The 46,016-nt window shown below is 37.5% G+C and carries 45 protein-coding genes, 2 tRNA genes and 3 pseudogenes (1 of these 50 only partly in view); 6 read left to right on the top strand and 44 right to left on the bottom strand.

Annotated features, from left to right (window positions below; all coding sequences use genetic code 11):
- From NSS70_RS20180 to NSS70_RS20190, 3 genes and pseudogenes are all read right to left on the bottom strand, one after another.
- Positions 1–252 carry the start of a LysR family transcriptional regulator gene (locus NSS70_RS20180; RefSeq protein WP_066251505.1) on the bottom strand. Its footprint begins 660 nt before the window's first position, so only the first 252 of its 912 coding nucleotides appear in the window; it begins with the start codon at positions 250–252; its stop codon lies beyond the left edge, outside the window.
- Between the two features lie 847 nt (positions 253–1,099).
- Positions 1,100–3,979 carry an AAA domain-containing protein gene (locus NSS70_RS20185; protein WP_340882431.1) on the bottom strand — a complete coding sequence of 960 codons (2,880 nt, stop codon included), beginning with the start codon at positions 3,977–3,979 and terminating at the stop codon, positions 1,100–1,102.
- A gap of 810 nt (positions 3,980–4,789) precedes the next feature.
- Positions 4,790–5,344: pseudogene (locus NSS70_RS20190) on the bottom strand (IS110 family transposase); the annotation flags it as partial.
- Between the two features lie 142 nt (positions 5,345–5,486).
- On the opposite strand from NSS70_RS20190, the gene helD reads away from it, so the two are divergent.
- Entirely contained in the window at positions 5,487–7,829 is a 2,343-nt protein-coding gene (gene helD / locus NSS70_RS20195) for an RNA polymerase recycling motor HelD (RefSeq protein WP_339210692.1), read from the top strand.
- 283 nt (positions 7,830–8,112) lie between these two features.
- Here helD and NSS70_RS20200 read toward each other — a convergent pair.
- The 9 genes and pseudogenes from NSS70_RS20200 to NSS70_RS20240 form a co-directional block, all read right to left on the bottom strand.
- A pseudogene (locus tag NSS70_RS20200) lies at positions 8,113–8,334 on the bottom strand (ABC transporter permease); the annotation flags it as partial.
- Positions 8,335–8,461: 127 nt separating this feature from the next.
- Positions 8,462–9,409, bottom strand: a complete 948-nt coding sequence (locus NSS70_RS20205; protein WP_339198129.1) for an L-lactate dehydrogenase — start codon at positions 9,407–9,409, stop codon at positions 8,462–8,464.
- Positions 9,410–9,440: 31 nt separating this feature from the next.
- Positions 9,441–9,641 carry an L-lactate permease gene (locus tag NSS70_RS20210; RefSeq protein ID WP_235600454.1) on the bottom strand — a complete coding sequence of 67 codons (201 nt, stop codon included), beginning with the start codon at positions 9,639–9,641 and terminating at the stop codon, positions 9,441–9,443.
- A 59-nt stretch (positions 9,642–9,700) separates the two neighbouring features.
- Positions 9,701–10,151 (bottom strand): annotated as a pseudogene (locus NSS70_RS20215) (L-lactate permease); the annotation flags it as partial.
- A gap of 509 nt (positions 10,152–10,660) precedes the next feature.
- A complete protein-coding gene (locus NSS70_RS20220) occupies positions 10,661–11,089 on the bottom strand; it encodes a hypothetical protein (protein ID WP_339193689.1) in 429 nt (142 codons plus the stop codon).
- A 49-nt stretch (positions 11,090–11,138) separates the two neighbouring features.
- Complete coding sequence (locus NSS70_RS20225; protein WP_144598567.1) at positions 11,139–11,321, bottom strand: hypothetical protein; 183 nt, start codon at positions 11,319–11,321, stop codon at positions 11,139–11,141.
- Positions 11,322–11,334: 13 nt separating this feature from the next.
- Positions 11,335–11,457 carry a BREX protein BrxB domain-containing protein gene (locus NSS70_RS20230; protein ID WP_242009369.1) on the bottom strand — a complete coding sequence of 41 codons (123 nt, stop codon included), beginning with the start codon at positions 11,455–11,457 and terminating at the stop codon, positions 11,335–11,337.
- 323 nt (positions 11,458–11,780) lie between these two features.
- Positions 11,781–11,933: a hypothetical protein gene (locus tag NSS70_RS20235; protein WP_340734381.1), complete on the bottom strand. Its 153-nt coding sequence runs from the start codon at positions 11,931–11,933 to the stop codon at positions 11,781–11,783.
- Entirely contained in the window at positions 11,905–12,189 is a 285-nt protein-coding gene (locus NSS70_RS20240) for a S8 family serine peptidase (RefSeq protein WP_339200062.1), read from the bottom strand. Before NSS70_RS20240 ends, NSS70_RS20235 begins: the two co-directional genes overlap by 29 nt.
- A 334-nt stretch (positions 12,190–12,523) precedes the next feature.
- Between NSS70_RS20240 and NSS70_RS20245 the strand changes: the two genes are divergently transcribed.
- Positions 12,524–13,429: a DNA adenine methylase gene (locus NSS70_RS20245; RefSeq protein WP_339198141.1), complete on the top strand. Its 906-nt coding sequence runs from the start codon at positions 12,524–12,526 to the stop codon at positions 13,427–13,429.
- 39 nt (positions 13,430–13,468) lie between these two features.
- On the opposite strand, the gene NSS70_RS20250 is transcribed toward NSS70_RS20245, so the two are convergent.
- Positions 13,469–14,029: an AlwI family type II restriction endonuclease gene (locus NSS70_RS20250; protein WP_144598408.1), complete on the bottom strand. Its 561-nt coding sequence runs from the start codon at positions 14,027–14,029 to the stop codon at positions 13,469–13,471.
- Position 14,030: 1 nt separating this feature from the next.
- Positions 14,031–15,845, bottom strand: coding sequence for an AlwI family type II restriction endonuclease (locus tag NSS70_RS20255; protein WP_339198145.1), 1,815 nt, complete (start codon positions 15,843–15,845; stop codon positions 14,031–14,033).
- Positions 15,846–16,059: 214 nt separating this feature from the next.
- On the opposite strand from NSS70_RS20255, the gene rocF reads away from it, so the two are divergent.
- Together rocF and NSS70_RS20265 are read left to right on the top strand one after the other, a co-directional pair.
- A complete protein-coding gene (gene rocF, locus NSS70_RS20260; protein ID WP_340882593.1) occupies positions 16,060–16,968 on the top strand; it encodes an arginase in 909 nt (302 codons plus the stop codon).
- A gap of 142 nt (positions 16,969–17,110) precedes the next feature.
- Positions 17,111–17,365, top strand: a complete 255-nt coding sequence (locus NSS70_RS20265) for a DUF2759 family protein (protein ID WP_340882434.1) — start codon at positions 17,111–17,113, stop codon at positions 17,363–17,365.
- Here the strand turns inward: NSS70_RS20265 and rlmH are convergent.
- From rlmH to NSS70_RS20365, 20 genes are all read right to left on the bottom strand, one after another.
- Positions 17,300–17,779: a 23S rRNA (pseudouridine(1915)-N(3))-methyltransferase RlmH gene (rlmH, locus tag NSS70_RS20270; protein ID WP_130158231.1), complete on the bottom strand. Its 480-nt coding sequence runs from the start codon at positions 17,777–17,779 to the stop codon at positions 17,300–17,302. The two genes, NSS70_RS20265 and rlmH, sit on opposite strands and share 66 nt — an antisense overlap.
- Before the next feature lie 125 nt (positions 17,780–17,904).
- The gene (locus NSS70_RS20275) at positions 17,905–18,060 is read right to left on the bottom strand and encodes a CxxH/CxxC protein (RefSeq protein ID WP_339198152.1); all 156 of its coding nucleotides are present in this window, start codon (positions 18,058–18,060) and stop codon (positions 17,905–17,907) included.
- 57 nt (positions 18,061–18,117) lie between these two features.
- The gene (locus NSS70_RS20280; RefSeq protein WP_339198154.1) at positions 18,118–19,341 is read right to left on the bottom strand and encodes a S1C family serine protease; all 1,224 of its coding nucleotides are present in this window, start codon (positions 19,339–19,341) and stop codon (positions 18,118–18,120) included.
- A gap of 120 nt (positions 19,342–19,461) precedes the next feature.
- Positions 19,462–20,256: an MBL fold metallo-hydrolase gene (locus tag NSS70_RS20285; protein ID WP_130158225.1), complete on the bottom strand. Its 795-nt coding sequence runs from the start codon at positions 20,254–20,256 to the stop codon at positions 19,462–19,464.
- Positions 20,257–20,265: 9 nt separating this feature from the next.
- Complete coding sequence (locus NSS70_RS20290; protein WP_094244808.1) at positions 20,266–21,081, bottom strand: two-component system regulatory protein YycI; 816 nt, start codon at positions 21,079–21,081, stop codon at positions 20,266–20,268.
- Positions 21,068–22,411, bottom strand: a complete 1,344-nt coding sequence (locus NSS70_RS20295) for a YycH family regulatory protein (RefSeq protein WP_339198157.1) — start codon at positions 22,409–22,411, stop codon at positions 21,068–21,070. Before NSS70_RS20295 ends, NSS70_RS20290 begins: the two co-directional genes overlap by 14 nt.
- Entirely contained in the window at positions 22,408–24,240 is a 1,833-nt protein-coding gene (gene walK, locus NSS70_RS20300; RefSeq protein ID WP_340882437.1) for a cell wall metabolism sensor histidine kinase WalK, read from the bottom strand. The genes NSS70_RS20295 and walK overlap by 4 nt, the downstream gene beginning before the upstream one ends.
- 2 nt (positions 24,241–24,242) lie before the next feature.
- Entirely contained in the window at positions 24,243–24,956 is a 714-nt protein-coding gene (yycF, locus tag NSS70_RS20305) for a response regulator YycF (RefSeq protein ID WP_063387767.1), read from the bottom strand.
- A 309-nt stretch (positions 24,957–25,265) separates the two neighbouring features.
- Positions 25,266–25,338 (bottom strand) — tRNA-Phe (locus NSS70_RS20310).
- A gap of 104 nt (positions 25,339–25,442) precedes the next feature.
- A tRNA-Lys gene (locus NSS70_RS20315) sits at positions 25,443–25,518 on the bottom strand.
- A 219-nt stretch (positions 25,519–25,737) separates the two neighbouring features.
- Positions 25,738–27,030: an adenylosuccinate synthase gene (locus NSS70_RS20320; protein WP_063387766.1), complete on the bottom strand. Its 1,293-nt coding sequence runs from the start codon at positions 27,028–27,030 to the stop codon at positions 25,738–25,740.
- A 154-nt stretch (positions 27,031–27,184) separates the two neighbouring features.
- A complete protein-coding gene (gene dnaB / locus NSS70_RS20325) occupies positions 27,185–28,555 on the bottom strand; it encodes a replicative DNA helicase (RefSeq protein WP_063387765.1) in 1,371 nt (456 codons plus the stop codon).
- A 114-nt stretch (positions 28,556–28,669) separates the two neighbouring features.
- Positions 28,670–29,116, bottom strand: coding sequence for a 50S ribosomal protein L9 (gene rplI, locus NSS70_RS20330; protein ID WP_063387764.1), 447 nt, complete (start codon positions 29,114–29,116; stop codon positions 28,670–28,672).
- Complete coding sequence (locus tag NSS70_RS20335) at positions 29,113–31,089, bottom strand: DHH family phosphoesterase (protein WP_339210731.1); 1,977 nt, start codon at positions 31,087–31,089, stop codon at positions 29,113–29,115. The genes rplI and NSS70_RS20335 overlap by 4 nt, the downstream gene beginning before the upstream one ends.
- A gap of 36 nt (positions 31,090–31,125) precedes the next feature.
- The gene (locus NSS70_RS20340) at positions 31,126–32,052 is read right to left on the bottom strand and encodes a YybS family protein (RefSeq protein ID WP_339210733.1); all 927 of its coding nucleotides are present in this window, start codon (positions 32,050–32,052) and stop codon (positions 31,126–31,128) included.
- A 126-nt stretch (positions 32,053–32,178) separates the two neighbouring features.
- On the bottom strand, positions 32,179–32,415 hold the full coding sequence (gene rpsR, locus NSS70_RS20345; protein WP_044748995.1) for a 30S ribosomal protein S18: 237 nt from the start codon (positions 32,413–32,415) through the stop codon (positions 32,179–32,181).
- Positions 32,416–32,458: 43 nt separating this feature from the next.
- Positions 32,459–32,956, bottom strand: a complete 498-nt coding sequence (gene ssb / locus NSS70_RS20350) for a single-stranded DNA-binding protein (RefSeq protein ID WP_063387761.1) — start codon at positions 32,954–32,956, stop codon at positions 32,459–32,461.
- Positions 32,957–33,022: 66 nt separating this feature from the next.
- Positions 33,023–33,310, bottom strand: a complete 288-nt coding sequence (gene rpsF, locus NSS70_RS20355) for a 30S ribosomal protein S6 (RefSeq protein ID WP_063387760.1) — start codon at positions 33,308–33,310, stop codon at positions 33,023–33,025.
- A 103-nt stretch (positions 33,311–33,413) separates the two neighbouring features.
- A complete protein-coding gene (ychF, locus tag NSS70_RS20360) occupies positions 33,414–34,511 on the bottom strand; it encodes a redox-regulated ATPase YchF (RefSeq protein WP_063387759.1) in 1,098 nt (365 codons plus the stop codon).
- A 148-nt stretch (positions 34,512–34,659) separates the two neighbouring features.
- Complete coding sequence (locus NSS70_RS20365; RefSeq protein ID WP_063387758.1) at positions 34,660–34,866, bottom strand: DUF951 domain-containing protein; 207 nt, start codon at positions 34,864–34,866, stop codon at positions 34,660–34,662.
- A gap of 250 nt (positions 34,867–35,116) precedes the next feature.
- Here NSS70_RS20365 and yyaC point away from each other — a divergent pair, with 250 nt between their 5' ends.
- Positions 35,117–35,734 (top strand): spore protease YyaC, encoded by a 618-nt coding sequence (yyaC, locus tag NSS70_RS20370; RefSeq protein WP_063387757.1) that lies wholly within the window; start codon positions 35,117–35,119, stop codon positions 35,732–35,734.
- 13 nt (positions 35,735–35,747) lie between these two features.
- Here yyaC and NSS70_RS20375 read toward each other — a convergent pair whose 3' ends face one another.
- The 10 genes from NSS70_RS20375 to rpmH all read right to left on the bottom strand — a co-directional run bounded on the left by NSS70_RS20375 (position 35,748) and on the right by rpmH (position 45,184).
- Positions 35,748–36,602, bottom strand: a complete 855-nt coding sequence (locus NSS70_RS20375) for a ParB/RepB/Spo0J family partition protein (protein ID WP_063387756.1) — start codon at positions 36,600–36,602, stop codon at positions 35,748–35,750.
- Entirely contained in the window at positions 36,595–37,356 is a 762-nt protein-coding gene (locus tag NSS70_RS20380; RefSeq protein WP_063387755.1) for a ParA family protein, read from the bottom strand. Before NSS70_RS20380 ends, NSS70_RS20375 begins: the two co-directional genes overlap by 8 nt.
- A 265-nt stretch (positions 37,357–37,621) precedes the next feature.
- The gene (noc, locus tag NSS70_RS20385) at positions 37,622–38,464 is read right to left on the bottom strand and encodes a nucleoid occlusion protein (protein ID WP_063387754.1); all 843 of its coding nucleotides are present in this window, start codon (positions 38,462–38,464) and stop codon (positions 37,622–37,624) included.
- Positions 38,465–38,569: 105 nt separating this feature from the next.
- On the bottom strand, positions 38,570–39,286 hold the full coding sequence (gene rsmG, locus NSS70_RS20390; RefSeq protein ID WP_063387753.1) for a 16S rRNA (guanine(527)-N(7))-methyltransferase RsmG: 717 nt from the start codon (positions 39,284–39,286) through the stop codon (positions 38,570–38,572).
- Between the two features lie 36 nt (positions 39,287–39,322).
- Positions 39,323–41,209 (bottom strand): tRNA uridine-5-carboxymethylaminomethyl(34) synthesis enzyme MnmG, encoded by a 1,887-nt coding sequence (gene mnmG, locus NSS70_RS20395; protein ID WP_063387752.1) that lies wholly within the window; start codon positions 41,207–41,209, stop codon positions 39,323–39,325.
- Between the two features lie 17 nt (positions 41,210–41,226).
- Entirely contained in the window at positions 41,227–42,612 is a 1,386-nt protein-coding gene (gene mnmE, locus NSS70_RS20400; protein ID WP_339198172.1) for a tRNA uridine-5-carboxymethylaminomethyl(34) synthesis GTPase MnmE, read from the bottom strand.
- A 459-nt stretch (positions 42,613–43,071) separates the two neighbouring features.
- Positions 43,072–43,740: an RNA-binding cell elongation regulator Jag/EloR gene (gene jag, locus NSS70_RS20405; protein WP_094244817.1), complete on the bottom strand. Its 669-nt coding sequence runs from the start codon at positions 43,738–43,740 to the stop codon at positions 43,072–43,074.
- A complete protein-coding gene (gene spoIIIJ / locus NSS70_RS20410) occupies positions 43,737–44,510 on the bottom strand; it encodes a YidC family membrane integrase SpoIIIJ (protein WP_063387749.1) in 774 nt (257 codons plus the stop codon). Before spoIIIJ ends, jag begins: the two co-directional genes overlap by 4 nt.
- A gap of 102 nt (positions 44,511–44,612) precedes the next feature.
- Positions 44,613–44,963: a ribonuclease P protein component gene (rnpA, locus tag NSS70_RS20415; protein WP_063387748.1), complete on the bottom strand. Its 351-nt coding sequence runs from the start codon at positions 44,961–44,963 to the stop codon at positions 44,613–44,615.
- An 86-nt stretch (positions 44,964–45,049) separates the two neighbouring features.
- On the bottom strand, positions 45,050–45,184 hold the full coding sequence (gene rpmH, locus NSS70_RS20420) for a 50S ribosomal protein L34 (protein ID WP_063387747.1): 135 nt from the start codon (positions 45,182–45,184) through the stop codon (positions 45,050–45,052).
- A 499-nt stretch (positions 45,185–45,683) separates the two neighbouring features.
- Here rpmH and NSS70_RS20425 point away from each other — a divergent pair.
- A partial coding sequence (locus tag NSS70_RS20425; RefSeq protein ID WP_340734385.1) for a DnaA N-terminal domain-containing protein occupies positions 45,684–46,016 on the top strand: 333 nt, incomplete at its 3' end.

Raw genomic sequence — 46,016 nt, forward strand, 5'->3', positions numbered from 1 at the left:
TTTATCAAGTTCTGCATCCAATTGCTGCAGCTGATTTTCAATTTTTAAAGCATGTTTTTTTAAAATACGGCCTGCATCCGTCAATATCAGCTTTTTTCTAGTACGTATGAAAAGCGGTGCTCCAATTTCATCCTCCAATGATTTGATAATTCTGCTGAGAGCAGGCTGCGTAATGAACAGATTCTCAGATGCAGTGGTAAAATTGCCGGTACGTGTAACCTCAAGAAAACACTTCAATTGTTTAATTTCCAATTGAATCAAACACCCTATTACATTTTAATGATAATAAAGTTTACCACACTTTTCACTTTAGCGCTTTAAATTTGTTTCATCAAATAGGCGAAGCATAAAGCCTTGATGTTAGACTAAAAAAATGGATACGGAGAACAGAGAGAAATAAACATAATTGGTTAATCGCATTTAAGAAACAAGAGTTTGTATATTTTATTGCAAATTCACTATTACATGGAGAGGCTTGTTCGTCTTGCAAATTCTTATCACTTGCTTTCGCAAAAACTCATACCGTTAGAGGCTCACAGTCAAGCATATAGAAATGAAAAAAAGTGAATGTTCTGATTTGCCACTAGCTGTTCTAGGAGGCGCCATCTTTTCTCCTTAAGCCGAGATATTTTTAAAATCGATTTTCATTTCGTATTTGGACTTTTTTGGCAGGTAATGGTCATTTCTATTATTGCCACATTACTTTGATTTTATTTACTAAAGAAATCCCTCCGTTAAAGCAAAAAAATTTTTTTTCTAACACTCATTTTCGGATATGCATGCAACATTTCTCAATGAAACAATAACCATTTTAACATGTTATAGGTACTCCAATTTGTTACGATTCAAAACAACATCATTACTTTCTCGTATTGCTGTTTTCTAAAGTGCTTTTTTAGGTTTGTTTTGAAATATGCAACTTAAAAGCCCTCTCTTACCTGCATTCTAAAAATAAAACGGTAAATATAAAAAAATCTTGTTTACCAGTTCCATAATAGCAATAACAGGTAGCGGCAAAATGGAAAGAACATAAAACCTAAATTATTAAAGCATTTATCCACTATTAATACTACGGCTATCTTTACTAGAAAAACATTCTTCATTTAAAACTTGTCAACATTTTTTTCAGCAATCCGCTTGGAGTTGCTTCACTATTTGAAAGACAGCCTATCTCACCAAAAACTAGAAAACTATCTTTTGCTCTTGAAACCGCCACATTCAACAAACTTTTTTTTGCATCAATAAAATAACATCCATCATCCTTACCATATACAGTGGACATAATAATCACATTTCGTTCTGCGCCTTGGAATGTATGCACAGTTCCAACATCAACCACTTTTTTAAGCTCTTCTGGCAAAATTTTCTTAATCTCTGCAACCTGCATTTTAAAAGGGGTTATAATACCTAGAATATTTTTGGGGTTTAACGTTGGGAACTCAGCTTTGTATGCAGCTTTTATTTGTTCAAAATTCTTCATTATCCAATTTACAATTTCTCTGGCTTCCTTTTCATTATATCTACTACCCGCTCGTTTACTAGATTTCTGACTATCTACTTGATAATGCCCAAAATGAGGAATTGACAGTTTCCTTAATGGACATTTTTCATCATTTCTACCATAGCCCCTTTTTGGTTCTAAATTCCCTTTATAGACTAGATAATTACAGTATTCAATAATATCATTATAGCAACGACGATGCTCGCTTAAAAACAACCCTCTTTCACCAAACTTTTCGTATTGACAGCTTTTGCAAGCAACTTTCATCACACTAGACTCTGAAGTGTTTAAGCCTAAAGTTCTTAATTTTTCAAACTCGTCTTTATTTTGGATCACTTTGGCTGCTATAGCTAATGAAATATCTAATGATTTATTAATATTCCAAACAGGTTCAATTTGATATATATCTCCTACTACAACTGCCCGTTTAGCTAATGAAAACGAACATGCAGCAATTTCAGGAGTCACTTGTCCTGCCTCATCGACTATTAATAAATCAATTTTATTATATAAGTACTGTTCTACTCCATCATACGCAAGAAAAAGCTTTGGTAATTGGTAAAATGTCATCACATAGCAGGGTGTAAGCATACTTAAGTTTTCATAAAACAGCTCTAAAACATTTTTGAAATTTTTTCCCCTTTGTTCAGCACTTAATTTCTTTGCTTTTAACCATTTACATTCATAATAATGGACCGATAGCCAAAAGGAAGTATACCTTAAGCAGGTGTCTAATAATTTATTCAAATCATCTATTTTTGATTTACTTGAGATCTTAAAGTCTTCTCTGTTTATCAATTTTAGGTTTATTAAATTATCAATAACGGACTGTATAGATGATTTTAATGCTTTTACTTTTTTTGAAACTTCTTCCTTCTCCCTGAGATTTGTTCTGACTTCTTTAGCTATCGAACTGTATTTATCAAAAATTTCATCTATGTCCATCGATTCTTTTAAAAAATCTTCCTCTGGACTAATAAAGATACTTAATCTGTTCAAAATTTTCTGTTTGAAAGTTGGTATAAATTTTAGCCATCGATAATAAAATGGAATTCTTCTATATTCATTTTGCCATTCATTTTTCCGATGGTTTATATAATCTAATTTTTCTCTATCAGCTGCTATTTCTTTTTCAATCGCTTGAATAAAAGCATTTATACTTTTCTCACCATTACAAATTTCAAAAAATTCATGGAATAACTGTAAAATATCATCAGTATATTTTTTTATTTCCTTTAACCGTTGCCAAATTATATCTTCACATTCGTTTAAAGTGTTTATTTTTGTATTAAAATAATGAGAGCATTCCCGTAAAAATTTTTCTTTGGAAGCTTGAATGTTTTCGTCGCTTTCCACTCTCTCAAAGAAGTTTTCACCTTTTTGATTCGTATGTTGAAAACCTTTTTTTTCCGCTTCATTCACTTTTCTTGTGGATGGAAAATAGACCGCAAAACTATTAACACCTTCTATCCATCTATTTTCTAAATTACTATGCTTCCACTTTTTTGTAATTTTCCCGAATGATTCTATAATATTTGTAACGGCTTGATTATTTGTAGATGAAGCTACAATTAAAGGAGGTTTTTCTTTTTTTAAAGCTCTCTCGACATATAAATTGGCAACCAAAGATTGCAATAACGTCGTTTTTCCCGTACCAGGAGGTCCATTTACGGCCAAAATATCACCATCCTCCATATTATTGAAATGTATCAAACACTCCCTCTGAGAAGGAGACAGCTTATGAATCCCATTCATTTGACCGATGTGCTTTTTTGACTCCTCTATTGAATTTTTTATTAGCGGCTTTATAGGACTAAATTCTTGTTTTATAAAGTTTAAATATAATTTGGATTTTAAATAATCTCCTTCTTGTAAAAAATCATATAGCTTTAAAATACTTCTTGTCGAAACAATAGAATTATCTTTCAGCAAATAGATTTTATCTTCAAGCTCTATCCCATTCACTGATTGATCTGTTATCTTACTTCCTGTGACGGCTTCATACATTTCTTTGCATAAATTAAAATAAGTTTTCCAATCCGTGCTATTTTTTAGTTCGTTGTGATGGTTAGTCATAAAATCATCAAAAGCTTCTAAATGGCCTACTGCTAATGTAGTATCGACTATAGGATATAGATATTCTCTTGGTATCCACGGAGATTTATTTTCTGAAGGATAAAGTTCCCCATTTTCATCTAATAATGCGGGAATAAAAAATATGCCAGATAACGTATCATTATTGTTATTAACCCCTTCTTGCACTGTAAAAATCCTTTTAATCGTTTTCGCTACAATTATTACTTCAAGTTTATTTCCACTTTTTTCTTTAAATATTTTTTGTAAGTTGTTTTCTGATATCTTACCTAGTTCAACTTCTTCCAAAGATACAATTTCATATTCACTGTTTTTAAAATCAATCGGGAGTTTTGCGGCAATACTATCTCTGAAATACTTCGTCATTCGTAAATTGCTGTCCATAAACTCACTCCATTGAAGTTGTTTATTATATTATAATATATTTCGAAAGATAGTTATTTTCTAAAATTTTTGACCAAATTAAAAAGACATTGATCATTCAATCAGTTCTTTATGTGTCCCTTGTTCTATAATTCCTTCTTTCGTGATAACTAGAATTCGATCGGCATTTTTAATTGTAGCTAAACGATGAGTTCCTTTTATCATAGCTATTTTAAGAACTTTTATAAAACAAAAAACAGCCTAACTAATTTAGTTAGACTGTTTATATGACAAGATCCAAAAACTCATTCACTTATGGTACGTTTTTGCAAACTTTATGAGATGGTAAAACTTTATCTGAGGAAACCAAAACGTTATCTCCTTTATATCTATATCCTTCCGGTTCTCTTACATTCGAATTTTTTTAATTAATGGCCTTACAGTAACTTTTTTCATCATCGCTTACGATTTTAAAAAATCTATTAAATTCTTAAGAGTATTAATTAATGTATCCTTGTTTATAATATCAGCGGTAGTGGTTAATACATTGAAAAAATTGAGAAATTATGATAAATTAGATTAGAAACACATTTTTGTTTAAATTAAAAAATATTTACCCTATTATAATTTTACAACATAAAGTTCCTTCAGTCAACCCCTATTTCTCATTATTTTTAAAGTCCTGCGGTAATATGTCAAGGTGAAAAATCATAGAAATTGGAAATTCCCTTGTCCGATGATCCGAAAAAAGGCAATACTGAAGAAACCCAGTATTGGTACATGTAATAAACTGGGTCTAAAGGTTGATATTGGTATACCAGATCGATCCTCTTATCGATCTTCCCCCTTTCTTGGCGTGTAGATTTGACCGTTGCGTAGCAGCGCATCGATCACACGCACGAGTTTTCTAGCGGTGAGGACGAGGGCTCGTTTATGTTGGTGTTTGGGCACTTCCTCATACTTCTTCCGGTAGTACGCACGAAACGTCGCATCATGCCGTTGTACCGAGTTGGCAGCCTCCACTAGGTAGTAACGGAGATAGCGATTGCCGGAACGAATGAGGGAGGTGTCCTCGGCTTGAAAACGGCCCGATTGGTGCTTGGACCATGTCAAGCCGGCATATTTTGCCAAGGCGGCCTGATTGTGAAACCGCTCGATTTGCCCGATTTCGGCCAGGATGCCTGCGGTATAAACCGGTCCGATGCCTGGGATGGTTTGCAGTGTGTTCGGAATGCCTTCAAGATGGCGGGTAATGGCTTTATCGAGCTCTTTGAGCTACGATTGCAGGCTGCGGATTGATTGAATCGACAGCCCTAACAGCAAGTCGATGGAATCCTCGACACACTTGGACAACCGATACGACGAACGGGCCGCCTTTTGAATCGACTAAAATGAAATTTTTTCAGATTGTGGTGGGCTGGCCCACCACGATCTGAACTAGCTCCCATGAAGTTATCAAAGAACAAAAATCTAACTGGAAAATACCTCAAAAGAGGATTCTAAAAATACTATACGAGGAGTGCTTAATATGAATACAGAACTTCGGCAGGAGCAAGAACGATTAGACAGCATAATGGCGATCATTGTGGAGCAAATCGGCATGCTGGAAAACGAAACCTCCCAGCGTCGAAAAGAAGTGATTGATTTCCGCAAACATTTTTGGGATGACGTCAAGGTGAATACTGATACGTTCGACGATTATCTTGAGACGATCATCGCCTTGAGACAACAGGCGCAGAACCTGTCCGTGAGCCAAAGCACCCACAGACAAGCCTTCAAGAGGTTGTCCGCGCTGCGCCGCATGCAGGAGGTGCCTTATTTCGGTCGAATCGATTTCATTGAGGAAGGGTCTTCAACTGCTGAACGAATCTATATCGGTATCTCCACGCTCACGGATACAAGCGGAGAGAACATCCTGATCTACGACTGGAGGGCGCCGGTCTCGAGTGTCTACTACGATTACGCGCCCGGCCCGGCCGAATATACTACTCCCGGAGGCACAGTCCGCGGCATGCTGGAGAAAAAGTGGCAATATATCATCCGCGGCGGCGTTATCAAGTCGATGTTCGATACGAGTCTCACCATTGGAGACGACATTTTACAGCAGGTGCTTGGCAGAGTGACAGACAAACATATGCACAACATCGTGGCCACCATTCAACGGGAACAAAACCAGATCATCCGTCATGATCGCGGGCGGCTGCTCATCGTGCAAGGACCCGCCGGCAGCGGCAAGACATCGGCCGCCCTGCAGCGGATCGCTTACTTGCTCTACAAGTATCGGGATAAGCTGAGAGCCGATCAAATCATTTTATTTTCACCTAATTCGATGTTTAACAGCTACGTATCCAATGTGCTGCCCGAACTAGGCGAAGAGAATATGCAGCAGGCCACCTTCCAGGAATATTTGGAATATCGGCTGAGCAAAGAATTTCAAATCGAGGGTCCATACGAGCAATTGGAATATGTGTTGACTGAAGCGGATGACTCTTTATACCGGACTAGAACTGCGAGCATCCGATTCAAGGCATCAACCCGTTTCTTCGAGACGATTAAAACATACTGTAAGTCGCTGGAATTATCCGGCATGCTATTCAAAGATATTCTATTTAGAGGAAAACCGATCATCACCGCCAAACAAATCACAGAAAGGTTTTATAGCAGCGACACCTCGCTCCGTTTTCACAGCAGACTTGAAAAGCTGGCAGATTGGCTAAACAAGCAAATCGATGAAGCGGAGAAGCTTGAACGGACTAAGCCATGGGTGCAGGAAGAAATCGAGCTGCTTAGCAACGAGGATTATCATAAAGCTCATACTCTCTTACGGAAAAAACGCGGCTTTAAAGCAGAAACGTTGAACAACTATGAGAACGAGATCGAAGCGCTGGGCCAATTGATCGTTCGCAAGAAGCTGAAACCGTTGCGCAAACGGATCCGAACGCTTCGTTTCATCGACATGAAGGGAGTATACAAGCAGCTTTTCGCCGATCCAACGCGGGTCAAACAGTGGATGGAAGTGGAAACACCCGAGGAGTGGGAGGATATTTGCCGATTGACTGTAAAAACGCTAGACGAAGGCAAACTGTTTTACGAAGATGCAACTCCGTATTTATTTTTGAAAGAGCTGATTCAAGGCTTTCAGACGAACGTCTCGATCAAACACGTGCTTGTAGACGAAGCGCAAGATTATTCTCCGTTTCAATTCGAATTTTTGAAGCGTTTGTTTCCTTCGGCGAGGATGACTGTGCTCGGCGACTTTAACCAAGCGATATTCGCTCATGCCAGTGAAACGGTCGATTTCCACACGCTTACCAGCCTATACGGACCGGATAAAACGGATTCGATCACCTTGACCCGCAGTTACAGATCCACAAGACAGATCATTGAATTTACGCGCGGACTCGTACCCGATGGCGAACGGATCACTGCTTTTGAACGCGACGGCGATAAGCCTGTGTTGACGAGAGTGTCCGATCAAGCTGAACTGCACCGCTGCATTGCTTCCAAAGTCGTGGACTTGCGGAAACGGGGATATAATACGATCGCGATTATATGTAAATCTGCTGCGGAAAGCACCGCCGCATACGAAGCACTGAAAAGCGTTGAAGATATAAAACTTGTGAAGAGCGGCTCTACCGAATATGAACAAGGTGTTGTCGTTATACCGGCGTATTTGGCGAAGGGCATCGAATTCGACGCCGTCATCATTTATAACGCTTCATCGCACGTATACGGCGTTGAGAGCCTGCGCAGATTGTTCTACACCGCCTGCACCCGGGCTATGCATTACTTGCAGCTTTACAGTGTAGGCGAACCTAGCCCCTTTTTACAGAACGTTGCGCCGGGTAGTTTCCTTCAGATCCCGGGTTAACACGGGACTGGTCTGGTATCTGAAATGTATCACTGTCATTAAACGGCCATATATGATATAAAAAACCACTTGCCAGCATCCCTTCAATACCATACCCCGAGTTGGGCAACTTGTTTAATGGAAGGTAATGAAGGGATGTCAGCAGTGGCTGAAATAAATTATATCAGACATGTGAAATTCTATATGATGTGTTAAAAGTTCTGTAAGCAGCAAGGTTCCGTAATTTTTCGGTAAAAGCTTTTTTACTAGGATATCGCGAACAGATCAATACACAATATCCAATTTATGCCCGGCGCATATATACACGGACGGTGATGGGCGCAAAGATTGCTACGATGGATGCAGCCCCGATGAGAGAGACGGCGAAATCTGAGCCAATAGTTCCATCATTGATCAGATCACGGACGGCAGTAATAATATGCGAGATCGGATTGATCTTCGCAAACCATTGGAGCCAATCGGGCATCGTCTTGACTGGCACAAAAGCATTGGAAAGAAACGTAAGTTGAGCTTTTCATCCTAACAAGCCTCGCAGCAGTTTGTAATCGGGAATTGGTTTTCCCAATCCTTGTTTCCTAAACGTTCCCGGTACAATGGTCACTATAGAGCATGTCGCTTTGCCATCAAGTGGATTAAATGACAGATTTCATCGTATCTTTTAGCACTGAAACGGAATAATTAAATTGTTCTTGTTCCTTTTCGTTCAGTTCAATTTCGATTATTTCGTGCACGCCGTTACGATTAAGCTTGGCTGGTACTCCAATATATACATCATTTTGTCCATATTCACCTTCTAGATAGGAAGATACTGTCAGGATACTATTTTCATTTTTAAGAATTGCTTTTGTAATTCGGACAAGGGACATTCCTATTCCATAGTATGTCGCCCCTTTTCGCTCAATGATATGATAAGCAGCGTCACGGACGTTTACGAAGATCTCCTCTAAACATTCTTTCTTTAAATCTTTCTTTCGCTCTAAAACATCATCAAGATTCTCTATTCCGATCTTGGCATGGCTCCAAACCGGAAGCTCGGTATCTCCATGTTCCCCTATGATAATTGCATGAATATTTCTTGTATCCACATTGAAATACTTCCCTAATTCAAATCTTAGACGTGCAGAATCTAAGACTGTTCCTGAGCCAATGACGCGTTCCTTTGGCAGTCCTGACTCCTTCCAAGTGACATAAGTTAAGATATCTACTGGATTTGTTGCCACTAAAAATATGCCATTAAATCCACTTTTCATAATCTCTTTTATAATTTGTTTAAATATTCGCGTATTTTTCTCAACTAACTGCAATCGGGTTTCACCTGGTTTTTGTGCCAATCCCGCAGTGATAACAACTAAGTCCGCATTGGCGCAATCTTGATAAGAACCGCTCCATACCTTTATTGGCGAAGGTGCAAACGGCACTCCATGATTAAGATCCATCACCTCGCCTTCAGCTTTTGCTTCATTTATATCAATTAAAACTAATTCCTCAACGACCCCCTGATTAATTAGTGAATAGGCATAACTGCAGCCTACAGCACCTGTTCCAACGATTACAACACGATTTACTTTTTCTTTATTCATGGTTATACATCCCCCTTAAAATGTTATATGATTAAAATAGGAACCAGCTAACTAATCCAATTACAGCAAGCAAACATAAGCTATATTTAATTGTCACTTTAAATAAATCACTTTCTTTTCCTGCAAATCCAACTGCCGCAGCTGCAACTGCAATTGATTGAGGTGAAATCATTTTAGCCATTGTACCACCCATTACATTGACAGCAACCATCGTTTCGGGTGCTATTCCAATTTGTGAAGCAGTGACAGCTTGAAGTGGAGCAAATAAGGAACCGCTGTTTACAACAGAGCTGGACTAAATCCAAGCCCCACTAAAATGGCTGCTGTTATGGCAACGGGTGCTCCAAATCCTGCAGCTCCTTCTAAAAATGCCCCAAATGAGAATGCCCCAATAAGAACTTGCAATTCTTTGATCCTCTGTAATAAAAGAAATACTAATGGCAAATTTTCCGGTTTTTACTGATATTTTATAAAGGAAAATAGCAGCAAATACGATTGATGCTACTGGCCATAAACCGACTAAAATTCCATATATCGCAGACATCAAAACTAAGATTGCAGGCATTTTATAAATAAAGACGGCAAAAATGCCTGCAGCAATTATGCTGAAAAGCCCTGCTATATATCCTTTTAATTTAAATACTGTCAGCAGAACAATAAAAACGATGATAGGAACGGCAGCTATAATAGCTGAAAGCCATATATTTTCCAATGGATTATAAACTTGCTCCCATACATGCATCTTGTTCAGCCCCTATACTTTAAAATCGACGAAATGATTTTGTGATATATTTCACAATATGTATTACATCCTCCCCCTAAATTATTTATTTTGCTTACAAAGTTAGTATAACATCTGTTTGTGAAATTTTTCACAATATATATGAAAAAAATATGAACTTTTGAGACATGTCGAGTAAAGTAATGATAAAAAGGAGAAAATCATTTATGAAGGAATAAGAGGGTTAGATAATCTTTAAAATTTAATATAAAAATATAATAATTAACTAGATGAAAAGTGATGAGGACGACTAAACTTACTATTTTATAAAAAAAAATTTTACGTAAATTTTTTTACATGTCTATTTTCTTGACATAATACCAAGACGAATATAGTAAAAAAGGGCTGTTCAGAATGAGGCATCCAAGTTTTTTGATGGAAGATCTACACACTAGGAATAAGTAAACTAAAATTCATTTTACCCATAATAACAAAATGCAACTGTTCGTAAATTCACCGGTCTAATCAACTTAGAACTCCGGAATCTTCTTGATCGTCAGCAATTCACCATGATGTAGAGCGAGTTGTTTAGGATTCGATAATTGATTCAATAAGAGTTTTCTCCGTTCTACAATTTTTAAAGGGTGTCGGTGTGTATTTAAAATGTGAGCAATTTGAATGGTACATGTCTTATAGTAACTGCATACGTCGAGAATATATTTATGAAGCAATGGCAATCCAAAATCATCATATGCTTCTAAAGTTTCAGGATCACACAAACCATAAACGATTTCAATTTGCACGGGATAATCGAATCCATCTACTTTTTCATCACTTTCTGTTAAGTCAAGAGTTTGATCAAGAGCTATTTTACTCCCATTTAAATTAATAAAACCACTTTTAGAGTATATACCTGATGGTAGTTTAATATCTGAGGCAAGGTAATAATAATATGTCATAGAAAACCCCTCTCATTTAATGACTTCATCTGTATTTGCGCTAGATAAATTAATTCGGGTCGCAAAACGTCCTTGGATTTTGGAAAAATCTTTTTTCGCTATGGACATTAAGTGACGCTTTTATTTTTTCTTGAGATGTGACAATGACCCATGCTTGGCCCATTGTTGCACTTCGTACACCCTCATTAATCGGACGAAAAATTTCTTTTTTAAATATTTCTTTAACTAACACATAATCTTCTCCTCTATGATATTCTCGTTAATTGATACTGATCTTCATTATGTAAAATCCCAAATAGTCGTAGGTCTAATCCGGTAAAATGACCGGGGTAAAAAAGTATAATTGGTTTACGTTTTTTTGCAAGCAAAAAGTGCAGAGAATTGCAAAATCCTTATGCAGTGATATGCAATGGGGATTTACATGGAGGAGGAGCCATGATAACCTTTTTTGGTTTTGCCAAAACTGTTGGCTAAAGAATCATGGCTACAGAGGATCCATGTCAAGCCCTTGATGGATAGATCACATATATGTATATTTATTCAAAATTTTGATAAAGCACTGTATTTTTTTCTTGTAGAAAACATACTACCATCTCAAAGGTGTCATTGTTAATTTCTAATTCTTCTGCGGATACTTTATATACTGTTGTATCATCATCACTTGAAACTACTTCAACTGTTTCATCAATACTTACATCAATTTGTTCTGTACTTTCAAAAATTTCTTCTGTATTTGGAAATTGGTTATTTCTTCCGCAAATGCAACCGGAGCAACTCCAGCAATATTAATAAACAAAAATGTAGCAACTAATAATTTAATTAATTTCTTTTTCATCTTTTTCATTTAGAATTTCCTCTACCCTTTCTTTTTGTAATGTTAGAAAACCTTCTCCAAATTGTACTTTGTCACCTAACTTCACAACATAATTGGAGAGTTCTTCTTTGATGGTGCTGGCATTATATTTTGAGTCGCTTCTATTCAGGATTGCTGCAATAACACTAGTGGCATATGCAGTAGCGAAAGACGTTCCTGAAAATGTTGAGTAGGATCCTTTGTTATCTGTAGAGATAACTTCTACACCTAGAGCTGAATAATCTATTTTCCCGACTCCCGAATAAGGATCAAGTTTGAATTTTTTATCAAACGAGGAATCAAGTAATCGCTGAACATCCGAGTTCTTATGAACGAAATCAAATGATTACGAATTTAGACCATTACCTAGAGGCGTTATTAGGTAAAACCTCGGGCTATTCGGGATGCAGGTCAACAAATCATCTTTAATCACGGTTGAGACTTTATTTGACGCTTACTTTTAATTTATTTCAAATAATTCCCTTTATACAACAGAACATTTGTTCCTTTCCTGTGGATCATAGTTATGTTAAATTAGTATAATGTAGTAGACAAGCTACTATTAAATTGGAGGTTATTAGATGAAACCTATTTTAAAATATCGTGGTGGAAAAAAAGCAGAAATTCCTTTCTTTATTGACCATATACCCAATGATATCGAAACCTACTTTGAACCCTTTGTCGGGGGTGGTGCTGTATTCTTCCATTTAGAACATGAAAAATCAGTTATCAATGATATTAATTCTAAGCTTTATAAGTTCTATCTTCAATTAAAGCACAATTTTGATGAGGTAACTAAACAATTAAACGAACTACAGGAAATATATGAAAAAAACCAAAAGGAATATGAGGAAAAAAAAGCTCTTGCTCCTGCTGGTGTCAGAGTGGAAAATAAAAATGAAGAACTATATTATGAGCTAAGGAACGAATTTAACTATCCATCAGGAAAATGGCTAGACGCAGTAATTTATTATTTTATAAATAAAACTGCTTATAGTGGGATGATAAGGTATAACAGTAAAGGAGAATATAACGTTCCTTTTGGAAGATACAAAAACTTTAATACAAAAATCATTACTAAACAACACCATAACCTGCTTCAAAAAACAGAAATATATAATAAAGATTTTTCTGAAATTTTTAAGATGGCAAAACCAAATGACTTCATGTTTCTTGATCCTCCATATGATTGTATTTTTAGTGATTATGGAAATATGGAGTTTACAGGTGATTTCGACGAGAGGGAACATCGTAGGCTTGCTGAAGAGTTTAAAAACTTAAAGTGCCGTGCACTAATGATCATTAGTAAAACGGAATTAACTACCGAACTATATAAAGATTATATCGTTGATGAATATCATAAAAGCTATTCTGTAAACATTAGAAATAGATTTAAGAATGAAGCAAAGCATTATATAATCAAGAACTATGATTATGTACGAAAAAATAAAGAAGAAAAATATGAGCAACTTGAACTTATTCATTAGTTAAAGGAACAATGAACTGGCATTGTTCCTTTTTCAATTTCATTTTAAATTGTACTCAATGAAAGTTAGCCATTCTTCAGCTTGATCATATCCTAAGTCACTTCGTAATAATTTTATCAGTATTTCTTTTAGTTTATTAGGATTAAAGTGTTCTCCATCACCTTTCAGCTGTGTAACTAGCTTTTTAAACTGGTCTACTGTTAATGGAATTACAGGTTCTGATTCCTTGTTAAAACCTATATGTCTTGCAAAAGAAAGATCAATACTTTTTCCTAAGAAAAGAGTATATGCTTCTATTCCTTTTTTTTTATATTCTTGTAGGTGCCTGACGACTGAATCCCCTTCATAATCTAGTTGCTTTTCCCCTATCGTGAGGGAACATTCAATTAAAATTGAAAAATGCTCATATTCAACTAATATATCTTCAACACCTGGTATGGCATTACCAATTGGATGACCTGAATCATCAAGCTTAAAGTTTGGGACTAGATTCTTATAGGAACCTAGTTTTTTAAAAACTCTATATGTGTTCCACTCGAAGTAATTTGGAGGATTTATCGTTTTTTCAACTTCTTCATAAAAGTCCAGAATATCTTGCATTTTAAAACCTTACCTCCTTGTCAACAACCCAATTATTTAAAGTTTCTTCTAAACCAGCTTTAATTTGAGTATATTTTCTTTCACACTCTATAGTTGTTCGATATAATGAGACCATCAGATTCTTAATATCATAAGAAGATAACCTTCTTCCTTTTTCAATTAATTTCTTCTGTACCATTAGGAGCATGTTAAACTGTTTTAATGAGAGAGGGATAATTCTTGTGTTTTGAACAATATTGTATTTCATAAACTCCTCAAAAGTATTCTTATTGATTTCTGGCGCAATGAATAAACAATATAGTTCTTTCTCTACTCCTTGCTTTTCTAATTCTTTTTTCTTGTTTAAATAATGCCTTGTTACTGGTTCTGATTCCATCTTAAACTGGGTTGCTCCCTTAGAAGTTGTTACTTCACCAAGAACAATAAAGTCTTCATATATAATTTCCATATCAGGCTGGTTACCTGCGGCATGAGTAACTGGTTGTAACTCTTCATCAATAACGAAGTTGTTTTTATATTCTAAAGCATTTCCAAGAATAATGAAGCCATTCCACGTAAGCCATTCAAATACAGTATTTTTATTTGCAATGAAGCGAGCTTTAATTTTCTCTTCAATCACATTCTTTTTCTCATGATATACCTCAAGAAGGTCAATGACTTCTTCAAGTTGACGTGGGTCATTAAAATCTGCTTGTAACTTTTTCTTTTTGAGTTCTAGCTGTAATTCCTTAGCATGGTAAATAACATCTTTTAATGTTTCTACATCAACTTTTTTATTAAGAGAATTATAAATGTCTTCAAGGACTTGTATTTCAACTTTAACATTTGGAAAATGTTCTACTAATTGCTCAGCTAGTCTGGTATTTTCATCTCGTATTCTATGGGCTAGATCTAAAAGTTGTTCTTTTGTCTCAAATGAAAACTGTGGTAAACTCGGATTTCCATAATATTCATGAAATTCCTCTACTCTCGTATAGTTCTTTACAACTTTTGATGAACTGATAATTTCATCAATTAAATCAGATTTTTCTGGATTTAAGACGAGTTGATTCCCTCTTGCAACAAATAGACCTGTATATCGAAAATATCTTGTGGTTGCATCTGCCACATCTCGTGCATTTCTCATTTTAGTTTCAATTTTTGACTTATGTGAAGAGTCAGATTTCCCTTCACGAATTTTACCTACATTTCCATAAATCTTTTCGAATCTTTTAAAAAAGTAATTCTCAGTAAACTCAAGTTTCTTATTTTGTCCTTTTATTTTTTCACGTTCATTACGGAACTGCATTATTTCCTCTGCAATTTCATCCACCTGATTATTATTTGTTGCTGTTAAACAGAACATAGCAATATCTAATTTACTGAGGCCGCCTACCTTTTTTAGTAAGCTAAGAACAAATACAAGAGGATTTATACTCCATTCCTCCTCGGGATATTCCTTACCTTTGTGTTGAAACGATGGATATTGCCACTTTACTAACTGTTTTAAGAAAACATCTTTGGGTCTTCGGTTATTTGCAAGCATTTTCCCTGCTTCAGTTATACGAAGATAACCTTCTTCATCTACAAATACGAAACCATAAGTTTTCATTGGTGCCACTCTGTCTCGAGTAGAAAATGCAGCTTCTTTTTTATAAGTAGTACCTAAGAATTGTGGTAAAGCAGCAAGTTCTTTAGCAAATGCCTCTTGTGCTTTATACCCTTTTACCCCTTTCCAATAACTTCCCTCAAAATTTGCTAGTACTTTTAACTCAGGCTGAATTTTTTCTGGACTTCTAGGTGAACAAGAAACATACCAATTAACTTTTTTAGCCATCTAATCCCTCCTGTAAGACCCATAAATGTGATGTATACCTAGATTATACTGATTAACCAAAAAAAGTAAATGTCCTTTACTCAAAAACTTAAATATTTTTCGTTTTTGAGTAAAAGACATAATAAATATTTATACACTTTATTGTTAAGTTGAACCATTTAGAAATAACTTTTATGCTTATAGTTAGAGTAGAATTTAAAAGGGGAATTTAAAAATTGAAGAAAAAAATATATCAATAATAGGGGTTCCAATGGATTTAGGTCAAATGCGCAGAGGTGTTGATATGGGGCCAAGCGCAATTCGATATGCTGGTATAGTTGAGCGATTAGAGCGATTAAACTATTCAATAGAAGATTTAGGAGATATCGATATTGGAAGAGCAGAGCGTAGTAATATTAGAAATGTCGAAAATTTAAGAAATTTGAAAACGGTATCAGAGGCGAATGAAAAGCTTGCCGCTAAAGTAAATGAAGTAATCCAATCAGATTCTTTTCCATTAGTGTTAGGAGGAGATCATAGTATTGCTATTGGAACATTAGCAGGCGTAGCCAAGCATTATGAAAACCTGGGAGTTATTTGGTATGATGCACATGGGGATTTAAATACAGCCGAAACATCGCCCTCAGGAAATATACATGGTATGCCATTAGCAGTAAGTTTAGGAATAGGACACCCAAGTTTAACAAACATAATGGGCTACACTCCCAAAATTAAACCAGAGAATGTCATGATTATCGGTGCACGCTCATTAGATGAAGGAGAGCGTAAATTAATTAAAGAAAAAGGTATAAAAGTATATACAATGCATGAAATTGATCGGCTGGGCATGACAAAGGTTATGGAAGAAGCAATAACATACTTACAAAACCAAAGGACAGATGGAGTGCATTTATCATTAGATTTAGATGGCTTAGATCCACACGATGCTCCTAGAGTTGGTACACCTGTTATTGGTGGTATCAGTCATAGAGAGAGCCATTTAGCAATGGAAATGTTGGCTGAATCCGGAATTATTACATCAGCAGAGTTTGTTGAAGTAAATCCAATTTTAGATGAAAAAAATAAAACAGCAACTGTAGTTGTAGCCTTAATGGGGTCATTATTTGGTGAGAAATTAAAATAAAGATGAATTATACAATGAACTCAAAAATTTTAATTCCTTTAATTTATCCTAGTAAGGGGCTTATTAATGGATTGGTTATTATTTTCACTTTAGTGACTTTACTTGGTATTCTTCAGTTTTTCAGACTATTAAGGGAAAGAACATGCTAGGCATTTTATTTGCTTTTAGCACTGTAGCTGTTTTCGGTTGGTTTACAGTAATGAAAATTTATCCATCATGGATAACCAACAGCTCACTAATTAGAAGGGTTGTCCGAAAATGCTTCGGACAACCCTTTTCTATACATTTACGATTCAAGCCACAAATCTATATTTTTTTCAAAAAACCTCATTTACTTATGGTACGGTTCACCCCTATTTATGCGAAAAGCACGGTAGATTTGTTCGAGCAAAATTAGACGCATGAGCTGGTGGGGGAAGGTCATTTTGGAAAAGGAGAGGGCTTCGTCCGCCCGTTTCATTACCTCTTTGCTTAAGCCGAGAGAGCCTCCGATTAGAAAGGCGATTTTGCTTTTTCCGTATGTGGCCAGTTTATCTATACTATGTGCGAACTCTTCCGAGGATTTCATCTTGCCTTCAATGGCAAGGGCGATGACGTATGCATCGGACGGGATTTTGGCTAAAATTCGTTCGCCTTCTTTGTTTTTGATTAGTTCCATTTCCTGCGGGCTTATTTGTTCAGGAGCCTTTTCATCAGGAAGTTCAATGATGTCAACTTTTGCGTACGATGAAAGACGCTTTAAATATTCGTCGATTCCCTGCTTTAAATATTTTTCCTTCAGCTTCCCAATCGCTATAATTTGAATGTTCAACTTTCATATTTCCCCTTTTTTATTTTATCAACATGTTGATAACTATTTCCCACATAAAATAACAAATATTCCACAGATTTTATCCACAATTGTGGATGAATACCTCTATATTTCGTGTCCGAAAATCAGTTCCCAACTATATATACTGCGGTTTTTTTGCACAATTCACAGGTTGTGGATAAGCTGTGATTAAATTCAATTTTTTGAATATTTGGTGCTATTTCATACTGGTCTACATACATGTCGATTGCTAAATCAATATGATCCTCGCAGCAATACATTTATAATCCTCCTACCCCATAATGAAAACAGGAAAGCTGATTCCGCCTTCCTGTTCTTTAAAAAGATTTTTGTTCAACGAGCTTCAGCTTCACTGTTTTCAACTCGCCATTTCGATAGAATTTTACTTCCACTGTGCTTCCAACCTTTTGGCTGTATAGCTGCTTTCGAAGCTGGAGAACATTTTCAACCTTTTTCCCAGCAAGCTCTATAATTACGTCCTTCTCTCTCAAACCTGCGCGTTGAGCTGGCGACATCGGCTCAACACTCATCACAATCACGCCGTTTTTAACGCCCTTTGGCAAATTTAATGCCTCTTCCCAATAATAGCTTGGGATGTCTTCAAGAGACTGAAGACCGATTCCCATATATGGACGCTTCACTTCGCCGAATTTTTCAAGATCATTAATAATCGGAATTGCAATGTTAATTGGGATAGACAGTCCGATTCCTTCCACCGCGGATTCAGCAATTTTCATGGAATTAATTCCAATTACTTTCCCGTCTAAATTCACAAGTGCTCCGCCGCTGTTTCCTGGATTAATCGCGGCATCCGTCTGCAGCACTTCCGCCTGCCAATCCACTGTTCCGTTTTCATCAATATCAACAGGAATGGTCCGTTCTGTTCCAGAAATAATCCCTTGTGTAACAGACCCAGCAAATTGCAAGCCGAGCGGGTTTCCGATTGCCAACACCGGCTCACCCGGTTTGACTGTGTCCGAATTGCCGAATTCAGCAACCTTCTTAACATGCTTTGCATCCACAACCAATACTGCTAAATCCATCAGCTGATCACTGCCGACAAGTTCAGCGGGAATGCGTGTTTCGTCGTTTAATACAACTTCCAATTGATGCGCTCCGGCTACAACATGATGATTTGTTACAATATAGGCTTTATCGCCTTCCTTTTTGTAGATGACCCCTGATCCTGTTCCTGCTTCTCCCTCTTGTGTTTGATCCCAGAAGCTTACTTGCTGAATATTGACGACTCCGACAACCGCATCACTCACTTTATTAACTGCTTCTGTAACTGCTGAATTCACATTTACATTTACTGTTTTGACTGGCCCTTGGACATTTCCTGTTTCCCCTTCCTCAGTTTGCTCTGGACTGATGTTCAGATTATATGGAAGAATATTGAATTGTGCTAATGCTGGAAGGGAGAAAATAACTAATAACGCGCCTAACACGGCTCCGATTAACCCAGCCAATAATGATCCGCCCCAGTTTCCCCTTTGTTTTCTGTTATTATACCGTTCAAAATCATCATCATAATATCCCATCGCCTCATCATTCCTTTCCGATGACGAATGATTTTATCTACATTATTATAGTATAACGCGAGCTGGCAGGAAAAATATATGACAACATTAACATACCCAACGATGGGGAAATTCAAACATTTAAACAGCTACGAGAGGCGTCGGTTTCTTTGGATCTGTATCATATAATTCAAATTGTTCTCCGACAACGAATCCTTTTTTCTCTAATACTTGCTGGACAGACATTCGTGCGAGCTCTTTCATATTATTTTCTTTACTTAAATGCGCCAAATAAATTCGTTTCGTCTTGTCGCCAATGACATCAGCCATAGCAAGTGCAGCATCTTCATTTGAAACATGTCCAACATCAGATAAAATTCTTCGTTTTACATTCCAAGGATACCGGCACATTCGCAGCATTTCTACGTCATGGTTGCTTTCAAAAATAAAAACATCTGCACCGCGTATGATCCCTTTCATTCTGTCGCTTACATATCCAGTATCAGTAATTAACGCTAGTTTTTTTCCACGGTGGTGAAACACAAAAAACATTGGTTCTGCTGCATCATGGGAAACGCCAAATGATTCAACCTCTAAACTTCCAAACGATTTCGTTTCGCCGATTTCAAAAGTAAACTTTTGTTCTAAATGAATTTCGCCGATTTCTCTCTCCATTGCTTTCCACGTTTTTTCATTCGCGAAAATCGGAATTTCGTATTTTCTCGCTAAAATTCCAAGTCCCTTGATGTGATCGCTATGCTCATGGGTGACTAATATACCGCTTAAATTTTTTATGTCCCGTTGAATTTCTTGAAACAAATTTTCCATTTGTTTACCACTTAATCCTGCATCGATTAACAGGGAATGTTCATCTGTTTCTACATAAATGGCATTCCCTGTGCTGCCGCTCGCAAGAACACTGAAATTAAGGCTCATTTCCTTCACTCACTCCAAATTATTATTCTCTTTCTCCGGTTTAATGACCTGACCTTCCAATGCATTCACATAATAATCTTCTGTTTTATTGACAACTACATGCCATGTCGGAGCCAAAATTTGCTGTTCCGACAGCGGGTATTGTGTGTAATATCCGTATTCTACATCGGTTACTTTACTGTTAGATTTCAAATCATTTTTTTCATAAAGAGCTTCCAATGCTTTAATCGCAGGCAATATTTCCTGCTTCTCCAATTCTTTTATATCTTCTAGCAATGTTTGCTGATAAGACACAATTTCATTTTTATCATTTAAATAAAAGACAATCATACCGATTCCATCACTTACATCTTGAAAAATAATTTTTCCTTTGTATTCCTGCAGACAAATAATTTCCCTTGTTTCTTTGCTGTAGCGCCAAAACTTGTATTGACTGCCCGCAATGATTTGTGTTGTTAAAATTTGCTTGATCTTATTTTCGATACTTTCTCCTACAATTGGAATCGGTTTGTCAAAACTCATCCGAAGCTTTGTTACCGAACGAGTCAACTCCTCATCAGGCAGCATCGGCTTTTGATTTTTCAGTTGTTCGATTTCTTCTTCCTTAAATATTTTGCTTTCTGCCGTTATATAAGAACCTTCTATTACTTCTTTTGGAAGCTTCCCAAATTGTATATTTTCCGCTGCAAACTGCTCTTCAATCGTCGTTTTCGTGATCATATCATATTTGGAGCTTTTGATTTTTTCAACATACTGAAAAGCTAAATAAATATCAAGGATCAGGAAGGCAATAATAAACACCGTTTTCGTTTTACTCCAATCCAATACCTTCCCCTCCTTTACCCGCTTTTTTCACATTCAGCCTTTGATATTTATCGTTTTCGAGTTCAATGCACCATATCGGCTCCAAATTTACGATATTTTGCCGTGACGACTGTTGTATGTCATAAGCGGGAAAAATACGTTTTATTTTGTCGGCTTCAATGCTTGGATTATCCTTAATAGCTTCAATTATATCTGCTGCTTTAGGTAAAGTCGTTTTATCTTCCCGGATAAAACCATCCAAATAAAATAACGGACGCTGATATAAGGCAATATCATTCTTTCCCCAGCTTTGCATAATCGTCGTGATCGAATAATGCGAATCGCTGAACGAAAATACTGGCAAATTTCGAACCGTTAGACGAAAATAAATTTTCTGTTCTTGATCCGTTTTTTCGAAGCGATAATCATTTAATCCTGACAGCCAACCGCCATGTTTGTTCAAAAAATCAATGCTCTGCAAGATCAATTTTCCTTTTTCCGTCGTTAAAGACTGGTCAATTGTCGGATTAACGTAAACAACCCTTTCTTTATCTTCGTTGATGACAAGCTGACGGGAGCTGTCTGTATACACAAATTCGGAAGCATTGACATCCCGTTTTACATAACTTGGATCACTAAACAATGCATTTTTAAACTGCTCACCGCTCATTGATTTTGTAAAATATTGAAGGCGATGAATCGGAAACGGCTTTTCAGGCAAAAATAATCCGTTCCAAAACACGTAGCTTTCAAAGCTTTCTTTTTCTTTATACACTTCCGTCCACAAATTGCTTAAAGCGGTTTTCACCTGTGCTTCTACAACATATTTATGCTCGTAGTCGACTAAATAAAGCTTTCGGTTCGCTTTCTCGTTTGTCAGAGGAATGTAAATCCGATCAAATTCTATATTGAAATCTTCTTCATCCGTCCAGTCGGTTATTGATAAGAGGGCTGACATCGGAATCGAGTCGTTAAAAATAACTTCAAAGTTAGGGGTTGAATTATGTATTTCCCTGTTTATCCATTGATTAAAACCATATTGCTTTTCAATCTCTCCAGAAATATTTTTGAATTCTTCTAGCTCCCACTGACGGATATCCTTCCAAATTCTTTCGATGACGATTTCGTCATAAGTTGCGTAATGTTTTATTTTTTCATGAATCATAATATGATCCGGCTGCACGACTTCATAAGGCTTTTTTGTTACATTGCTTAACGGGTTGTTTTCAATATAGTTGGAGTTCGAAATTTCCCCGTAGTTTGGCTGATATGTCCAAATATTCCAGGTGAAGAATAAACTTGTCAGCACTAAAAATGTTAAAATAATGGATTTTATCGTTTCCCGGTTCATAGCCAATCATCCTCTTGGTTCTGTTCATATGGCAATGTGAAAAATACAGTCGTGCCTTTTCCTTCTTCACTTTCCACCCAAATTTCTCCTCCGTGTGCTTCCACCATCTCTTTTGCAATTGCAAGACCTAGACCGGTTCCGCCCATTTTGCGTGATCTAGCCTTATCAACACGATAAAAACGTTCAAAAATTTTTTTCACACTTTCTTTCGGAATTCCAATGCCTTCATCTTTTACACTGACTTCAATATGGTCAACTTGTTCTTTTACTTGAAAAGAGATTTTTCCGCCTTCAGGAGAATATTTCAATGCATTGGAAATAATATTATCGAGCACTTGCGTAATTTTATCGGGTTCAATTTCTACATAAAGGCTTTTTTTCGGAATGTTTCGTACAAATGTGACATGCTGCTGCTTAGACATTTCAAAACGGTCAATAATTCTGTGGAAAAAGTCTGTGAAATTCACCATGTCTTTATTTAATTGATAATCTTTACTATCTAGTTTTGATAGCTGGAGCAAGTCATTAACCAGCCTAATCATCCGCTCCGTTTCGTTTTGCGTCACTTGTAAAAATTTTGGCGCGATCGTTTCGTCTTTCCAAGCCCCTTCCGCCAATGCTTCCAAATAACTGCGCATTGTAGTAAGCGGCGTCCGCAGCTCATGAGAAACGTTTGCGACAAATTCACGCCGCTCTTGGTTGATTCGTTCCTGCTCTGTTACATCGTAAACTACTGCAATCAATCCGTTAATATGATCTTCATCAATTTGTATCGTAGAAAAGCTGATTCGTAATATATACGGTTTTTCCTCTGTGCTGAAATCTAACAGCATCGGTTCTTGCTGGTTCACTAAATCTTCAAAAGTACATTCATCCGTTAAATCTAAAAGCTCCACAATTGATTTTCCTAAGGCTGTTTCACGTGAAACATTCAACATTTCATGGGCCGGATTGTTCATGACAATTACTTTTCCATGCCGATCTGTGGCTATGACACCTTCTGTCATATGAGTAATAATAGACGCCAGCTTTCTGCGCTCTTCTTCAGTTGTTTCCTGTGCTTCCTCCAATTTTTCCGTGAGATGATTGAATGTTAATGCAAGCTGTCCAATTTCATCTTCTCCATACACTTTTACTTTTCTGGAAAAATTCCCTTTTGCCAGCTCCAACGCTTGCCTTCTCATATCTGACAACGGACGGGTTATAGTGCGGGCAAGAAAAATTCCTAGCGCCGCGGTAATAAGAAGGGACATCCCTGTGCCTGTTGCAAAAATTTTGTTAATCGTCCGCAATTGTGAAAAAACTTCCTCCATTGAGGCAACGACATAAACAACGCCAATTGTTTCTCGTTTATAATCTGTGACGATCGGAGTCGCTGATACGTACATTCGATGCTTCGTTTGCGGATCAAGCAAAATATTGCTTTCAGGCGAACCGACGATTAAAGTCCGTTTAATCATATTTTCAGTTGTTCTTTTCCCGATCACATCTTTGTTGTAATCAGATGTCCCGATGACACGCGCATCTTGGTCCACTACGCGAACTTCATGAATTTCCTCCCGTTTAAAATCTTGCAAAATAGCAGATATCTCATCTTCCATATTCAATGATTCGTCCACTTCTTCATTCGTCATCGCTTGCTCAATCTGGTAAGCCAGCAAATCAATCCGCTGCGAAAGGGAAGATTTAAAATTTTCTATAAGAGAAGATTCCAATTCCTTAACGAAGTAAATACCGATGATTTGCATAGCCAAAATAATCAGAAGCACATAGATCAGCACAATTTTAAAATGTATCGAACGGAAAAAACTCACTCGACTGCTATACATGTTCACTGCTCCTGTTCAGGATTGCGTAAATAATAACCTACCCCTCTTCTTGTCACAATCCATATTGGATGACTTGGGTTGTCTTCAATTTTTTCCCTAAGTCTTCTAACCGTGACATCTACAGTTCTGACGTCTCCGAAATAGTCATATCCCCAAACGGTTTGCAGCAAATGCTCTCGGGTCATGACCTGTCCAATGTGCTTCGCTAAATAGTGAAGCAATTCAAACTCACGATGAGTAAGCTCGATCGTTTCTCCCCGTTTTGAAACGACATATGCATCAGGATGAATAACGAGAGAGCCGATTTGAATTTCCGACTGTTCAGAAGCCGCTTCCCTTGCAGCATTTGTTTGCTGTCTTCGTAAATTTGCCTTTACCCTTGCCAAGAGCTCTCTTGTGCTGAATGGTTTTGTCACATAATCATCAGCACCAAGCTCCAGACCAAGTACTTTATCGATTTCTGAATCTTTCGCAGTCAGCATAATAATCGGCATTTCATATTTTTTTCGAACTTCCCGGCACACTTCCATTCCATCCTTGCTGGGAAGCATAATATCTAACAATATCAAGTCAGGTTTAATTTCTTCCACCATTTCAATCGCGCTTGTTCCGTCATAAGCACAGTATACATCAAAACCTTCTTTTTTAAGATTAAACTCTAATATATCTGCAATTGGTTTTTCGTCATCAACAACTAATATTTTTTTATTTTCCATCATTTTCTCCCCTTTTGATCTATTAACTTTACTTTACCACGATTACATTCATCTCATCATCAACTTTCAATACAAATGGAAAAAACAAGCAGAAAACCCCTAGCTATTGCTAGAGGTCTTAAATTCAATAGGTTTTGGAACTTAGAGTAAACCCCTGTAAATTCCTATCAAACCTATTATATCAATTTTTATCTTATTGTAACAGCTTGAGATGAGAAATCAAATTTCTATTTACAACCACAAATGTTACCAATTTTGGTTTAACATACTTATAGCCAAAAATAGCACGGATAAACCGTGCGTATGAAGTGGCTCGGGACGGAATCGAACCGCCGACACAAGGATTTTCAGTCCTTTGCTCTACCGACTGAGCTACCGAGCCGTATAAAGTTTTCAAGAATGCGAACTCTTTTTCCCTCTCTCAACCCTTTCATATATGTGGATTCTCGAATGTGAGGCAGCTTGTATAATATTTCTCGATTGTAATGGTGAGCCATGGAGGATTCGAACCTCCGACCCTCTGATTAAAAGTCAGATGCTCTACCTACTGAGCTAATGGCTCATAAAAAATTTTTTCCTTCTAATCCATTTTAAAATTTGTCAGATGTCCCTTCCTCTTCTAGCTTTTTCGAGGATGATGGATGCATTGTGCGAACAGTTCGGAGCCAATACGCTCATTTTTCTCAAGACGTGTATAATAATATCATTTCTAGAGGGACAAAACAACGATTTTTTTTAATTTCACAAAAAAAAGAGGGAACAGCCGATCCCTCCAAGTTTATTATATTGGACTGTATACACTGCGGACAACATTTGTTTGTGAACGATCTGGACCAACTGAAAAGATGGAAAGTGGGATACCTGTTAACTGGGAAATCCGTTCAACATAATGACGTGCATTGTCAGGAAGATCGTCCAAGCTTTTTGCCCCCGTAATGTCTTCCTTCCAACCCGGCAATTCCTCATAGACAGGTTCGCACTGTGCAAGTACTTTTAAACTTGCTGGAAATTCTTCTAAAATTTCACCTTTGTATTTGTAGGCGATGCATATTTTTAATGTTTCGATTCCTGTCAATACATCGATGGAATTTAAAGATAAATCAGTTATTCCGCTTACCCGGCGCGCATGGCGAACAACAACGCTGTCAAACCAACCCACTCGACGCGGACGTCCTGTTGTTGTACCATATTCCCGTCCAACTTCACGAATTTGATCGCCAATTTCATCGTGGAGCTCTGTCGGAAACGGACCGTCTCCTACACGAGTTGTATAAGCTTTTGATACGCCGACAACATGTTTAATTTTCGTAGGACCTACACCTGCTCCAATTGTCACACCGCCTGCTACTGGATTGGAAGATGTAACAAAAGGATATGTACCTTGATCGATATCAAGCATAACACCTTGAGCGCCTTCAAATAAAACACGGCGTCCTTCATCAAGCGCGTCGTTCAGCACAACAGATGTGTCGCATACATATTGTTTGATTTGTTGGCCGTACTCGTAGTATTCATTTAAAATCTCTTCCAGTTTAAACCCTTCAACTTCGTATACTTTTTCAAACAGGCGATTTTTTTCTTCTAAATTTCTTCTCAATTTTTCTTCAAAGACTTCACGATCCAATAAATCAGCGATGCGGATGCCAATACGGGCTGCTTTATCCATATAGGCTGGACCTATTCCTTTTTTCGTCGTCCCGATCTTGTTGGCTCCTTTTCGTTCTTCTTCCACTTCATCCAATTTTAAATGATAAGGCAAAATGACGTGAGCGCGGTTGGAAATTCGCAGATTATTTGTTTGAATTCCCCGTTTATGCAAACCGTTCAACTCTTCTACCAGCGCTTTAGGATCGACAACCATTCCGTTTCCGATGACACAAATTTTATCTTGATAAAAAATACCGGATGGGATTAAATGCAGTTTATATGTTTCACCGTTAAATTTGATTGTATGGCCAGCATTGTTTCCACCTTGGTAACGGGCGATCACTTCCGCATTTTGAGAAAGGAAATCGGTTATTTTCCCTTTTCCTTCATCCCCCCATTGTGTACCAACAACAACAACTGATGACATGTGTGCACCTCCGTGTTCACCAAAAATCCAATACAAAGAAACAAGTTTATTCTACCAATTGTAGCAAGTAGAGTCAATAAAATCCGAACGTTCACTTTATTATTAAATATTTTGTTCGTGTTATATAAGATGCTTACAAAAAACAACTGCCTCATCAAGAGACAGCAGGAGGAATATGATCGTCTTCATATCTCCTTTCAAGATTTACAAATTTATTATATTCTTTTACAAATGCAAGCTGGACAGTTCCTACAGGGCCGTTCCGCTGCTTGGCTATAATGATTTCAATAATATTTTTGTTTTCTGATTCCGTATTGTAGTAATCATCTCTGTATAAAAAGGCGACGATATCTGCATCCTGCTCAATACTACCGGACTCCCGAATATCTGACATCATCGGGCGTTTATCTTGACGCTGCTCGACGCTTCGTGAAAGCTGGGATAATGCGATGACCGGCACTTCCAATTCACGTGCCAAAGCCTTAAGAGATCTTGATATTTCCGAAACTTCCTGCTGGCGGTTTTCCCGATTCCGCCCGCTTCCTTGAATTAATTGCAAATAATCTATGATAATTAAACCAAGGCCCTTTTCCTGTTTTAACCGTCTGCACTTGGCGCGAATATCACTCACTCTTATGCCAGGTGTATCATCAATATAAATGCCGGCATTTGATAAACTCCCCATTGCCATCGTCAACTTTCCCCAATCATCCGGGGTTAAATTTCCCGTTCGCAAATTTTGGGCATCTATGTTTCCTTCTGCGCAAAGCATACGCATGACAAGCTGTTCCGCACCCATTTCCAAGCTAAAAATCGCTACATTTTCGTCCGTTTTCGTCGCAACATTTTGAGCGATATTTAAGGCAAATGCAGTTTTACCGACAGACGGGCGGGCCGCTACGATAATTAAATCATTTCGCTGAAAACCGGCCGTCATACGATCCAATTCGGAAAAGCCTGTAGGAATTCCTGTAATTTCCCCTTTGCGATTGTGGAGCATTTCAATTTTATCGTATGTTCGAACAAGAATATCTTTAATGTTTTGAAACAATCCGGCTTTTCTCCGCTGCGCCACTTCCATGATGCTTTTTTCGGCTTCTGTTAAAAGTGTTTCCACATCGTCTTCCCGATTATAGCCTTCTTGAGCTATAGCCGTTGCTGTTCGTATAAGTCTTCTCAATATCGATTTTTCTTCAACAATTTTCGCATAATATTCGATATTTGCTGCTGTAGGAACGGATCCCGCTAAATCGCTTAAATAAGAAACCCCGCCAACCTCTTCCAAAATTTTCGCATCCGCCAAGTCTTTTGTCACAGTTACTAAATCGACGGGCTCTCCTTTTTCTGAAAGCCTCAACATCGATTGAAAAATCTTTTGATGGCTGGATCGATAAAAATCTTCAGGAACTAATATTTCGGAAGCTAACATAAGCGCTTCAGGTTCTAAAAAAATTGCCCCAAGCACTGCCTGCTCTGCTTCTATATTTTGTGGTGGAATTCGATCACTGACCAGAAGATCATTCAAGATGATCACCGCCTTACCGTGGACACATAAATTTTTTCTCCAAAAAGTATAAAGAGAAATGTGGCATTACTTCAAGATCAACTTCTTTCCATAATACCACATTGCTCCTTGCCATTATTCTTCTGTAACATGTACCTTTAACGTCGCCGTCACTTCCGAATGAAGCTTAATCGGAACATTTGTATAGCCTAAAGAACGAATCGCATCTGGAAGATCAATCTTCCGTTTATCGATTTGAATATTATGTGCTTTTTTTAATTGATCAGCAATTTGTTTGCTTGTTACAGAACCAAATAATCTTCCGCCCTCACCGGCTTTCGCTTTTAATTCAACCGTGATTTTTTCAAGCTGTTCTTTTAATTTTTTTGCCTGCGCTAATTCTTCCGCTGCCTCTTTTTCTTCTTTTTTCTTTTGCGCTTCCAGCTGTTTTAAATTGGCACTCGTCGCTTCAACAGCCAAACCTTTTTTAAAAAGATAATTTTGGGCATAGCCGTCAGCTACATTTTTTACTTCACCTTTTTTCCCTTTCCCCTTTACATCTTGTAAAAAAATTACTTTCATTCTTCATTTCTCCCTTCTAAATATTGTTGAACAGCTTCTTTTAATCGTTTTTCTGCTTCATTTATCGTAACATGCTCCAACTGGGTCGCGGCATTTGTTAAATGCCCTCCACCTCCAAGTGCTTCCATTATTAATTGAACATTAAAATCGCCCAATGATCTAGCACTAATACCGACTGTATGTTCATCACGCTTCGCAATGACAAACGACGCCAATACGCCGTTCATTGATAAAAGAGTGTCAGCTGCCTGAGCAATGATCACTTGATCGTAATATTCATCTTCTCGATCTGCTTTTGCTATTGCAACCCCATTATTCATAATCTCTGTGTTTTGAATGAACTTGGCACGTTGAACAAATTGTTGAATATCCTCTTTCAACAATTTTTGGACAAGGATTGTATCCGCTCCTTTTGATCGCAAATAAGACGCCGCATCGAATGTTCTAGAGCCTGTTCGAAGCGTGAAGCATTTTGTATCTACCGTAATACCTGCCAACAATGCAGTTGCCTCTATTGTACTCATTTTAAATTCTGCAGGCTGATATACTAAAATTTCCGTAACAAGTTCAGATGTAGATGATGCATAAGGTTCTATATAAACAAGCAGTGGATCTTGAATAAATTCTTCTCCCCTGCGATGATGGTCAATGACTACTACATGGTCAATTTCGCTCAGCAATTTTTGTTCAGCCACCATTGAAGGTTTATTCGTATCTAGAATCACGAGAAGAGAATGATCTGTTGCAATATTCAGGGCTTCATCCGGAGTGATGAATCTGGACCATAACTCAGCGTCCTTCTTTACTTCCTCCACAAGCTTTTGAAGTCCTTGGCCGAATTCTTCATGGTTTACAACAATAAAACCTTCTTTATGATTGATTTGCGCCACCTTCAATATTCCTATTGCTGAACCAATTGAATCCATGTCAGGATTTTTATGACCCATAATAAATACTTTATCACTTTCACGAATGATTTCTTTTAATGCATGGGAAATCACTCGAGCTCTAACGCGTGTGCGTTTTTCGATCGGATTTGTTTGTCCGCCGTAAAATTTAACCTTGCCATTTCCCCGTTTAATAGCAACTTGGTCTCCTCCGCGGCCTAAAGCAAGATCTAGACTCGACTGCGCCAGATGCCCCAATTCAGACAGATCTTTAATGCCGGCTCCAATCCCGATGCTTAAGGTGAGAGAAACATTTTGAATAACCGCTTTTTCTCTGACTTCATCTAAAATAGAAAATTTCGTTTTTTCAAGCTCAGCCAAAATTTTTTCATTAAAAACCGCAATAAAACGTTCAGAGGAAACTCTTTTTAAAAAAATACCGTTATCGACTGCCCATTTATTTAATATGGATGTCACAAGGCTGTTTAAATTGCTCCGCTTTTGATCGTCGAGCCCTTGTGCGATTTCATCATAATTATCTAAAAATATATAAGCTAAAACAATCCGTTCGCTTTCATACTGCTTTTTTAGTTCCGTGTGGTCCGTTTCATCAAAAAAATAAAGAAGCCTTTCTTCTTTTTTGACAATGACGCGAAATTTACGGTTTTGAAGAGTCACGATATCGGAATCTATCCCTTTTTGAAATAACACTTTTAATGTTTCAGAAATTTCGTCAAGAGGACGACCGACCAGCTTGTCGTTCTTAAAATATGAAGCTAAAAATGGATTGACCCATTCCACGGCAAATTGATCGTTGATAAGCATAATGCCAATCGGCATCTTCATAAAAACTTCATCGCCAGCTTTTTTCAAACGAAACGTTAAATCAGAAATAGAATGTTCCAATTCCAATTTCAATCGTTTAACAGCATAAAAGAAAAAAAACAACAGACAACCTGCAACGATTGCGATAATACAGCCAATCACCCAATTATAAAATAACAGAAAACCGATCATTGCCGCTATTACGCCAATGAGTGCGTATAACGGGTAAAAGAATAAAGGTTTTTCAAAAAAACTCGGCATTTTATTCAGCTCCTTGCAAAAAGAACGAACCAAGGCCTAACGTATTTTTTCGCGGAGATTAAACCCTAAATCAATGATTCCCAATATTCGTACTGGATAAAGAAGAATTGGCAAAATAAATGTTCCAATTACAATCAATACCGGCACTGCTTTCGAAAGTTTTTTCACATGACAAAAATAAAAAATAAAGGAAAACCCTTGAATTAAAAGCACAGTCTGTAAAACAAACACAATATTGTAAAGCGCGATATTTAAGAAAGATTCTTTAGGCAAATTGATAAGCATAAGGAGAGTGGCGATTAAATAATACCAAATAATACTTTTTGGAAATTTCCAGTCGCGGAAAGGGGTGATTGTTCCAACATTCAATTTTAATCTTTTTATAATTCCAATGTTCAATATATGTATAATCGCGGCTAACATAAATGACACAATGACAAACATGCTCGGAAGCAAGTTCATTAATAAATCAAACTGCTCGTTCATTTGCTCCATCATTGTTTTTTTCATTTCTTCATCCATTGAAGGGAATGCGGCTAATGTTTCCCTTACTGAAGACTTGGTTTGTTGTATAACATCACTAAAAAGATCAACGCCCAAAAAAACAATTGATAACGCATAATCAAGAACGAAATTGATGAGCAATGAAATGGTGCCGCCTATTAACGCAAACAGCTGCCGTTTTTGACGATAAAAGTATGCCATTATGATACCTGTCACACTGAACATGAGCCCAATCGGCAGCGAAACGATGGAGCCGACCAAAAATGTCATCACGATTGATGCTAATAATAAAACAAAAGACTGCTTGATTCCGTGGCGGATACCGAAAATAATAAACGGCGTCGAAAGGAAAAATATTGATATAACGCTTAATATCGGAACATATAAAGTAATTAATAGAAAAACGGTATAAATAGCAACGAATATAGCACCTTCTGTTAAAACATTCGTACGTTTCACAGACTCACCTCAATCAAGACTCATACCATTATTTTAATCTAGACTTTTTAAACAATCAAATCATGGTTTCATTTAACGGACAAGAAAAAAGCAACAAGGGATTCACCTTGCTGCCTTTGAAATTTCTTATTTATCATCTGCAACATAAGGAAGCAATGCCATTTGACGGGCCCGTTTAATGGCAACTGTTAATTTCCGTTGATATTTTGCACTCGTTCCTGTTACACGGCGAGGCAAAATTTTTCCGCGTTCAGAAATGAATTTTTTAAGCAAATCAACATCTTTGTAATCAATGTGCGTAATGCCGTTTGCTGTGAAATAGCACACTTTCCGGCGTTTACCGCGGCCTCTGCGTCCAGCCATTACAATTCCTCCCTTCTTTACATTTATCTAGGCGTACAATCGGTTAAAATGGTAAATCATCATCTGAAATATCAATCGGTTGTCCATCATTAGCAAATGGATCATCGTCAAAGTTTTGGTGGTTCTGATTATTCCGGTTTGGATCAAATGGTGCACCGCCATATGGATTTGCATTTCCTTGATTTCCTGCAAAAAATCCCGAATTATTCCCGACTGCGGCACTCTTCGGTTCTAAAAATTGAACACTGTCCGCCACAACCTCTGTTACAAATACTCTTCTTCCCGTTTGATCTTCATAGCTGCGTGTTTGAAGACGGCCATCAACACCCGCAAGGCTGCCTTTTTTTAAATAGTTGGCTACGTTTTCCGCAGGACGCCGCCAAACGACACAGTTGATAAAATCTGCTTCGCGTTCCCCTTGCTGATTTGTAAAATTTCGATTAACTGCCAATGTAAAGGTTGCAACGGCTACACCGCTGGGCGTGTATCGTAATTCGGGATCTCTTGTAAGCCGACCGACCAAAACGACACGATTCATCATTTCAGAACCACTCCTAAAATGTCTTTTAAGATGATATTACCATTTTAACACGTATATTGGAACAAATTACTCTTCTTCTTTAACAATGATATGACGTAAAATATCTTCATTGATTCTTGCCAAACGGTTAAATTCTTCAACCGCTTGAGGTGAAGCTTGAACGTTTAAAATCATGTAAATACCATCTCGGAAGTCTTTAATTTCATAAGCGAGACGGCGTTTTCCCCATTCCTTCACCTCTGTAATCTCCGCACCATTGTTCACAAGAATGCCGTTAAAACGCTCAACTAGCTCTTTTTTAGCATCCTCTTCAATGTTTGGACGGATAATATACATAATTTCGTATTTTCTCATTCTCTTACACCTCCTTTTGGTCTTGACGGCCCAATTCGGGCAAGGAGTAATTATCATTACTCACAAACCAAAATTATAGCAAAATTTTATTGATCCCGCAACATTAGACATTGAATCGAAAATGAATAATATCTCCGTCTTGAACCTCGTAATCTTTTCCTTCCAATCGAACCTTTCCAGCTTCTCTTGCAGCAGCCATCGAACCTGCCTCAATTAAGTCTGTATAGGAAACTGTTTCGGCCCGAATAAATCCCCGTTCAAAATCAGAATGAATGATGCCTGCGCACTCAGGTGCTTTCATTCCTTTGCGGAACGTCCATGCCCGAACCTCTTGTTCCCCAGCAGTAAAATATGTGGCGAGTCCCAGCAAGCTGTAAGATGCTTTAATTAATTGATCTAAACCAGATTCTTGAATTCCAAGCTCCTGCAAAAACATTTCTTTTTCTTCCGAATCAAGCTCGACCATTTCAGATTCAATTTTTGCACATACGACAATTACTTCGGCATTTTCCGCAGCAACATATTTGCGCACTTTTTCCACATATTCATTACTTCCAGAGGATATATCTTCCTCACTAACATTTGCTACATAAAGTACAGGTTTAATGGTGAGCAAATGAAGCTGTTTTACATATTTCATCTGTTCTTCCGTGAATGAAACAGAACGGGCGGGCTTTTCATTTTCAAACGCTTCTTTTAACTTCATTAAAATTTCATATTCAAACATAGCTTGCTTGTCTTTTTGTTTTGCTATTTTGGCAACGCGATCGATCCGTTTATCAACTGTTTCCAAATCGGCCAAAATTAACTCGATGTTAATTGTTTCAATATCTGCAATCGGATCCACTTTTCCGTCAACATGCGTAATATTTTCATCATCAAAACAGCGAACAACATGGCAAATTGCATCCACTTGGCGAATGTGAGACAAAAATTTATTGCCAAGACCTTCTCCCTTGCTTGCCCCTTTGACAATTCCTGCAATATCAGTAAATTCAAATGTTGTCGGAACCGTTCTTTTCGGCTTAAATAATTCTGAAAGCTTTTGCAGGCGATAATCAGGCACTTCAACAATTCCTACGTTCGGATCAATGGTACAAAACGGATAGTTCGCACTCTCGGCCCCCGCTTGTGTGATCGCATTAAACAGCGTTGATTTTCCAACATTCGGAAGACCAACAATACCAGCAGTTAATCCCATGAATTTTCCACTCCTCTTTTTGTACGGACACTATCTCATCAACTAATCTTCACCCATTATAGATAGGAACAAGAAAAATGACAAGCTTTCATCCTCCAAATCGATCAGCTCTATAAAAAAAAGACTGCCGATTTAAGGCAGCAGTCTTTCATTGTTGCTTCTCACTATGTTTTTCAATGACTTTTTTCATCTTTCTTACAAATTCTTTTCTCGGCATGAGAACACTATGGCTGCAACCTTCACATTTAATACGGATATCCATTCCCATTCGGATCACTTTCCAGCGATTTTCTCCGCAAGGATGAGGTTTCTTCATTTCAACAATATCATAAAGGTCAAATTCCTTGTTAACCATCTAAGCCGTCATCATCCCTTCCTTAAATATTCCATTTATAGCAAACATACAGTATATCTTTTTAGTTAAAGCGAAAAGCCATCTATACTTAGATGGCGCCATGATAGATTTATTTTAACAAGTTTTGTATTTGATTTGTACCTTTCATCAAGCCAATTCCGTTTGAAGGTATAAACACTATTCATTTTTAGGTATAGAAAATTTAAATATTCCGTATACTGGTAATACTATTTCAGGGGGTGAATGGCCGATGAATGTAAAAACAAATTTTTTCCCTTATAAAAAAGAAAAAGAAAGAATCTTTTATCATCATACAGATGCTGTTACTAAATTATCACTAAAAATTGGAAGTCTTATACCAAAAGAACATCAAGATTCCATCGTCGTTTTATGCATTGGAACAGATCGTTCAACAGGAGATGCGTTAGGTCCGATAGTCGGAACGAAGCTAATGGAACAAAATTTAACTCATGTTCATATATTTGGGACTTTGAAATCTCCGGTTCATGCTGTCAATTTAGGAGAAACGATTGAGACAATAAACAATCAGTTCGAACATCCCTTCATCATTGCTGTGGATGCTTGTTTAGGTCTCTATCAAAACATTGGTTCTTTTCAAGTAGCGGAAGGTCCCTTAAAGCCAGGTGCAGCTGTCAATAAATCGCTTCCGGCGGTCGGAGACATGCACATCACTGGAATCGTTAATGTCAGCGGCTTTATGGAGTTTTTTGTTTTGCAAAATACGAGGCTCCATCTTGTTATGAGCATGGCTGACGTCATCTCAGCAAGTTTGATCAATACCTTCAATTCTATAAGGGAATCTGAACAATCAAACGTATCGCTATTTCGAAGAGGATTTGAATTTTAGCTGTTCTTCAACATCAAGATGATACTTTTACATCCAACAGTTCTAAAATACGCACCAAATCTTCTTTCGAAAAAAACTCAATCTCTATTTTACCTTTCTTCTTTTGCTGCTTAATGGAAACGGATGTTCCAAATTTTTCTCGTAAAAACGATTCTTGTTCACGTATAAAAGCATCTTTTTTCTCTATCTTTTTCTTTGTTTCACGTGAAACACTTTCATTCATCTGCTGCACTAACTGTTCTACTTGCCGGACATTTAAATTTTCTTTTAAAATTTTATTCACTAAATATTCAAGTTTCTCTTTTTTCTTTATGCCAAGCAATGTTCTCCCATGACCCATTGATAGCTTGCCTTCAGATATCAATGTTTGGACGAACGGTGGAAGGCTTAGGAGCCGCAAATGATTGGCAATATGCGGACGGCTTTTGCCAAGACGTTTTGCCAATTCTTCTTGTGTAATGTTCAAATGCTCCAAAAGCGATTGGTACGCTTTCGCCTCTTCGATCGGGGTTAAATCTTCCCTTTGCAAATTTTCTAATAGAGCGATTTCCATCATTTGCTCATCTGTCAACTCTTTCACAACTGCCGGAACTGTCTTAAGCTTCGCTTCTTTTGCTGCTCGATAACGGCGTTCACCGACTACAATTTCATAGCCTTTTATGCTCTTTCGGACTATCAGCGGCTGTAAAATTCCGTGCTGCAAAATGGATTGCTTAAGCTCTTCAATCGAACCAGGGTCAAATGTTTTTCGCGGTTGATAAGGATTTGGACGTAAATCCCCTATTTTAATATCTTGCACCACTTCTTCCTTATTCAGTTCTAAATTGGCAAAAAGTGCATTAATTCCTTTCCCTAATCCTCTAGCCATTTGCCACCACTTCCTTTGCTAATTCTAAATAAACCTCTGCCCCTTTGGATCTTGAATCATAAAGGATAATAGGCTGTCCATGGCTCGGTGCTTCACTAAGCCGCACATTTCGTGGAATAATGGTTTGATACACTTTGTCTTGAAAGTATTTTTTTACCTCATCAATTACTTGAATGCCTAAATTAGTCCGCGCATCAAGCATTGTCAGCAATACACCTTCAATCATCAAATCCGAATTCAAATGTTTTTGAACCAACCGAATAGTATTTAACAGCTGGCTTAATCCTTCCAAAGCATAGTACTCGCATTGAACTGGAATAATGACCGAATCCGAAGCCGTTAGCGCATTGAGTGTTAAAAGTCCGAGCGAAGGCGGGCAATCAATTAATATGTAATCGTATTGCTGCTTCACTGGTTCAAGCGCTCTTTTTAATCGGACTTCACGGGAAATCGTCGGAACTAATTCAATTTCAGCACCTGCAAGTTGAATAGTTGCTGGAATCACATCAAGATTTTCAATCTGTGTTGTTTTAATGACTTTTTTTACATCTGCATCCTCTACTAAAAGATCATACACACAAAGGTCGACATCCGCTTTTTCAATACCAACCCCACTTGTCGCATTACCTTGAGGGTCTATATCGACTAATAGAACCCTCTTTCCTGTGTATGCTAAGCAAGCTCCGAGGTTAACGGAAGTTGTTGTTTTTCCAACGCCGCCTTTTTGGTTCGCTATGGAAATGATCTTACACACGGTGTCACCTGCTTTCTCCTACTTCAAATGTTCTATTGTATTTTATTTTATCACGAAAATGCTTAAATGTAGGTGATATCTTTGGGGATGTTTCACAAACTTTTTTCTTTTGTAGGTGGAAATGCTAGGAATTCATTCTTTTTTCAAAAAAATAAAATATTGTCGTATTTCCCGGAAAATAATTTGTTGCTGTCGAACATTCTGTCCAAGTCTTTTTGCTAAGTTTTTTTATAATAAAAAACTCTTCACGAAAAAGTGTGAAGAGTTATTTTGGAATTTTGATCGTTAATTGTATATAGTTTTCAAATTCTTCTTCTTTTGAATCTATTTTAACTCCTGTTTCAGCCACCATAGTCAAAGATTTCCGAATCGTATTCAAAGCAATTCTCGTATCTCTGCTGAAAGCTTTTCTTTTCGGTTTTTGCTTTTCTTCTTTTTGGTCTAACATTTTAACTACGCGATCTTCTGTTTGTTTAACATTTAACTGTTTTTCAATAATTTCGTTTAACAATTTAATTTGCAATTCATGATCTTTTAAAGGAATGAGTGCTCGCGCATGACGTTCCGTAATGGATTTGTTTAACAATGCCTCTTGAACTTCTTTTGGGAGCTTCAGCAGACGTAGTTTATTGGCAATCGTCGATTGTCCTTTTCCAAGCCTTTGAGCTAGCGCTTCTTGAGTCAGCTGATGGAGTTCAATTAATTTTGCATAAGCAACTGCTTCTTCAATGGCTGATAATTCTTCCCGCTGCAAGTTTTCAATTAAGGCGATTGAAGCGGTTTCTTTATCATTATAATTTTTTACTATAGCCGGAATTTCCATCCATCCAAGTTTTTTGACAGCTCTCCATCTTCTTTCCCCGGCAATAATTTCATACCGTTCATCCGTTTTTCTGACAACAATCGGCTGTATAATGCCATGAGTTCGGATTGTTTGCGCCAATTCATCAATTTTATCTTCAGAAAAAACAGTTCTCGGCTGAAATGGATTAGGGACGATCTCATCAACAGGAATATGCAAAATTTCTTCTTTTACATCTTTTTCTTCTTCAAAGTCCGTCACATCTTTTTCCCCAAAGCCAAATAATCGAGAAAAAGGATGCTTCATATGCTGACACCACCTTTAGAAACTACCAGCATTTATTAAATTTCTCGTTTTCTAGACAAATTTCCTGCTAAAAATGACAAACAAAAAATATTATTTTCAAACAAGTTACTCAATAGGCATTTTATTTGGTGTGCCGGGCTTCCTAGGATACTTTTTCGGAGTAGCACGATGTTTATGAATCACAATGATATTGCGCTGACTTTTTTCAATGGGCAATTGAAAGGAATGAATCGTCTGGACTTGTCCGCCAAATAATGAGATCGCTTTATTTGCCCCTTTTAATTCTTCTTTTACCGATTGAGCCTTCAATGCCAAAAAATCACCATTTACTTTCACGAGCGGGATACAAAGTTCACTTAGTACGGATAATCGTGCTACAGCCCTAGCTGTCACGATATCAAAAGATTCCCGAAATATTTTCTTTTGACCGAACGTTTCCGCACGATCGTGGTATAAAAAGACATTTTCCAAATTTAGTTGAGCAGTTAAATGCTCTAAAAACGTAATTCGTTTTTTCAAAGAGTCAACGATTGTCAACTGCAAATGAGGAAAGCAAATTTTCAGCGGAATGCCGGGAAAACCAGCACCCGCTCCAACATCGCAAACGGAAAGAGGTCTGTTAAAATCATAAAAAAAAGCAGCCGAAATAGAATCATAAAAATGTTTGATATACACTTCTGTCCGATCCGTTATGGACGTCAAATTCACTTTTTCATTCCATTCCGTTAGGAGCTTAAAATATGCTTCAAATTGTTCCAATGCTTGTGAGGAAAGTGAAATCCCTCTTTCCTCCAGCAACGTTTGAAACTGAATACTATCCATCGCTCTATCCTTTCGTCTCCATTGTAATAAATCTCTTTATTCATTAGACACGCGGGCGATACGGCCTTGTTCCAAATAAACAAGTAAAATAGAAATATCCGCCGGATTGACGCCTGATATGCGTGAAGCCTGTGCAACTGATATCGGCCGAACCTGTTTTAATTTTTGCCGCGCTTCTGTTGCAAGTCCATTGATAGCGTCATAATCAATGTCTTCTGGTATTTTTTTGTTTTCCATGCGTTTTAATTTCTCTACTTGCTGCAACGATTTTTCAATATATCCTTCATATTTGATTTGAATTTCTACCTGCTCCTCCACTTCTTTAGGCAAAGCTTCACTTTCGGTAAGCATTTTTATATGTTCATAATTTATTTCTGGACGCTTCAAAAGGTCTGAGGCACGGATGCCGTCTTTTAACGGACTTCCCCCGACTTCTTCAATCAGTTTTTGAGTCTGTTCATTCGGCTTGATAATGATGGAACGGAGGCGTTTTTTCTCATTTTCTATCGCTTCTTTTTTGGCCAAAAACTTTTCATACCGCTCTTTTTTAATCAAACCGATTTTGTATCCGAGTTCTGTCAAACGCAAATCCGCATTGTCATGGCGAAGGAGAAGACGGTATTCGGCTCTTGATGTTAAAAGACGGTATGGTTCGTTCGTTCCTTTTGTCACCAAATCGTCTATTAATACACCGATGTAAGCATCAGAACGGCTGAGAATGATCTCTTCTTTATTCAACGCTCTTCTAGCGGCATTAATACCGGCCATAATTCCTTGACCAGCTGCTTCTTCATATCCTGAAGTTCCGTTAATTTGTCCTGCCGTATATAAATTTTTCACTTTTTTCGTTTCTAGCGTCGGCCATAGCTGTGTTGGTACGATCGCATCATATTCAATGGCATATCCAGCTCTCATGATTTGTGCATTTTCAAGCCCCGGAATGGTAGATATCATACGGCGCTGTACATCTTCCGGCAGGCTTGTAGAAAGCCCTTGAACATAGACTTCTTCCGTATTACGGCCCTCAGGCTCCAAAAAGATTTGGTGGCGCGGTTTATCATGGAAACGGACAATTTTATCTTCAATAGACGGACAATAACGAGGTCCTGTCCCTTTGATCATACCAGAATACATGGGAGATCTGTGCAAATTTTCGTCAATGATTTTATGAGTTTCACTGCTTGTATACGTCAGCCAACAAGGAAGCTGATCGGTAATATATTTTGTTGTTTCGTAGGAGAATGCACGCGGCTCCTCGTCTCCAGGTTGAATTTCTGTTTTGCTGTAATCAATGGTTTTACTGTTGACTCTTGGAGGTGTCCCTGTTTTAAAACGAACAAGTTCGAATCCAAGCTTTTCTAAATGCTCTGACAGCTTAATGGACGGCTGTTGATTGTTTGGTCCGCTTGAATAAGAAAGGTCTCCGATAATGATTCTTCCACGCAAAAACGTCCCTGTTGTTAAAACAACTGTTTTCGAACGGTATTCGGCTCCTGTCTGCGTCACGATCCCTTTGCATATACCGTCTTCTACAATTAATTCTTCGACCATTCCTTGAAGCAATGTTAAATTTTCTTCCTGCTCCAGCGTCTTTTTCATTTCCCTTTGATATAAAACTTTATCGGCTTGTGCCCGAAGTGCACGAACAGCAGGTCCTTTTCCTGTATTTAACATTCTCATTTGAATATATGTTTTATCAATGTTTTTTCCCATTTCTCCGCCAAGCGCGTCAATCTCACGGACGACAATTCCTTTTGCCGGCCCGCCGATTGAAGGATTACATGGCATAAAAGCTACCATATCCAAATTAATGGTCACTACTAAAGTTTTAGCACCAAGCCTTGCAGCCGCAAGACCCGCCTCACAGCCCGCATGACCTGCGCCAACCACGATTACATCATATTCACCGGCTTGATATCGCATCAAATTCACACCCTTTCCTATTTACCTAAGCAAAATTGCGAAAACAACTGATCAATTAAGCTTTCATGTACACTGTCGCCAATGATTTCGCCGAGGAGTTCCCACGTTCTTGTTAAGTCGATTTGAACAATATCGATTGGGACGCCTTGTTCTATTCCCTCTATAGCCTCTTCAACAGCTTTTTTGGCCTGAGATAACAACGCAATATGGCGTGTATTGGAAACATAAGTTAAATCATCTGCTTGAAGATCCCCTTTAAAAAACAAAGAACTGATCTGTTTTTCCAATTCATCGATCCCTCTATCTTCCTTTAAGGAAGTGGTCACAATTGGATGTCCATTGGCTAGCTTCTGCACTTCATCCATATCGATTTTCTTCGGCAAATCAGTTTTATTGACAATGACAATAAAATCCGTTCCCTTCACGGCTTCAAACAATTTTTTATCTTCTTCCGAGAGCTCTTCGTTATAGTTTAGCACAAATAAAATTAAATCAGCTTCTTTCAATACCTGTCGGGATCGCTCCACACCGATTTTTTCTACAATGTCTTCCGTCTCACGAATTCCAGCCGTGTCGATAAGACGGAGAGGAACACCTCTCACATTGACATATTCTTCTATTACATCCCTTGTCGTTCCTGGTATATCAGTTACAATCGCTTTATTTTCATGAACGAGTCCATTGAGCAAAGAAGATTTGCCAACGTTTGGCCGCCCAATTATAACGGTTGATAAGCCTTCCCTCAATATTTTCCCTTGGTTAGAAGTTGAAAGCAGTTTTTCAATTTCGTCTCGCACGTACGAAGCTTTTTCAATTAACATATTATGTGTCATTTCTTCGACATCATCATATTCGGGGTAATCGATGTTGACTTCAACATGTGCGAGCGTTTCAAGAATTTCCTGACGCAGCCGTTTGATGCGCTTTGAAAGACGGCCTTCCATTTGCCCAAGAGCAACATTCATTGCTTTATCGGTTTTAGCCCGAATCAAATCAATCACAGCTTCCGCTTGAGACAAATCAATTCTTCCATTTAAAAATGCTCTCTTCGTAAATTCTCCTGGTTCCGCCAAACGAGCGCCGTGCTTAAGAACTAGCTGCAAAACGCGGTTAACTGTTACGAGACCTCCATGGCAATTGATCTCAACAACATCTTCTCTTGTAAATGTTTTAGGCGCCCGCATGACAGAAACCATCACTTCTTCAACCATTTCTTGCGTATCGGGATCAATTATTTTTCCATAATGAATCGTATGGGTTGGAACATCTTTTAATTGTTTCTTTGCAGGGCTTTGAAAAATGCGATTCGCAATGTCCACCGCCTCATCGCCGCTTAAGCGGACAATCGCAATGGCTCCCTCTCCCATCGGGGTGGAAATTGCTGCTATTGTATCAAATTCCATTGTCTCACCTCGCTTTTTGTTGCGATCTATCATAAACCAATCCGGCAGTTGTTTTCATTCACCAAAGTTTAAAAATACCATATAGTCTAGAAAAAAGAAAAGCACAATGTTTATCCACAAAAAAATTATCTAATTTATTATTTTAACTTATCCACATGTTCATAACAATATTTCGCTACTTTTCACTTATTCACAATACCGTAACGTTTAAGAAACAAGCCAGATAATCTTCCATGGGGTTAGATCTGCATGTCTCGTAATTCAAAATAATGAAAAACGAAATGATTTGATAACTGGAGAAACAGCTTAAAAAACTGCTGGGCTTGAAAAATCAAAGAGGTACCAAAAAAGTTGAAGAGTCTTTAATAGAGGTTGACAGAAACCGAAAATTCCTTTTTAAAGACATCAATTTGGAGGCTAAAAAAAATGATGAATTGGCTTTCCAATTCATCAAAAAACTTATTTTGGTGCGATGACGACATATCGATTGGGCTCTGTTCCGACTGAATACGTTTGAACCCTTTCATCTTCCATTAACGTTGAATGAATGATTTTTCTTTCAAAAGAAGGCATGGGCTCCAAAGAAAATTCCTTATTTGTTTTTACAACTTTATCTGCCAATTTTACCGCCAATTGAGTCAAAGTCTCTCGGCGCTTTTCACGATAATTTTCAGCATCCAAAATAATGGGTACGTAATCGGTTGACGTTTTATTCGCTACAAGCTGTGTCAAATATTGCAAGGAATTTAACGTTTGTCCTCTTTTCCCAATTAGAATTGCCAAATTTTCCCCTTTAATATTAAAATACGCTGTTTTTTCTTCAAGTTTAATATCAACGGAAGCTGTAATTCCCATTTCTTTTATAACCTGCTCAAGGAAATTTTTCGCCTCGTCCAATGGATTAAGATCCGTATTCTCGTTCCATTTTAACAAAGCATCCGTCAATTCGCTTGTTTCCTTTAATTTCACATGGACAATGGCAGGTTTTTGGCCAAATATCCCAAAAAGCCCTTTTTTTCCTTCATCGATAATTCGAATATCCACTTGTTCCTGCTCAACATTTAATTCTTTTAAGGCTTTCTTCACAGCATCCTCAACGGTCTGTCCAGTAGACGTTATTTCTCTCACTTTTGAGCTCCTCCTGCCTTTTCAGAAGCTTTGCGTATATCTGAACCTTTGATCACAAGAGTTTGGACAATCATAAAAATATTTCCGACTACCCAATAAAGTGATAAAGCTGCTGGGAACGACACCGCAAAAATGACAATCATAATCGGCATCATCCAAAGCATTGTTTGCATTTGCGGATTTATGTTTTCTGTTCCTGCCATCATTAATTTTTGCTGAACAAATGTCAAAATGCCTGCTAAAAGAGGTAGAATAAAATAAGGATCTCTCTCACCTAGATCGAACCATAAAAAGCTGTGTTCAGCAATTTCCCGGGTTCTCATAATGGCATGGTAAAATCCAATTAAAATTGGCATTTGAATTAATAGTGGTAAACAACCGGCAAGAGGATTAACACCATGCTTTTGAAATAAAGCCATTGTTTCTTGTTGAAGCTTTTGCTGTGTTTTTTGGTCTTTCGAACTGTATTTCTCACGCAGCTTTAAAATTTCCGGCTGAATTTCCTGCATGGCCTTTGAATTTTGAATTTGTTTGATCATTAACGGCAAAATCGCTAATCGAATTAAAATGGTTACGATGATAATGGATAAACCATAATCATTTCCAAATAGCTGCGCAAAATATGTAATTAACCAAGAAAGCGGATAAACAATGTACTGGTTCCAAAAACCTTCACTGTCTTTTGTAATCGGTTCATTTATTTCCGTACACCCGGACAAAACAGAGGCTAGTCCAAGAATAGCCAGCAATAATACTATTCGCTTCTTCAAAAAAACTTCCTCCTAACAAATTCTATATATCATAATTAAAAATAATCCGTTTCCATTCAAAAAGTATTTTACCATCTTTTTTGTAAAATTGCTTTTGATTTCTTAATGATTTTTTGTCTGATAAATGTTCATTTTTATAAAAAGATGAACAAGACTTTTTTTTACCTCATGATAATTCATTTGCGCAGACGGTTTCCTCGCAATAATAATATAATCCTTCCCTTTAGCGATATTGTCCTTCTCTTCTAAAAATACTTGACGAATCAAACGTTTTACTTTATTCCTCGTCACGGCATTGCCAATTTTTTTACTGACAGACAGCCCGATCCGAAAATCTTTTATATCCGGCTGATCAAGCATATAAATAACGAACTGTCTGTTCGCCATTGACTTTCCTTTTTGAAATACTTTTTGAAAGTCCTTATTTTTTTTTATCCGGTTCCTTTTTTTCATTCCATTCACTCCGACTCTCCGATTTACTCGAGAGATCAAGTAACTTCATTTTGTGTAAAAAAGACCACTGACTTTTTTTCAGTGGTCTACGCTGATAATACTTTTCTTCCTTTACGGCGTCTCCGAGCTAAAACCTTTCGACCGTTTTTTGTGCTCATCCGGCTGCGGAATCCGTGAACTTTGCTGCGTTTTCTTTTATTTGGTTGATATGTTCTTTTCATTCTATGACACCTCCCCGAGGATTAACTCTAAAAAGACAGTCTTTCTAATTATAGTAAAGGAATATCCTAATTGTCAACTAAGGTCCATTGTACTATCGTCAAACAACATTGTGGATATTTTTTTATAAAAAATACAGTTTTACAGCAATTATCGACATTTTTTTCACACATTTATCGACATGTGAATATTTTTTTCAACAGCATGTTGTCTTGTGGATAAACTTTCAAAACCCATTGCAACACATAGGTTATTTTGATATGATATTTGTGTTTTACCTCTGAATATCTTTCATTTATCATTATATTATCCACACATTGTGGATAAATTGTGGAAAGTTGTTAACGGCCCTGTGAAGGAAGTTTTCCACACTCTCTGAATTTTGTAGAAAAGTTATTTTTCTACTATATTAAATATTTTTGTGCAAACATATGTGGAATGCATATTTATTCATTGTTCATTTTTTACAGCCGATGTAAAGGAGGGTGACCCCAAAGAGCCATGGAGAACATAGAGGACTTGTGGAATCGGGTGCTTGCCGAAATTAAAAAAAAGGTCAGTAAACCGAGCTTTGATACCTGGCTAAAATCTACAAAAGCACACGCTTTACAAGGTGATTTGCTCATCATTACTGCTCCAAATGAATTTGCGAGAGATTGGTTGGAATCCAGATACCTGCATTTAATCGCGAACACAATATATGATCTAACAGGAGAAGAAATCGGTATAAAATTTATCATTCCGCAAAATTTGACAGACGATGAATTTATGCCTAAAGCCCCCATTAAAACATCGCCAAAAAAAGGGGAAGAGACAAATGAATTTCCCCAAAAC

It is taken from the genome of Aeribacillus sp. FSL K6-2848, assembly GCF_038004325.1.
Taxonomy (GTDB): domain Bacteria; phylum Bacillota; class Bacilli; order Bacillales; family Aeribacillaceae; genus Aeribacillus; species Aeribacillus composti.

What these genes read in the sequence shown, in the direction of transcription:
- NSS70_RS20185 (WP_340882431.1), bottom strand. Translation starts at nt 3,979, where the DNA reads ATGGACAGCAATTTACGAATGACGAAGTATTTCAGAGATAGTATTGCC.
- helD (WP_339210692.1), top strand. Translation starts at nt 5,487, where the DNA reads ATGAATACAGAACTTCGGCAGGAGCAAGAACGATTAGACAGCATAATG.
- NSS70_RS20205 (WP_339198129.1), bottom strand. Translation starts at nt 9,409, where the DNA reads ATGAATAAAGAAAAAGTAAATCGTGTTGTAATCGTTGGAACAGGTGCT.
- NSS70_RS20220 (WP_339193689.1), bottom strand. Translation starts at nt 11,089, where the DNA reads ATGACATATTATTATTACCTTGCCTCAGATATTAAACTACCATCAGGT.
- NSS70_RS20235 (WP_340734381.1), bottom strand. Translation starts at nt 11,933, where the DNA reads ATGAAAAAGATGAAAAAGAAATTAATTAAATTATTAGTTGCTACATTT.
- NSS70_RS20245 (WP_339198141.1), top strand. Translation starts at nt 12,524, where the DNA reads ATGAAACCTATTTTAAAATATCGTGGTGGAAAAAAAGCAGAAATTCCT.
- NSS70_RS20250 (WP_144598408.1), bottom strand. Translation starts at nt 14,029, where the DNA reads ATGCAAGATATTCTGGACTTTTATGAAGAAGTTGAAAAAACGATAAAT.
- NSS70_RS20255 (WP_339198145.1), bottom strand. Translation starts at nt 15,845, where the DNA reads ATGGCTAAAAAAGTTAATTGGTATGTTTCTTGTTCACCTAGAAGTCCA.
- NSS70_RS20265 (WP_340882434.1), top strand. Translation starts at nt 17,111, where the DNA reads ATGCTAGGCATTTTATTTGCTTTTAGCACTGTAGCTGTTTTCGGTTGG.
- NSS70_RS20275 (WP_339198152.1), bottom strand. Translation starts at nt 18,060, where the DNA reads ATGTATTGCTGCGAGGATCATATTGATTTAGCAATCGACATGTATGTA.
- NSS70_RS20280 (WP_339198154.1), bottom strand. Translation starts at nt 19,341, where the DNA reads ATGGGATATTATGATGATGATTTTGAACGGTATAATAACAGAAAACAA.
- NSS70_RS20285 (WP_130158225.1), bottom strand. Translation starts at nt 20,256, where the DNA reads ATGAGCCTTAATTTCAGTGTTCTTGCGAGCGGCAGCACAGGGAATGCC.
- NSS70_RS20295 (WP_339198157.1), bottom strand. Translation starts at nt 22,411, where the DNA reads ATGAACCGGGAAACGATAAAATCCATTATTTTAACATTTTTAGTGCTG.
- walK (WP_340882437.1), bottom strand. Translation starts at nt 24,240, where the DNA reads ATGTATAGCAGTCGAGTGAGTTTTTTCCGTTCGATACATTTTAAAATT.
- yycF (WP_063387767.1), bottom strand. Translation starts at nt 24,956, where the DNA reads ATGGAAAATAAAAAAATATTAGTTGTTGATGACGAAAAACCAATTGCA.
- NSS70_RS20320 (WP_063387766.1), bottom strand. Translation starts at nt 27,030, where the DNA reads ATGTCATCAGTTGTTGTTGTTGGTACACAATGGGGGGATGAAGGAAAA.
- rplI (WP_063387764.1), bottom strand. Translation starts at nt 29,116, where the DNA reads ATGAAAGTAATTTTTTTACAAGATGTAAAGGGGAAAGGGAAAAAAGGT.
- NSS70_RS20335 (WP_339210731.1), bottom strand. Translation starts at nt 31,089, where the DNA reads ATGCCGAGTTTTTTTGAAAAACCTTTATTCTTTTACCCGTTATACGCA.
- rpsR (WP_044748995.1), bottom strand. Translation starts at nt 32,415, where the DNA reads ATGGCTGGACGCAGAGGCCGCGGTAAACGCCGGAAAGTGTGCTATTTC.
- ssb (WP_063387761.1), bottom strand. Translation starts at nt 32,956, where the DNA reads ATGATGAATCGTGTCGTTTTGGTCGGTCGGCTTACAAGAGATCCCGAA.
- rpsF (WP_063387760.1), bottom strand. Translation starts at nt 33,310, where the DNA reads ATGAGAAAATACGAAATTATGTATATTATCCGTCCAAACATTGAAGAG.
- ychF (WP_063387759.1), bottom strand. Translation starts at nt 34,511, where the DNA reads ATGGGATTAACTGCTGGTATTGTTGGTCTTCCGAATGTTGGAAAATCA.
- NSS70_RS20365 (WP_063387758.1), bottom strand. Translation starts at nt 34,866, where the DNA reads ATGGTTAACAAGGAATTTGACCTTTATGATATTGTTGAAATGAAGAAA.
- yyaC (WP_063387757.1), top strand. Translation starts at nt 35,117, where the DNA reads ATGAATGTAAAAACAAATTTTTTCCCTTATAAAAAAGAAAAAGAAAGA.
- NSS70_RS20375 (WP_063387756.1), bottom strand. Translation starts at nt 36,602, where the DNA reads ATGGCTAGAGGATTAGGGAAAGGAATTAATGCACTTTTTGCCAATTTA.
- noc (WP_063387754.1), bottom strand. Translation starts at nt 38,464, where the DNA reads ATGAAGCATCCTTTTTCTCGATTATTTGGCTTTGGGGAAAAAGATGTG.
- rsmG (WP_063387753.1), bottom strand. Translation starts at nt 39,286, where the DNA reads ATGGATAGTATTCAGTTTCAAACGTTGCTGGAGGAAAGAGGGATTTCA.
- mnmG (WP_063387752.1), bottom strand. Translation starts at nt 41,209, where the DNA reads ATGCGATATCAAGCCGGTGAATATGATGTAATCGTGGTTGGCGCAGGT.
- mnmE (WP_339198172.1), bottom strand. Translation starts at nt 42,612, where the DNA reads ATGGAATTTGATACAATAGCAGCAATTTCCACCCCGATGGGAGAGGGA.
- rnpA (WP_063387748.1), bottom strand. Translation starts at nt 44,963, where the DNA reads ATGAAAAAAAGGAACCGGATAAAAAAAAATAAGGACTTTCAAAAAGTA.
- rpmH (WP_063387747.1), bottom strand. Translation starts at nt 45,184, where the DNA reads ATGAAAAGAACATATCAACCAAATAAAAGAAAACGCAGCAAAGTTCAC.